At 31.6% G+C, this 57,671-nt stretch carries 52 protein-coding genes (1 of these 52 running past the window's edge); 15 read left to right on the forward strand and 37 right to left on the reverse strand.

Annotation, left to right across the window (positions count from 1 at the left end):
* The 3 genes from LQ598_RS02360 to LQ598_RS02370 form a co-directional block, all read right to left on the reverse strand.
* A partial coding sequence (locus LQ598_RS02360; protein WP_481817111.1) for a hypothetical protein occupies positions 1-239 on the reverse strand: 239 nt, incomplete at its 3' end.
* Positions 240-395: 156 nt separating this feature from the next.
* Positions 396-1,121: a DUF3169 family protein gene (locus LQ598_RS02365; RefSeq protein WP_103323287.1), complete on the reverse strand. Its 726-nt coding sequence runs from the start codon at positions 1,119-1,121 to the stop codon at positions 396-398.
* Positions 1,118-1,321, reverse strand: coding sequence for a helix-turn-helix transcriptional regulator (locus LQ598_RS02370; RefSeq protein ID WP_016913215.1), 204 nt, complete (start codon positions 1,319-1,321; stop codon positions 1,118-1,120). The genes LQ598_RS02365 and LQ598_RS02370 overlap by 4 nt, the downstream gene beginning before the upstream one ends.
* 208 nt (positions 1,322-1,529) lie before the next feature.
* Between LQ598_RS02370 and LQ598_RS02375 the strand changes: the two genes are divergently transcribed.
* Complete coding sequence (locus tag LQ598_RS02375) at positions 1,530-3,044, forward strand: Na+/H+ antiporter NhaC family protein (RefSeq protein WP_107557248.1); 1,515 nt, start codon at positions 1,530-1,532, stop codon at positions 3,042-3,044.
* A 79-nt stretch (positions 3,045-3,123) separates the two neighbouring features.
* On the opposite strand, the gene LQ598_RS02380 is transcribed toward LQ598_RS02375, so the two are convergent.
* From LQ598_RS02380 to mqo, 7 genes are all read right to left on the reverse strand, one after another.
* Positions 3,124-4,266: a glycerate kinase family protein gene (locus LQ598_RS02380; RefSeq protein WP_239745134.1), complete on the reverse strand. Its 1,143-nt coding sequence runs from the start codon at positions 4,264-4,266 to the stop codon at positions 3,124-3,126.
* 113 nt (positions 4,267-4,379) lie between these two features.
* Positions 4,380-4,796, reverse strand: a complete 417-nt coding sequence (locus tag LQ598_RS02385) for a VOC family protein (protein WP_188350450.1) — start codon at positions 4,794-4,796, stop codon at positions 4,380-4,382.
* Between the two features lie 112 nt (positions 4,797-4,908).
* Entirely contained in the window at positions 4,909-6,189 is a 1,281-nt protein-coding gene (locus LQ598_RS02390) for a hypothetical protein (RefSeq protein ID WP_239745135.1), read from the reverse strand.
* A 26-nt stretch (positions 6,190-6,215) separates the two neighbouring features.
* Positions 6,216-7,295: a hypothetical protein gene (locus LQ598_RS02395; RefSeq protein WP_107557247.1), complete on the reverse strand. Its 1,080-nt coding sequence runs from the start codon at positions 7,293-7,295 to the stop codon at positions 6,216-6,218.
* A 168-nt stretch (positions 7,296-7,463) separates the two neighbouring features.
* Complete coding sequence (locus tag LQ598_RS02400) at positions 7,464-8,687, reverse strand: Y-family DNA polymerase (RefSeq protein WP_107559425.1); 1,224 nt, start codon at positions 8,685-8,687, stop codon at positions 7,464-7,466.
* 135 nt (positions 8,688-8,822) lie between these two features.
* Entirely contained in the window at positions 8,823-9,227 is a 405-nt protein-coding gene (locus tag LQ598_RS02405; RefSeq protein WP_016912294.1) for a sporulation protein, read from the reverse strand.
* Positions 9,228-9,453: 226 nt separating this feature from the next.
* Positions 9,454-10,938, reverse strand: a complete 1,485-nt coding sequence (gene mqo / locus LQ598_RS02410) for a malate dehydrogenase (quinone) (protein ID WP_239745136.1) — start codon at positions 10,936-10,938, stop codon at positions 9,454-9,456.
* 399 nt (positions 10,939-11,337) lie between these two features.
* Between mqo and LQ598_RS02415 the strand changes: the two genes are divergently transcribed.
* Both LQ598_RS02415 and LQ598_RS02420 read left to right on the forward strand, forming a co-directional pair.
* Entirely contained in the window at positions 11,338-12,348 is a 1,011-nt protein-coding gene (locus LQ598_RS02415; RefSeq protein ID WP_103323444.1) for a cation diffusion facilitator family transporter, read from the forward strand.
* Between the two features lie 2 nt (positions 12,349-12,350).
* Positions 12,351-12,536 carry a 2-hydroxymuconate tautomerase gene (locus LQ598_RS02420; protein WP_016912291.1) on the forward strand — a complete coding sequence of 62 codons (186 nt, stop codon included), beginning with the start codon at positions 12,351-12,353 and terminating at the stop codon, positions 12,534-12,536.
* Positions 12,537-12,623: 87 nt separating this feature from the next.
* Here the strand turns inward: LQ598_RS02420 and LQ598_RS02425 are convergent, their stop codons facing one another.
* The gene (locus LQ598_RS02425; protein ID WP_016912290.1) at positions 12,624-13,601 is read right to left on the reverse strand and encodes an LCP family protein; all 978 of its coding nucleotides are present in this window, start codon (positions 13,599-13,601) and stop codon (positions 12,624-12,626) included.
* A 154-nt stretch (positions 13,602-13,755) separates the two neighbouring features.
* Between LQ598_RS02425 and msrA the strand changes: the two genes are divergently transcribed.
* Both msrA and LQ598_RS02435 read left to right on the forward strand, forming a co-directional pair.
* Positions 13,756-14,256, forward strand: coding sequence for a peptide-methionine (S)-S-oxide reductase MsrA (gene msrA / locus LQ598_RS02430; RefSeq protein ID WP_103323445.1), 501 nt, complete (start codon positions 13,756-13,758; stop codon positions 14,254-14,256).
* 96 nt (positions 14,257-14,352) lie between these two features.
* The gene (locus LQ598_RS02435; RefSeq protein WP_016912288.1) at positions 14,353-14,970 is read left to right on the forward strand and encodes a DedA family protein; all 618 of its coding nucleotides are present in this window, start codon (positions 14,353-14,355) and stop codon (positions 14,968-14,970) included.
* A gap of 71 nt (positions 14,971-15,041) precedes the next feature.
* On the opposite strand, the gene mprF is transcribed toward LQ598_RS02435, so the two are convergent.
* The 4 genes from mprF to glcT all read right to left on the reverse strand — a co-directional run bounded on the left by mprF (position 15,042) and on the right by glcT (position 22,490).
* On the reverse strand, positions 15,042-17,618 hold the full coding sequence (mprF, locus tag LQ598_RS02440; RefSeq protein WP_345773304.1) for a bifunctional lysylphosphatidylglycerol flippase/synthetase MprF: 2,577 nt from the start codon (positions 17,616-17,618) through the stop codon (positions 15,042-15,044).
* Between the two features lie 471 nt (positions 17,619-18,089).
* On the reverse strand, positions 18,090-19,244 hold the full coding sequence (locus LQ598_RS02445) for an AI-2E family transporter (protein WP_220453606.1): 1,155 nt from the start codon (positions 19,242-19,244) through the stop codon (positions 18,090-18,092).
* Positions 19,245-19,463: 219 nt separating this feature from the next.
* A complete protein-coding gene (gene ptsG / locus LQ598_RS02450) occupies positions 19,464-21,530 on the reverse strand; it encodes a glucose-specific PTS transporter subunit IIBC (protein ID WP_016912983.1) in 2,067 nt (688 codons plus the stop codon).
* A gap of 123 nt (positions 21,531-21,653) precedes the next feature.
* Entirely contained in the window at positions 21,654-22,490 is an 837-nt protein-coding gene (gene glcT / locus LQ598_RS02455; RefSeq protein ID WP_239745137.1) for a glucose PTS transporter transcription antiterminator GlcT, read from the reverse strand.
* A gap of 100 nt (positions 22,491-22,590) precedes the next feature.
* Between glcT and LQ598_RS02460 the strand changes: the two genes are divergently transcribed.
* The gene (locus LQ598_RS02460) at positions 22,591-23,577 is read left to right on the forward strand and encodes a DUF1002 domain-containing protein (RefSeq protein ID WP_107537304.1); all 987 of its coding nucleotides are present in this window, start codon (positions 22,591-22,593) and stop codon (positions 23,575-23,577) included.
* A 205-nt stretch (positions 23,578-23,782) separates the two neighbouring features.
* Here the strand turns inward: LQ598_RS02460 and alsT are convergent, their stop codons facing one another.
* The 3 genes from alsT to parE all read right to left on the reverse strand — a co-directional run bounded on the left by alsT (position 23,783) and on the right by parE (position 29,857).
* On the reverse strand, positions 23,783-25,354 hold the full coding sequence (alsT, locus tag LQ598_RS02465) for a glutamine transporter AlsT (RefSeq protein WP_016912513.1): 1,572 nt from the start codon (positions 25,352-25,354) through the stop codon (positions 23,783-23,785).
* 85 nt (positions 25,355-25,439) lie between these two features.
* Positions 25,440-27,854, reverse strand: a complete 2,415-nt coding sequence (gene parC / locus LQ598_RS02470; RefSeq protein WP_107559212.1) for a DNA topoisomerase IV subunit A — start codon at positions 27,852-27,854, stop codon at positions 25,440-25,442.
* Positions 27,854-29,857 (reverse strand): DNA topoisomerase IV subunit B, encoded by a 2,004-nt coding sequence (parE, locus tag LQ598_RS02475; RefSeq protein ID WP_103322470.1) that lies wholly within the window; start codon positions 29,855-29,857, stop codon positions 27,854-27,856. Before parE ends, parC begins: the two co-directional genes overlap by 1 nt.
* Before the next feature lie 201 nt (positions 29,858-30,058).
* Here parE and plsY point away from each other — a divergent pair, with 201 nt between their 5' ends.
* Both plsY and LQ598_RS02485 read left to right on the forward strand, forming a co-directional pair.
* Positions 30,059-30,640: a glycerol-3-phosphate 1-O-acyltransferase PlsY gene (plsY, locus tag LQ598_RS02480; protein ID WP_232059961.1), complete on the forward strand. Its 582-nt coding sequence runs from the start codon at positions 30,059-30,061 to the stop codon at positions 30,638-30,640.
* A 13-nt stretch (positions 30,641-30,653) separates the two neighbouring features.
* A complete protein-coding gene (locus tag LQ598_RS02485) occupies positions 30,654-30,953 on the forward strand; it encodes a HesB/YadR/YfhF family protein (RefSeq protein WP_103322472.1) in 300 nt (99 codons plus the stop codon).
* A 53-nt stretch (positions 30,954-31,006) separates the two neighbouring features.
* On the opposite strand, the gene menI is transcribed toward LQ598_RS02485, so the two are convergent.
* From menI to LQ598_RS02500, 3 genes are all read right to left on the reverse strand, one after another.
* Positions 31,007-31,453, reverse strand: a complete 447-nt coding sequence (gene menI, locus LQ598_RS02490) for a 1,4-dihydroxy-2-naphthoyl-CoA hydrolase MenI (RefSeq protein WP_103322473.1) — start codon at positions 31,451-31,453, stop codon at positions 31,007-31,009.
* Between the two features lie 89 nt (positions 31,454-31,542).
* Complete coding sequence (acnA, locus tag LQ598_RS02495; RefSeq protein WP_239745138.1) at positions 31,543-34,248, reverse strand: aconitate hydratase AcnA; 2,706 nt, start codon at positions 34,246-34,248, stop codon at positions 31,543-31,545.
* 312 nt (positions 34,249-34,560) lie between these two features.
* Complete coding sequence (locus tag LQ598_RS02500) at positions 34,561-36,186, reverse strand: glycine betaine uptake BCCT transporter (RefSeq protein ID WP_107536999.1); 1,626 nt, start codon at positions 36,184-36,186, stop codon at positions 34,561-34,563.
* Between the two features lie 195 nt (positions 36,187-36,381).
* Between LQ598_RS02500 and mscL the strand changes: the two genes are divergently transcribed.
* Complete coding sequence (mscL, locus tag LQ598_RS02505) at positions 36,382-36,741, forward strand: large conductance mechanosensitive channel protein MscL (RefSeq protein ID WP_016911652.1); 360 nt, start codon at positions 36,382-36,384, stop codon at positions 36,739-36,741.
* An 81-nt stretch (positions 36,742-36,822) separates the two neighbouring features.
* Here mscL and LQ598_RS02510 read toward each other — a convergent pair whose 3' ends face one another.
* The 3 genes from LQ598_RS02510 to sbcD all read right to left on the reverse strand — a co-directional run bounded on the left by LQ598_RS02510 (position 36,823) and on the right by sbcD (position 41,691).
* Positions 36,823-37,443 carry an SCO family protein gene (locus LQ598_RS02510; protein WP_103322475.1) on the reverse strand — a complete coding sequence of 207 codons (621 nt, stop codon included), beginning with the start codon at positions 37,441-37,443 and terminating at the stop codon, positions 36,823-36,825.
* 95 nt (positions 37,444-37,538) lie between these two features.
* A complete protein-coding gene (sbcC, locus tag LQ598_RS02515) occupies positions 37,539-40,562 on the reverse strand; it encodes an exonuclease subunit SbcC (protein WP_239745139.1) in 3,024 nt (1,007 codons plus the stop codon).
* A 1-nt stretch (position 40,563) separates the two neighbouring features.
* Complete coding sequence (gene sbcD / locus LQ598_RS02520; RefSeq protein ID WP_107537250.1) at positions 40,564-41,691, reverse strand: exonuclease subunit SbcD; 1,128 nt, start codon at positions 41,689-41,691, stop codon at positions 40,564-40,566.
* A 69-nt stretch (positions 41,692-41,760) separates the two neighbouring features.
* Here sbcD and LQ598_RS02525 point away from each other — a divergent pair, with 69 nt between their 5' ends.
* A complete protein-coding gene (locus LQ598_RS02525; protein WP_371868267.1) occupies positions 41,761-42,273 on the forward strand; it encodes a DUF2621 family protein in 513 nt (170 codons plus the stop codon).
* 18 nt (positions 42,274-42,291) lie between these two features.
* On the opposite strand, the gene LQ598_RS02530 is transcribed toward LQ598_RS02525, so the two are convergent.
* The 6 genes from LQ598_RS02530 to sosA all read right to left on the reverse strand — a co-directional run bounded on the left by LQ598_RS02530 (position 42,292) and on the right by sosA (position 46,619).
* Positions 42,292-42,762, reverse strand: coding sequence for a CcdC family protein (locus tag LQ598_RS02530; protein WP_016911657.1), 471 nt, complete (start codon positions 42,760-42,762; stop codon positions 42,292-42,294).
* A gap of 38 nt (positions 42,763-42,800) precedes the next feature.
* Positions 42,801-43,487, reverse strand: a complete 687-nt coding sequence (locus LQ598_RS02535) for a cytochrome c biogenesis CcdA family protein (protein WP_016911658.1) — start codon at positions 43,485-43,487, stop codon at positions 42,801-42,803.
* Between the two features lie 176 nt (positions 43,488-43,663).
* Positions 43,664-43,894 (reverse strand): YneF family protein, encoded by a 231-nt coding sequence (locus LQ598_RS02540; protein WP_016911659.1) that lies wholly within the window; start codon positions 43,892-43,894, stop codon positions 43,664-43,666.
* 126 nt (positions 43,895-44,020) lie between these two features.
* On the reverse strand, positions 44,021-46,009 hold the full coding sequence (tkt, locus tag LQ598_RS02545) for a transketolase (protein ID WP_107537248.1): 1,989 nt from the start codon (positions 46,007-46,009) through the stop codon (positions 44,021-44,023).
* Positions 46,010-46,094: 85 nt separating this feature from the next.
* Positions 46,095-46,331, reverse strand: coding sequence for a DUF896 domain-containing protein (locus tag LQ598_RS02550; protein WP_107537251.1), 237 nt, complete (start codon positions 46,329-46,331; stop codon positions 46,095-46,097).
* Between the two features lie 78 nt (positions 46,332-46,409).
* On the reverse strand, positions 46,410-46,619 hold the full coding sequence (gene sosA, locus LQ598_RS02555; protein WP_016911662.1) for a DNA damage-induced cell division inhibitor SosA: 210 nt from the start codon (positions 46,617-46,619) through the stop codon (positions 46,410-46,412).
* 144 nt (positions 46,620-46,763) lie between these two features.
* Here sosA and lexA point away from each other — a divergent pair, with 144 nt between their 5' ends.
* Positions 46,764-47,384 (forward strand): transcriptional repressor LexA, encoded by a 621-nt coding sequence (lexA, locus tag LQ598_RS02560; protein WP_016911663.1) that lies wholly within the window; start codon positions 46,764-46,766, stop codon positions 47,382-47,384.
* Between the two features lie 309 nt (positions 47,385-47,693).
* Here lexA and LQ598_RS02565 read toward each other — a convergent pair whose 3' ends face one another.
* The 3 genes from LQ598_RS02565 to LQ598_RS02575 all read right to left on the reverse strand — a co-directional run bounded on the left by LQ598_RS02565 (position 47,694) and on the right by LQ598_RS02575 (position 50,740).
* Positions 47,694-48,710 carry a CAP domain-containing protein gene (locus LQ598_RS02565; RefSeq protein WP_239745140.1) on the reverse strand — a complete coding sequence of 339 codons (1,017 nt, stop codon included), beginning with the start codon at positions 48,708-48,710 and terminating at the stop codon, positions 47,694-47,696.
* Between the two features lie 19 nt (positions 48,711-48,729).
* Entirely contained in the window at positions 48,730-49,707 is a 978-nt protein-coding gene (gene guaC, locus LQ598_RS02570; RefSeq protein ID WP_016911665.1) for a GMP reductase, read from the reverse strand.
* Positions 49,708-49,795: 88 nt separating this feature from the next.
* Positions 49,796-50,740: a metal ABC transporter solute-binding protein, Zn/Mn family gene (locus tag LQ598_RS02575; RefSeq protein ID WP_107557234.1), complete on the reverse strand. Its 945-nt coding sequence runs from the start codon at positions 50,738-50,740 to the stop codon at positions 49,796-49,798.
* 161 nt (positions 50,741-50,901) lie between these two features.
* Here LQ598_RS02575 and rpmG point away from each other — a divergent pair, with 161 nt between their 5' ends.
* The 4 genes from rpmG to LQ598_RS02595 all read left to right on the forward strand — a co-directional run bounded on the left by rpmG (position 50,902) and on the right by LQ598_RS02595 (position 54,577).
* On the forward strand, positions 50,902-51,051 hold the full coding sequence (gene rpmG, locus LQ598_RS02580) for a 50S ribosomal protein L33 (protein WP_083840518.1): 150 nt from the start codon (positions 50,902-50,904) through the stop codon (positions 51,049-51,051).
* A 205-nt stretch (positions 51,052-51,256) separates the two neighbouring features.
* The gene (locus LQ598_RS02585) at positions 51,257-52,702 is read left to right on the forward strand and encodes an amino acid permease (RefSeq protein WP_016911667.1); all 1,446 of its coding nucleotides are present in this window, start codon (positions 51,257-51,259) and stop codon (positions 52,700-52,702) included.
* Between the two features lie 150 nt (positions 52,703-52,852).
* A complete protein-coding gene (locus tag LQ598_RS02590) occupies positions 52,853-53,167 on the forward strand; it encodes a hypothetical protein (RefSeq protein WP_016911668.1) in 315 nt (104 codons plus the stop codon).
* Positions 53,168-53,179: 12 nt separating this feature from the next.
* A complete protein-coding gene (locus tag LQ598_RS02595; protein ID WP_107557235.1) occupies positions 53,180-54,577 on the forward strand; it encodes a phosphoribosyltransferase domain-containing protein in 1,398 nt (465 codons plus the stop codon).
* A 98-nt stretch (positions 54,578-54,675) separates the two neighbouring features.
* On the opposite strand, the gene LQ598_RS02600 is transcribed toward LQ598_RS02595, so the two are convergent.
* The 4 genes from LQ598_RS02600 to LQ598_RS02615 all read right to left on the reverse strand — a co-directional run.
* Positions 54,676-55,482 carry a Cof-type HAD-IIB family hydrolase gene (locus tag LQ598_RS02600; protein ID WP_239745141.1) on the reverse strand — a complete coding sequence of 269 codons (807 nt, stop codon included), beginning with the start codon at positions 55,480-55,482 and terminating at the stop codon, positions 54,676-54,678.
* Positions 55,483-55,552: 70 nt separating this feature from the next.
* A complete protein-coding gene (gene thrB, locus LQ598_RS02605; RefSeq protein WP_107537083.1) occupies positions 55,553-56,464 on the reverse strand; it encodes a homoserine kinase in 912 nt (303 codons plus the stop codon).
* Positions 56,461-57,525, reverse strand: coding sequence for a threonine synthase (thrC, locus tag LQ598_RS02610; protein ID WP_016911672.1), 1,065 nt, complete (start codon positions 57,523-57,525; stop codon positions 56,461-56,463). Before thrC ends, thrB begins: the two co-directional genes overlap by 4 nt.
* Before the next feature lies 1 nt (position 57,526).
* Positions 57,527-57,671 carry the end of a homoserine dehydrogenase gene (locus LQ598_RS02615; protein WP_016911673.1) on the reverse strand. 1,133 nt of this gene lie beyond the right edge of the window, so only the last 145 of its 1,278 coding nucleotides appear in the window; its start codon lies off the right edge, out of view; it ends in the stop codon at positions 57,527-57,529.

A 57,671-nucleotide genomic window follows, 5' to 3' on the forward strand; every position in this document is an offset into this window, starting at 1 on the left:
TTTTCAAAATACTCATTAATAATTTGTAATTTAAAAGATGACGGATACGAGTTATTTTTTGTTTTAGGTAACAATCCATTAACTCCATATAATTTATACCTCTGGTATTTTTCACTTAATAATCTATGATTTGTATTCAATGACAACATTTTCATAACATTTAAGAAGCTATAGCCTTGTTCATATAAATCAAAAGCTTCTAATAATGTATTTATATCTATTTTAATATTTCTAGTCATAGTAAAACTCCCTGCTAAGTTTTCACTATTTAAGTGTTTCCTTAACAGGGAGCATATCAATAAGGTTTGGGCTTTTTTTGCTAGTATCTAGTCGATAAATTGGTGATGATATTGTATACAACATCAAATAAAAAAACTACCGAAGTAACGGCAGTTTTAAAATGTTTCTGATACTTTTTTAGTGTAGTACATTGTGTTTACTAAATATAAAATAATCAATAACGATACACTGAAAAATTGATTGTTATTTGAAGTGATAGAGAATATAGAAGCTAGTCCTATAATCCAAATGATTAATTGTTGATTTAATGAAAATGTTTTTTGTAGTGCCACTAATGTAATATATTGCTCGCCACTATCCATCATATCTACTAATTTTTCATTTAATTTTTTGTCTCCTGCTTTTGGATAATTTCTTTCAGGATATAATTTTCTCAAATTCGACAAATGCATATATGATAATGGTGCTGTTATAACCAGTGATAAGCAAGTAATGATAAGCCCAATTACACTTGGTTCTTCTGATAAATTAATCACGATATTAAGTATTATTAATGCTAGTGTTGTTATAAGTCCAAGCAAAACTGGTGGATATATTAATGTTTTTTCTAACTGCACTTCTATTTCATCTTCGTCATCAGTATTAGTGTCTAATTTCCTATATTTTTTTGCTTTTTTATAAACATTCATTAATATACAGATTAAAATAACTATAACGATGGCTAATACTATCGTTGTGATATTCGTCTGTAATTTTGTGAGCTGAATTTCTAAAAATTTATGACTAGAGTCAAACAATGTTACTGCTAGCCCTCCAGCTAAACCACCAATAATCATATATAGAATAAAGTTTCCTATAAACATGATTTTATTCTTTTTCATAATTCATCCTCCTCGAATATGAAAACATTTTCTACATTTTCTTTGAGTATTCTTGCTATTCTTACAGCAGTCAATACTGATGGCATAAAGTTATTACGTTCTATTAAGGAAACTGTTTGTCTTGATATGCCTGCTCTTTTTGCCAATTCAGTTTGGTTAAAGCCTTCTCGTGCTCTTAACTCTTTCACCCTATTCTTCATCTGACCACCACCTACTTTTACTAATATATACTATTATCGTCAAAATGACAAGTATAGTTGTCATTTTTATAACTATACTTGTCATTCATAATGTATGAGTATACATTTTTATGTTTATTTATTAAAAATTTATTTACTAATTATAAATTTTATGTAATGATTTAATTTATTACAACATTCAGACTAATTTTCAGGGAGGTTATATATTATGGATAGTTTTGGCTTCTGGTCGATCATACCACCAATCATCGCAATCATTATGGTGTTGTTAACACGTAGTGTAATCGTTTCTCTTTTCTTAGGACTTTTTTCGGGGATATTATTACTAACAAGTTTCAACCCTATTTCTTCATTAAAAAAATTATTAGGCGACTACCTATTCGTTACAGTTGCTGATGAATATAATGCAGGCATTCTTATATTATTAGTATTCATCGGTGGATTTGTAGCGTTACTCGAAAATTCAGGTGGCGCTAAAGCGTTTGCTAATCATTTTATCTCGGGAACTAAGAATAGAATTAAAATCCAATTGGCAGCGTGGTTTAGTGGTATTATCATTTTCTTCTCTGAGATGGGCACACCTCTAATTGTTGGACCAATTTATGAAAGTTTATTTGATAAAGCTAAAATTTCACGAGAAAAGCTAGCGTGGATCATCGATTCTACTGCATCTCCAGTGTCAGTTATGATTCCATTTATTGGTTGGGGTGTTTATATTATGGGACTAATAGACACTGAATTTAAGCGTTTAAGTATTGATATGACTTCATGGGATGCTTTTATCACGTCGTTACCTTATTTTATTTATCCTGTACTTGCTGTTCTGATCGTACCTTTAATTGTTATATTAAAATTAGATTTCGGTCCAATGAAAAAAGCAGAAGAACGTATCATGAATAGTGGCGAAATTTATTGGGAAAATGCTAAACCTTTAAGAGAAAGTATTGATACTGATCAAGATGTAGAAAGTAAAAGTAAACCTATACTTATATGGTTACCTATTCTTATACTTATCATCTCTTTATTCACATTATTAGCACCTAAAGGATTTCCATTCCAAAGTGTAGAAGGAAAAGATTTTAGAATTGCGCTCAGCTTATCTTATTTCTTTTCTGCAATATCAATCATTATTATGATGCTGATTTTTAAAGTGAAGACTATTAGTCAATCATTAAACATTTACACTTCAGGCATGAAAAATATGACGGATATTTTAATTATTTTAGTTTTAGCATGGTCTTTAGGAAGTGTGTTAGATAAATTAGGAACTGCTAACTATATCGTGCAAGTGATAGACGGTACAATTCCACCAGCAATTGTGCCTGCCCTCATCTTCTTAGTCGGTGCGTGTATGTCCTTTGCCAATGGTACTTCATGGGGCACATTTGCAATCATGTTACCATTAGCAATACCACTTGGTTATCATTTAGATTTACCTTTAACAGTATGTATTGGTGCTGTCATTTCAGGCGGTATATTTGGGGATCATAGTTCACCTATATCAGATACAACGATTCTTTCTTCTACTGGTGCAGGTGCTGATCATAAAGATCACAATAAAACACAAGTACCAATTGCAATCTTTAATGGTGTTGTAACAGCTATCGCATTACTGATTACAAGCATGATTGACTTTAAGTTCACACTTGTTATAGCAATTGTGTTTATGGTTATCGGCGTATTCATTATCCATAAAGTTCAAAAATATAAATATAGTACATAATAAATCACCCAATCCGAAAATGATTCCAACGGATTGGGTGATTTATTTTAAGTTAGGATTTATATCGTAAACTCTTTTTTTATTTGATGTTACGTATTAATGTTCTAAACACTTGTTCAGCTTGTCTCTCTATTAAATATGCACTATTTGTCATTGCGTCATTCAAATTCATTGGACCATTCGTAATGCTAAATGCAGCAGTTAGACCTTGTGTATAAAGTTCTGACAATTCTCCTTCAACACTACCTCCTAATGCTATAGTTGGAATGTCGTTTTCTTTTGCTAATTGACATATACCAGATATCACTTTACCACCTGCTGTTTGGCCATCTATTTTGCCTTCACCAGTTATAATCAAATCGATTTGTTCTTGTTTTAATAAATCTCTGAATTTCACAAAATCCACAACAAGTTCAATGCCTCTTTTTAATTCTGCATTTAAAAATGCAAGCATACCACCAGCTGTTCCACCTGCAGCACCTGCACCTTCAATATAATGAATAGACATACTTTTTTGCTTTTCAACGATATTAGCAAAATGTTCTAAACCATTATCAAGACTTTTAATCATCTCTTTTGTAGCACCTTTTTGAGCGCCAAATATATAACTTGCACCATTAGCTCCAATAAATGGATTTGTAACATCACAAGCAATCTCAAAGTTCGCATCTTTAACTTCAGGCATTACTTTACGCTCATCAATAGTTGCTAAGCGATTTATATATTGACCATCTAGTTCTAGCGGCAGTCCATTCTCATCTAAAAATCGGTATCCTAATGCTTGTAACAAACCAATACCAGCATCGTTTGTTGCACTTCCACCTAAACAAATAATAAAATCTTTAATACCTTGCGCTAATGCATCTTTAATCAGCAAACCAGTACCATAAGTTGTTGTTATCATTGGATTAAGCTCATCATCTTTAAGCAAGTCGATGCCCGAACTCGTTGCAAGCTCAATAATTGCAGTCTTACCATCGCCCGTAATACCATATTTTGATTTAATCGCTCTATTTAAAGGATCCACACTTTGAACATCCACAACATGACCCTCAGTAGCCTGAACTAAGTTAATCATCGTGCCTTCACCACCATCAGCCATCGGGAGAATAACAGTATCCGTTTCAGGAGAAACTTTTAGAATGCCTTTCTCAATAGCTTGAGCCACACTTAAAGCATCCATACTCCCTTTAAAGGAATCTGGTGCAATCAAAACTTTCATGTATAACCCCACCTTTATTCTAGGTTATTCAATATATATTTTATCATTTAAATACCCTTAAAATATGTAAAAAAATATTACGCTAACTTTATCGTTAACGTAATAATCATCATCTATTCTTGATGTGTATAACTTAAATCCCAACCTATACCAAATTTATCTATCACTTTAGCATAAGTTTGGCCCCAGAAGGCTTTTTCAAGTTCCATTTGAACTTGTCCTTCTTCTTTAAAGATATTATAAACTTCATTAATTTGTTCTTCGTTTTCAAATTCTAAAACAATGTATATGTTATGGTTCTTGTTTAATGAGTCATCATCATTTGGTATGTCGGAAAACATAAATAAATGACCATTTACTTCTAATTGTGCATGAATAATTCTGTTAGAATCTTGTGCCACATCTACTCCTGCGTCACCATATGTTTGTGATTCTCTTACACTTCCATCTAGCGCTTCACTATAAAATGCTAATGCTTCTTCGCAAGTTCCGTTAAAGTAAAGATAAGGTGTAACTTGTTTAATCACCATGCACCACTCCCCATATTTGATTGTCGGTCAAAATAAGTATATAAATGTGCGTAAAGTTTGTCAAATGTTAATAATATTTACATAATTCATATATTGTCATATATGATTACATTTATGTTGTTTTATATACTTGTTTTTGAACATCCCATGAAATATTTAATGCGTTAAATATTTTACCAATGTTACTTTCTAACTTAGAACTATCTATATTTCTTATGAAATTAATATGAATTTTATCATGATAGCTTATAATACCACAGTTATATGGGCTATCAGATCTTGTATTGAGTATGCAATCGAAGGATTCAATATATTCATCCATTTTTTGGTCTAGTTGTATTAATCCTATATTTGATACTGTTAAGCAAGTTGATTTTTCACTAAACTTAAATGCCATTTTCATGAATAAATTTTTAAGAAACAATGGCATATATTTCACCAGGACATTATTTTGTAAACTTACATTTTTATTCATCGTATCTTGCATACGTTCTTTTGATAAACCTTCTTCAAACTGTTTTTTAACAGAGTCTATTATATCTGTTAAAGTTTCGCTTTGTAGAGTTGGGTGGATTTGAGGTTTAATATATAATACAAAATTCCTTAATGTTTGACTGTTAAACATATTTCTCAAATCAATTGGTAGAAAGATACTAATAGGCCGTTGATGTCTTTTTGATATTTCTTGCTCTTGTAAATCTAGCAGTGCTTTCATAATAATTGAACATATTAATACAGTAAGACTAACTTCCATTTTTTTAGCTAAAGATTTAATGTCTTCAATATCTAGAATAAATTTTTCAATAATTAATTGATCCATTTTCTTACCTTGTAATTGATAAACCTTATTGTATGCTTTATTTATTTTCTTATCCTGTCTCACTTTATCTTTTTGGTAGCTATCTACAACTTCTCCATCCGATATATCATCTTCAGCAAGTAAAATATCTGTTGTGTAACTGATATTAATATGATGTTTTAATTTGAGGTATTCATATGCTAATGATTTAACAAATATCATGCCACCTCTACCATCAGTTAAAGAATGAAATAATTCAACATGTATACTTTTCTCCGAGTATAAAATTCTAAACGAACAATTATATAATGCTTCGTTTGACATAGGTTTAAGTAGTGCTGTATCTTTTTTTATTTTCGGCGCTTTTTTAATGGGCTGTTGATAATACCAAAATAAATCATTTGTTATCCTCGCTGCAATTGTCGGAAACCTTTTATATATATTATTCAATGATTTTTGTAATATTACTGGATTTATTTCTTCTTTAAAATGTACTGAGATTCTAAACATATTGAGCCAATCTTTATTCTTAGATGCCATATGAATGATAGCTGTATTATCTAATTTCATTTTGTATTTATTTATATCACCCATGAACGAGACCTTCTCTCATTTTATAGTTACGCTTTTAATTCATTAAACTGAATTTCATAACAAAATTGCAACTTCCTATAATAGTCATTTTCAATAAAATCGGTTGGCTTTACTTTTGTTTGCTCAACATCGAAATAATGAACGTTGCCAATTTTTAAAATGTTATATACGAACTGCGAACAAAACATGATGTTAGGTCTAATAGATATTTTGGTAACAAGTCCAACTAAATTATATGCACTTCCTGTTTCATTTATTTCTCTTATTTTCTCAATCATGATTTTTTTGTTTTCTTTCGGAACATTTATTTTATATACCATTATACTCGCATCACTTTTTTTATTAAATGACTGCAACTGTTCTTGATTCAAACCTGGTAAAGTCACATTTTCTCCACCATTATAGCTAATAGTTGTTCTTAATTCTTTATCAAAGCTAAGTGATACATGATTATAGATTTTACGTGTAAATAAAGATATTAACTCACTGGCTGAACTTCCAGTACTGGAAATAATGATATAGACATGTTCATCAGTTAAACTATTTTCACAATCTTTAAAGTAGTTATCATTTAATATGTCTTTATTTAAGTATTTAAAATAGCTATGCCTTGGTATATCATTTGCAATTTCGTTAATATTTTCTTTAGATAAAGCAACTTTACCTTTAGTGATATTACTTTTAAAACTATTTTTTCTTTTTACAACATCTCTTATCATATCAAAGCTAACAGACGATAGTTCGTTCATCGCAAATTGATGTTCAATTGTATAAATATAATGTAAATAACGTACAAAATACGGTATAAAAATAATGATGATAGCAATTAATTTTTTAATAAACAAAGTTATCCAAAGTGCTTGCTGATCAAAGACACCAACTGAAATATATACTTCTTGTAGCACTAATATTGCTATATAAGTGATCGTGAAAATACTTTTAACTTTCCAACTATGTTTTGTAAGGTGAATATGTAATATTAAAATTGCTGCAGATATTGCATATATCACTACAAAAGCTACCGGTGTTTGTGAAAAGATTAAAGAGATGATCATAAAAAGTACTAATATTTGAATCAATATCATGTATAACTGTTTTACTTGCATATAAAATATGCCCCCAATAGTGAATTTCATAACTTATGCCGATTCATAAATCATTAACATAAGTTGTTTCTAAATAAGTATATATGAATTATTTAGCTTAAACAAAATATACATCATAAAATCAGCCTATATTTGTATGGCTGATTTTATAAGTTTAATTTGCCCACTTTAGTTTACGTTACTTAGTCTTAACGGACTATTTGATTGTCTATTAACTTTCTGTTTTCTTTTTGTTTCTTTTATGAGTATTTCAAGTGCTTCATTTCTTTCTCTTTCAAATTTATCTATAAATGTATTGAGCTCGCGTGTCCTTTCAGGTACGAAGTTATTAAGAGAAATATTCAATTCATGATATTTTTCTTGCTTATCACATAGCTGTTCGGTAAAGCTCCATATAACTCTAAATATATCTATTGTTATATTTGTACCGTCCTTTAAAGTATATTGCTTAGATATACGATCATTCTTGCGACTTTTCATTGAAAATGAGATAGATTTTACTAATAAATTCCTTGATCTTAATTGCATTGTTAAACTTTCTACTATTTCGAGTATCATACTTTTCATTTCATAATACTGATAATCTCTCGTAAGCTCTATGTCGCATGAAATACTTGGCTTTAGTAAACGATGCGCATCTTGAATATTATTTAAATCAAACCCATTACTGTTGAGATGCAATTCTTTCCCTATTTCTCCATATAATTTCATTAATTTATTTAATGGATAATGTGCTAAATCTCGAACTGTAAATATACCTAAATCATTTAAGTTCTTTTCTACACGATGATTAATACCCCACATTTTATTAAGTGGATGAATTGGCCATAATTTCGTAGGAATATCCTCATATTTCCACTCAGCAATGAGTTGTTTATTAACCTTTGCTTCTGATTTTAATGCCATCTTGCTCATAAACATATTAGGTCCAATGCCTATTGGACACTTTAATTGCGTTTCATGTTCAATTTTTTCCATGAGCATGTTCGCAAATTCCTTTGGAGATGAGCAATAATATTTGTAAATATAAGTGATATCTATAAATATTTCATCGATATTAAACTGTTTTACGTCTTTACAGTCTACATATTGTAATAACACTTTATATATAGCTAATGAATCATTAACATAGTGATTCATATTTGGATTAATAATATATATATCACTTCTATGAGGTATTTCAAACAACCTTGAACCAGTTTCTATTCCTATGCCTTTTAATGGCTCTGTAGCATCTATAACAATAGCTCCTTGCCTTTTCGTATCCGATATAACAGCTAGTTTATGCTCAACAGGATTAATACCTTTACTCACACATGAAACATTTGCAAAAAAACTACTTTGATCTATGCACAAAATATATCTGTTCTCACGTAAACGATATTTATACATAAATTCACCTTCCATCGTCGTATTAATGTATTTTCATTATATACGAACATGTGTTCTATTTCAAGAATTATCCAAACTGTTTTTAATATAATAATGGAGGCTAAGACAATTAATTTGTCCTAGCCTCCATCACAATTATCTAATTATATTTAGTCTTTCTTCATCGTCAGCACCGACTGACTGATCTATATGAACATGTGTCTTAAGAAATATTTCTTCTGGTTCACCTTTAAATTCGATTTGTTCAAGTTTGAATTCAAATTCATACTCTTGGTGATCTTTCTTTTTAATTAAAAAGGATTTATTCACTTTATGCTTATGCAATTCATAATCAAATTCTGAAAAATCGCTATCCTCATTTTGATTATTGACACGTTCAATTAGTGACAACATAATATATTCAACTTTTAAGTCACATGAACCACCTTTAAATATAACTTTTCCTTTAATTGGTTCTTCTTCGTTAAAAGTTGTTTTTTCTAATCGCGTATCGATTGTTAGATTACCGACACCTATAGAGGTAAGTAATTTTTCAAACATAATACATATCCCCCTTAATCTTCATTAAAGATAGTTTAACCCGATTAAACTAAAATTTAAAGAGAATATATAAAGTTTTTAATATTTTCTAGATAACACTTGGTATTTTTAGCGCTGACTCTTGCGGGAAAAGCATGCGCATAAAAAAATGTAGACAAAGTCTAAGACTTTGTCTACATTCTGAAACATAGATATTTTATCTACGTTTTATTACGTATATGATTCATTACTTATATAAACCTAATGCTTTTGAAGTAGATGTATTTATTTCATTAAATAAATCTGGATGTTCTGATAAATTCAATCTAAATGATGGTATCATTTTTTTGATTTTTTCTTCCCATTCAACGAAATCTTCTGGGAAACATTTTTCTAATAATTGCAACATAACATGAACAGCTGTTGAAGCACCAGGTGAAGCACCTAACAAAGCTGAAATCGAGCCATCTTCACTTGTTACAAGCTCTGTACCAAATTGCAATGTGCCCTTTCCGCCTTCTTTCGTGTCTTTAATGACTTGAACACGTTGACCTGCTATGACAACATCCCAATCTTCTAGTTTTGCAGTTGGTACAAATTCTTTAAGTTCTTCTAATCGTTTTTCATCTGATAATAATACTTGTTCTACTAAGTATTTTGTTAGACCCATTTCTTTTAAACCTGCAGATAACATCGTAAATACATTATTAGGCTTAACTGAACCAAGTAAATCCATGTTAGATCCTGTTTTTAAGAATTTTGGTGAAAAACCTGCAAAAGGTCCAAATAGTAACGATCTCTTACCTTCTATATATCTAGTATCTAAATGTGGTACAGACATAGGTGGTGCACCAACTTTAGCTTTCCCGTAAACTTTAGCATCATGTTTAGCAATAACTTCTTCGTTATTACATACCATGAATAATCCACTTACAGGGAATCCACCTATATTTGAAGCTTCTTTAATATGTGTTTTTTGTAACAGTGGTAAACTTCCGCCACCAGCACCGATAAAGACAAATTTAGTATTGTGGTACTCCACTTTTTTAGTTTCTGCATTATATACTTTTAATTGCCATGTATTATCTTCGTTTCTACGTATATGTTGTACAGAATGATTGTAATTAACTTCTACGTCTTGTTCTTTCAAGTTATCTAATAATGAACGCGTTAAATTACCAAAATTGACATCAGTACCTGATTCAATCTTAGTTGCAGCAATTTTTTCGTTTGCAGGACGACCTTCCATCATTAAAGGCATCCAATGTTTCAATGTTTCAAAATCATCCGTAAAAGTCATACCTGGGAATAATGGATTACCTGACAATGCTTCACAACGCTTTTTTAGAAACTGGACGTTCTTTTCGCCATATACAAAACTCATATGAGGTACAGGACGAATAAATGTTTCAGGACTAGGTAAACTTCCTTTATTCACTAAATAAGTCCAAAATTGTTTTGATAGTTGAAACTGTTCGTTTATTTTAATAGCTTTATCTATATTAACCGAACCATCCGCCTCTTCTTTTGTATAGTTCAATTCGCATAATGCTGAATGACCTGTACCCGCATTGTTCCATTCATTAGAACTTTCTTCTGCCGGTTTTGATAATTTTTCAAATAATTTAATTTCTATGTTTGGTGATAATTCTTTAAGCATAATACCTAAAGTTGCACTCATAATGCCTCCACCAATTAATATTACATCTGTTTTCTTATGTATCGAATTCATAATTAACTACAGAGCCCCTTTCAATATTAATCTACTCGACTATATATAAATACCCATAAAAAAATATACAAATTTTCAAATTTGTTTAAAATAATCTATGTATTACTTCTATTATAAACCTTATAGATTCATTTAAAAAGTGACAACAAGTACACATAGTGTAATAAGTATATTTTAATATTAAGTTACATTAAAATAGTCGTATATTAGTATAACCTAATTACTATATCAACATAAATATTATAACACATTCCCCCTATCGAGTGTTTTTCATTTTTCAAACGTCATGTATAGTTTACATAATATAATTATGATTTTTTAAAATAAATGCTTATCATGCGTTGATTCGTGGTATTAAAGTGATATAATCATAACAATCTATTTACAAAGGAGCTCAATATGAAAGGTCTTTTTAATTTACTTAAAAAAGGAAGCATGTCTTCCTTAACAGCTGCCGTCGTTAATTTTATTCTTGGCTGTTTAAAACTACTAGCCTTTATTTTCACTGGAAATATTGCTATGTTCGCTGAAATGATGCATTCATTTGGTGATGCTGCCAATCAATTATTTGTATTTTTAGGTTCTGCTTTCTCTAAGAGAAGCCCAAATGAAAAATTCCCACTTGGCTATGGAAGATTAATTAACCTTGTTTGTTTAATCGCTGTAATTATTGTAGGTATTCTTTCATACGAAACAGTTAAAGAAGGTTTTCACCACATTGTCCACCCTAATGACACAAATGGACCGTTATTATTCTTCTGGATAAACATAGGTGTTTTAGCAATTGGTATTGTACTTGAAGGTATTGTTTTAAGAAAAGCTGGTAAAGAAATATTAGAAGAAGCTGGTGAAAGCAGTAAAGGGTTATTAACACCTTTTACTAAAAGTTATTTACTGATAGGAAAAGCAAAGCCAGCCACTAAATTAGTATTTATGGAAGATACAGTTGCAACTGCTGGTGGGATCATTGCAGTTATTTCAATCATCATTGCAAGATTGACTGGTTTAGGCATGTTAGAAGGTATTGCCTCAGTTATAATCGGTATCATGATGTTTGTAATTGTAGGTATTATCTTTATAGAAAATGCTCAAGGTGTATTAGGTATTGCTGACCATGAATCAGAAATCCATGCTTCTAGAGTTATTTTAGATGATAAATCAATTGCTGACATTAAACGACTTGCAGTAATAAAAGAAGGAGAAGCACTTCATATTGAAAGTTTATTAGAAGTGAATCAAAACTTCACACTGAAAGAGTTGTCAGAAATAAGAAAACGGATTATATTAAAACTGTTAGACTTATCACACGTTGAAGATGTCAATATAGAATTCATTGAAGACGATGGTCAAACAGACTGGAGCGGAGATTCAGGTCCTTCAGCAAATATTCAATATAAAAAGGAGCGCTAAATATGCCAATCGTAAACATTAAGTTAATTGAAGGTAGATCAGACGAACAATTAAAAGGTCTTGTAAAAGATGTCACTGAAGCTGTGCATCAAAATGCTAAAGCACCAAAAGAGAACATCCAAGTGATTATAGAAGAAATGAAACCTGAGCATTATGGCGTTGCAGGCGTACGTAAATCAGATTCATAAAAAATCAAAAAATCTCTTCACTAGTCTAAAACCTAGTGAAGAGATTTTTTATTTTGAGAATGGGTATTTATGTCTCAAATTGTTTTATTAATCGTTAAGAAATTTCTTTATTGCTTCTTTGTTCTTTTCTTTATCGATTTTAAGAACTGCTCCATTTTCAAGATCATTCGCATTCGTATATGAACCTTTAACAGGAACTGTTAATGTTTTTATATCTTTATCGCCTCTAGCTATAAAACTAGCGCCCGTTTTATAGATTGTTTGGTCATCTAAATTAGTATTTACATAACCTCTTGCAATCCCTGCTAATTTGGGTGCTTTCACAACTGAATCGACACTTAATAACTCAGATTTAAGACCTGTCATCACTTGCTGCTGTCTTCTCACTCGTCCAAAGTCACCTTCTTCGTCATGTCTATAACGTGCATAACCTAGCAATTCTTTCCCGTTTAAGTTATGTTGACCTTTTTTCAGTGAAACACCTATTTTTTCAGACATATCTTTTTCGACATTGATTGGAACGCCTTTAGGTGATATTTCATCAACCATTTGCTCAAATCCATCAAAATCAATAATCGCATAATATTCCGGATCAATATCAAGATTTTTCTTCAATGTCTTACGCAGTAACTCAGGACCTCCTAATGAATATGCAGTGTTAATTTTATAATTACGATAACCACCTGGAATTTCTGAATATATATCTCTCATGACTGATACAATTTTAAGATCTTTCTTCAAATAATCGTATTGAACAATCATAATTGAATCTGTTCTAGGTTGTGAATTATCTACTTTGCGGTCTTCCCCTAATACGAGAACATTTACTTTACCATCGTTTCTTGTTGTACTATGGAATTTATGTAATTCCTGCTTTTTACCATGGTCTGAAGAAACTTTTAAACCTGATTTATAAGAAGCATTAATATAAAATCCTAAACAAACTAATAATAAGATGATACCTAAGATAATAAAAGGTCTTTTTTTTATTCTACGCTTTTTATTTCTTTTCGGTACATTCGTTTGACGAGTGCCTTCAGTTTCTGATTGATTTTGCGAAGTCATTGTAACCAGCCTTTTATCTTCAAAATTGAGTCTAAATATATTATAATGAGACTCATACATTAAGTTAACCAATTTCTCTATTAAAAATCAAGAAAAATTGCAAACCTAATTAAAAAATAAGACTTGAGACTGAATAAAGGATGGTAAAAATATAATGAATATGAATAAAGCGTATTTTGCAGGTGGATGCTTTTGGTGTATGGTTAAACCATTCGATGAATATGAAGGCATTGATAAAGTAACTTCTGGCTATATGGGAGGTACAACAGAAAATCCAACTTACGAAGAAGTGAAAAAAGGCGATACTGGTCATCTAGAAGTAGTCGAAATCCAATATGATGTTGCTTTATTCTCATATAACAGATTATTAGAAATTTATTTTGCAATAATCGACCCTACTGATGCACACGGACAATATCAAGACCGTGGAACACAATATCAAACAGCAATTTTCTATACGAATGACGATCAAAAAAAATTAGCTGAAGAATATATAGAACAATTAAATAAAAAGCTGCCAGAAGGTAAATCCGTTGTAACGAAACTATTACCATATCAACCTTTTTACGAAGCTGAAGATTATCATCAAGATTTTTACAAAAAAAATCCAACTCGCTATCAAGAAGAACAAGAAATTAGAAAAAGCTTAAAATAATGATGTGATAAAATAACAGTAAAGTATACAATAGCGTTATACAATACTGTTATTTTTATGTACACACATTATGAATTTTTTATTAAGGAGTATGTTATGGAACAATGGATTACTGAATTTATGACACAATATGGATATATTGGTGTCTTTATACTCGTATTTTTAGAGTATGTTATACATCCCTTCCCATCAGAAATTATATTAACATTCGCAGGATTTATGACATCTCAATCAGACCTAAATATTATCATTGTATGTATTATCACAGTTATAGGTGCTGTGCTTGGTGCGCTTGTTTTATACAGCATCGGTGCATATATAGGTGAAGATCGATTATATAAATTTATACATAAACGTGGTAAATATATAGGTATCAAAACTCAAGATTTAGATAAAACAATTAAATGGTTAGATCAATACGGTCATTGGGCTATCTTTATTGGACGTTTTATACCGATTGTCAGAACGCTCATTTCATTGCCAGCAGGTATTACGAAAATGAACATACCTCTATTTATATTATTAACAGCAATAGGAACGGGCATGTGGAATATATTTCTTATTATGCTCGGTAAGACATTAGGTAAACATTGGCATGAAATTATAGTTTATGTAAGTATGTACTCTAAAATATTCATGATAGTTATAGCCGTAATTGTACTTTACGTCATTTATTTATGGTATAAGAGAATTAAAGAAACACGTGTTCAATAAATAGCACAAAAAAGAAGACCTTTAGCGGTCTTCTTTTTTTGTGCTGTTGAGCATATATAATCAACGCTTATTTACTTATGATTAATGGTTAAAGAAACTCTAATTAAGTTCCAAAATAATGAACTGTATTTTCTATACACTAAATATCTTGGTTCCCAATCTGGCGCGTATTTTTGTTTATAATTTCGTAATCCTTGAAAACTATATAAACTATTCATATTCTCAAATACTTTTGCTGCAAATTTCTCTCTAAGATAGGCATGCTTATTAAGTCCTACATTCGATAAAGTTGCCATACCCATATTAAACTGTTTATATCCTTCTTCTTTTGCCCATAACAACATATGAATGTACAATGCATCCATCAATGGAAGATCTATATTTTTATTCCATCTTATTAAATCTATAGAAATAGATTGATTATAATTCGTAAACATCAATGAACAAAATCCAACTATTTCATTATTTTTATTTCTTATGACTGCAACTGGCGCTCTATTTAAATAATCTAACTGAAATGAACCAACTGAAAAACTCATTTCTTGCTTACTTTCTAACCAACTATCGCTAATATCTTTCATCATTTTCAAGTCTTCTTGTGAATATGGTGCATGCATGATATCGAATTGATACCCTTCTGTTTCCAATTTATTATATGTTGCACGCATACCACGTTTTTTCTTACCAGATAAACTGAACGTGTTTAAATCTATAAGTGCTTCTTCCCCTAATTTGAAAAAGATATTTCCATAGTCATGATATAAAGATAGTAATTTACTTTGTACTTGATAAAAAATAATATCATGTCCTAAAAATTGCATTTGATCATAAAAATCGCTCAAAATTTGATTGAATTGATTGCGATTGCCAACTGGATCCCCTAGCACAATAACAGCATTCATCGTATGTCTATACATAATAAAAACATCTTCATCTTCATTTACATAAAACGATTTATCTCCTGTAAAAGCTAAATGGCTTACGTAAGATCCTCCGTACTGATCTATGATATTCTGAATCGTTTCATAAGATGCATTTGTATTTAAACTTTTATGAAATCTTTTTGAAAGTATAAAGGTAATACACATACCTAATAGGCATAAAATTGCCAAGACAATCCAAAACATTGAGAATACCGCATATTTATCGAATTTAGTGACTTCATGTGGATAGAGATCCAAATAATTTTTTGAAATAATTCTATTAACAATAAACATCGTAAATATTAACAATCCACTTAATAAAATTTTGATTGACGTTACTATTTTCTTAACGACTATTGCTTTCTTATAACCGATAAACAATAATATTAATAAAATGACTAACCATAAAAACGCAATGATTGTACTCGTCGTTAAGATACATACGATTAACATGACGATAACTGATATGATACTCATAAGAATAGATCTCATAGTGCCTGACATGACACCTTTAGCACATATTAACAACATCAATGTCGAAGCAGTATGTAACGCTAACAAAACGGAATAAAACGTATAATGATGAGAATATATTGCATCATACAATATTAATATATGATTGAAATATAATACAAAGCCTGTAATACCTGAAAGTAAACCTAATGCTAATGATGGTATTTTCGTCATAAAGTCACTTTGAACAGACTTAATAAATGACGTTGTATCTACAGCAGGTGTATAAAACTTACTTTCTTCTATATATTTTTTAGCTATGCTACCAAATTCAAATGTCGATAAGCCAAGTGCGATAATAAATGGGAAGAAATAATAAGCTACTCTGTACAATAATAATGCGATGACGACTTGTTCTTCAGGCACACCTAGTGATTTAATCCCCAGTAAAACGACTAAGTCAAATGCGCCAAAGCCACCAGGTATCATGCTAATTAAACCTGATAATGCTGCTATTACAAATATCCCAACCAAGTAAAAATACTCTATATTTATATTTAACGATTTTAAAATAACAAATAATAGCGTGCTTGCAGCTAACCATTCTAAAGCAGAAACAATCGTAAATTTAAGGCCTAAAAATCTATCATTTTGTGTAGAGGGTTTCAAATATGAAAATATCATAAATAATGGTAAAAACAAACTACCTATATATATGACAATTTTTGACCAAGCTATATCATCTAATAACGGATCAGCATTAAAAACACGGAAAACGATTAATACACACAATAAACTTAATCCACTGAGCATGGATACTAATAATAATGAAGTACTTTTTATTAATTCCTTTTTATTTAGGACATCATTACGATAAGAATATATTCTTAAACCCGCACCGATTAAACCACCAAATCCTAATATACTATTAAAAGTATTAATAATATAACTAATAGATAACACTTTATGTATTGGTAAACTGATCTTTAATGACTGTTTTAACATGATGTCATAAAGAGATAAAACTGAGACTGAAAGTATTCCAAGTAATATTATACCGACAAAATATACAGTATTCATTTCTCTAAACAGCACAATTGCCTTTTTAAAATCTATTTTTACTAATTCATGATGCAATACATATAAAACGACACATAATATAGTGCAAATAAATAAAAACTTTAACACAGAAAAAATTCTTTTTCGATTTATGATATTCATTTTTCTACCTTCTCTTATTTTATTCTCCCAAATAATACCATAAAAATACATTAATTAGAATTTATTCTTATAATTCATGTTTCAATTGCCCATTCATCATATGGTCATCTTACAAACGTTCTATGTTGCTTGTTTGATCAGTCTTGCAACATTCAGACCCCCTATGTTGCTTGTTTGATCAGTCTTGCAACATACAGACCTCCTATGTTGCTTGTTTGTTCAGTCTTGCAACATATGGTGTGTATTATTTAATCTATGTATCAAAATTATTTATCAATTTACAAACAAAAAAAGAAGTTGGGACATAAATCCCAACTTAAAATAAATCACCCAATCCGTTGGAATTATTTTCGGATTGGGTGATTTACATTTCTGATTTTGTAAAGTGCTGACGCCCGGGGGAATAGTATGTGAGAGAGACTACAGGCTCGAGCCATACCCCCAGGCAAGCATGCACTTTACAAAATCATTATAGTTTAGGACATTTATGTCCCAGACAGTTCAATCAAAATCATATTGAGTTTAATCATTCTCCGGTATAATTTCATCATCTTTAAATTCATATGGTCCTGAATCATCTTGATAATATTTGTTATATCGGCGTTTAAATAAAGTAAAGATGTGTGTTACACCAACTTTAATAATAGCGTAAGCTGGAATACCAAGTATCACACCTAATACACCTGCTAAATTTCCTGCACATAATAATACGAAAATAATTGTTAAAGGATGTATTTGCATTGTTTTCCCCATAATATTAGGTGAAATAAAATGTCCTTCTAAAAATTGAACGGCTGCCCATACAATAGCAAGCTTTAACAGCATAAATGGTGAATCAATTGCTGCTAGTACGATTGCAGGCGATATCGCTATAATAGGACCTAAATAAGGTACAACGCTTGTGACTGCAGCAATACTTGCTAATGTTAATCCATATTCTAATCCTATAATGGAATAACCAATGAATAATAATACCCCAATACAGAAAGCAACAATCATTTGACCTTGAATATATGAACCTACTTGAACATTCATTTTATCAATTAAATCATGTGTATCTTTTCTAAATTTTGGTGGCATTAAACTTATAAAATAGTTTCTAAACTTTTCACCGTCTTTAAGCAAGAAGAATAATACAAACGGGAAAGTAATAATGATCACAACTACATGTGTAATTGTAGAAATAAATGTTTGAAACTTATTACTGAAGTCTCCTACTGAATTAGATATCTTTTTAGGTATATCACTAAAGTTTTGTTGTACCCAGTTTTGAGCTTGCGTATAATAATCAGCTACAAAAGAATTTTTAGAAAGCATTTTAATTTTGTCACTAAACTCATTAACGTATGTTGGTAAATTTTTTGAAAGACTGGTTACTTGGTGTTGTACGACAGGTATCAATAAAGTCACAACAAGTGTAAATGCTGCGATAATGGCAAGTAGTAATATGATGATACCCCATAATCTTGAAATATTAAATCTTTCCATAAAATTAATAATTGGATTAAATAGATAAAACGCGACGAATGCAACAATAATTGGGCCAATTAAAGTTGTAATAATCGTTACTACGGGTTGAAAAATGAACGATACATTTTGGAATATAAAGATCATTAAGCCTATCAAGATCAATAATCCTAAAATAAAGTATATATCTCGTCCACCAAAAAAGTTCATAAATCTACTCTTATTATTGATAGATTTATTGGATTTTGGTTCTCTTTCCAAAAAAAGCCCTCCTCTAAAATATTTATAGTCTATTATACCCTAAACATATCAATTTAAAAACAAAAATTTACACCTTTAGTTTACATAATAAAATTATACTAATTAAAAAAATAAAATAGGAGATAAACATCTTATAGATGTATCTCCTATTTTAAAATGACTTTTATATTATTTAACAACTAATATTTTATCGCCTTGTTCAACTTTACCAGTAATTAAAGTTTCTAAAGTTGAATCATTTAAGTTTGTAACAACAATCGGTGTTACAGTATTATCAGCATGTTCTTTAATGAAGTCTAAATCAACTTTCATTAATGGTTGGCCTTTAACGATGTCTGTATCAGCTTCTGCTAAAATTTCAAAGCCTTTTCCTTCAAGTTTAACTGTTTCTAATCCGAAGTGAATTAATAATTCAACACCCTCATTAGACTCTAAGCCAATTGCATGTTTTGTAGGGAATGTCATTTTTAATTTACCATCAAACGGTGCAACGACTTCACCAGTTTCAGGAATAATTGCAATTCCATCACCCATCATTTTCTCAGAGAATACTTTATCAGGTACTTCAGAAATATTAATCACTTCACCTTTAATTGGTGAATAGATTGTAGCGCCACCTTCAGCTAGAATTGCAGCACTTTCCTCATCACCTTCTTCAGTAACAGTTGTTTCATTTGGTTTAGAAATTTCACCAGATATAATGCGTGCCATATCATGTTTGATTTGATCTGACTTAGGACCAAAAATAGCTTGAATATTATTACCGACTTCTAGCACACCTGAAGCACCTAAACTTTTCAGTTCATCTTTATTAACTTCAGATTTGTTTAACACTTCCACACGAAGTCTTGTAATACATGCATCTAAATGTTTAATGTTTTCTTTTCCACCCATAGCATCTAAAACATCAAAAGGTAATTCTGCTACTGAGCTATTGCGCGTTTTTGTTTCTTTATCTTCTCTACCCGGTGTTTTTAAATTGAATTTCTTAATAGCGAATGTAAATAAGAAGTAATAAACTAACGCATATACAATACCTACTGGAATTACTAATAATGCATTCGTACGATCCCAGTTTAATAATCCGTATAATATATAGTCAATAAATCCACCTGAGAACGTCATACCTATTTGAATGTGCAATAAGTGCATCACTAAGAATGATGTACCTGCTAAAACAACATGAATACCATAAAGTACTGGTGCTACGAATAAGAATGAGAATTCTAATGGTTCAGTTATACCAGTTAAGAATGATGTTAAACCTGCAGATAGCATTAAACCACCTACAATTTTTTTACGCTCTGGACGCGCTTGACGGTAAATCGCATATGCTGCTGCTGGTAAACCGAACATCATAAATGGATATTTACCTGTTGTAAATGCACCAGCTGTAAATGGCACGCCATCTTTAACTTGTGCCATAAAGATTCTTTGGTCACCACGAACTAATTCTCCAGCAGAGTTTACATAGTTACCAAACTCGAACCAGAATGGTGAATAGAATATATGATGTAATCCGAATGGGATTAAAGCACGTTCTATAATACCAAATATAAATGTCGTCAATGCTAAGTTTTTATCTAATAAGAATGTAGATAAATTATTTAAACCATCTTGTATTGGTGGCCAAGCAAATGAAAGTGCAATACCTGCCACAATCGCAATAACTGATGTAATAATTGGAACAAATCGTTTACCTGCAAAGAATCCTAAGAATGGTGGTAAACTGATATTATAATATCTGTTGTAGCACCATGCGGCAAGTGCCCCCATTATAATACCACCGAACACCCCTGTTTGAAGTGTTGGTATCCCTAACACTAATGCATTTGCAGGATCTTTAGCTGTTTGGCCTAATGTTTTAGCGCCTTCAGCATAACTATAAATATCATCAATCGAAATACCTTTAACAACACCCATAGTTGTATTCATAATTAAATAACCAACTAATGCTGCTAAAGCTGCAACGCCATCTCCTCCTGCTAAACCTAAAGCGGTACCGAGTGCGAATAGTAATGGTAAATTATCAAAAATAATTTGACCCGATGATTCCATAACTGATGCAACCATAACAATAACATCAGATTTTAACCAAGGTGCAATTTCAACGAACTGAGCATTCTGCATTGCATTCCCGAATGCAAGTAAAATACCGGCTGCTGGTAATATTGCAACTGGTAACATTAAAGCTTTACCAATACGTTGCAATTGACCAAAGAATTTCTTAAACATATTAAAACCCCTCCTATTTGTTTAACTTTATAAATTACGCCATGAAAAAAGGCATGAGCAAAGAAACTTACCTAAGTGGTAAAGTTTATTTGCTCATGCCTGATCGTATCAGTAACACGCAACTTATAAGTTATTATTGAAGTGTTGGATGTGCATTGTTAAATATGCCAATTCTGATTGATAAACTGGTTTCTTCAACTGTGTTTGCATCATCTTCACTATCTTTACGGATATATTATAACACACTGGATATTGCGCTTTCAATAGCATTTCAATATTAGTTGCGTCTGGAATTCGTTCATCAGCTAAAACTCTTTGAATTGCAAAGTGAAGGTGCCTAACAAAACGACTATAATTAATACTATCTTTATTTATATTAACTTCAAGGCCCTCTTCTATTATTATAATTGCTTTTTGTATAATTTCTTTTATGTTGTGAATATCGTGAAGTGAATGTTTTACTTCAGCTGAATGTATATGTAAAGCAATGAAACCAGCTTCCGATTCAATGAATTGTAAGTTTAGCTTTTCGTTTAATGCTTTAACAGCTTTTTCAGAAATTTGATATTCTCTTGGATATAGCAGCTCTGTTTCTTTTAAAAATGGATTATGAACATGAATGCCTTCTTTAACACGTTTGATTGCAAATAAAATATGATCAGTTAATGAAATTAACGTTTTTTCACTTACACTTCCACCTAACTGTTTATCAATACCATTTACAACTTCTAAAACGATCGTGAACACTTGTTCATTTGTACCATCTAATAATTGCTTATATTTGTTTTTATCATTTTCAGATTCAAGCAAATATACTTTTTCTATTAAATCCGTATTAATTTCTTCACCCTGTTTTTTACCAAAACTAATCCCCTTACCAACTAATATAACTTCTTTTTCATAATAGTTAGCAACTAACACATTATTGTTTAATGTTTTTTCTATAATGTATTTTCCCATATATTAAACCTCATTCTGAAGACCTATTACATATTATACAATTGATGATAATATAATGATAGATATATTTATATCAATAAAGTTAAGGACGTGCAAGCATATGAAGAACATAAATCCATATATATTTAGTATATTATCTGTCTTATTACTATCAATCATTTTTTATCCGAAACACCAAGCCCAAGCAGTAACTGAGGAAGCGTGGGATAATGCAGTCACTGTTTATGGTGCAGCTTTAGAAAACAATCCAACTGCTAAAGATACTACAGCAAATTTATTAGGCACTAAGAATAGTGACAAAACAACATACGTTAATGCTGATGACTTAAATAAATATTTAAACATGCAATCGTCAAATGATGTTTTGAAATCGAGTATCCGAATTACTAAAACATCAAAGGGAAGTGGACTCAATTTAAACATCAATCAAGATGCAGGTAAAATAACTAAAGTTACCGAAGATACTTACAAGAATGCGTTAATGACTGCTGGTATTAAAGATGCAGACGTTACAATAGCTTCTAGTGAAGATGTAACTGGAGAAAGTGCTTTAGCTGGGGTTTATAAAGCATTTGAAGCTCAAGGTGAATCCGTCGACTCAAATAGAACACAAGTTGCACAAGAAGAATTATCTACTATTAACCAAATATCAGATGAAAATAGTGGCCAAGAAGGTTTCTCACAATCACAGCTAAATAAAACAATAGCAGAATCTAAACAAGCAGTAGCAGAAAAAACGGGAAATGTTAATGTTAACGAAATCACTAATATTGTAAATCAAAAAATTGAAGACAACGGCTTAACGCAAGTTATTAGTCAAAATCAAATCAACATGATTGTAAATGTCATTGATAAAGCTCAGAAAGATGGCGTTTTTAGTGGTGAAAATGCAAAAGACTTTATTAATAACTCTAAAGATTATGTTAATGATATTGTTAAATCCGATGACTTTAAAGACGCTAAGAAAAAAGCAGAAGAACTAGGTCATAATATTAAAGATAAATTACAAGATGAAGGTTTCTGGGATAAAATTGTAAATGCGATTAAAGAAATATTCAATTCTATAGCAAATCTATTTAAATCATAAATAAAAGATCTCTTCATTAGTTTAGTCTAGTGAAGAGATCTTTTTATATTTTAAAATCTTACGATTTTGAAAGTGCATGCTAAATGTTGCAAGACTATCCAAACAAGTAACATTCAGATTTTGACCCAACTCAAAATAAATAGCAACTCATTTCACTGATTTATTCAGCTAGAAATGAGTTGCTATTTTTTATAATATATACGCTTTATTGATCTTTATGATCGGATTCGTCATTATTATTTTCAAAAGTATCTTTTTCAGGTTCTTCATACTTTGTATCATTTTCTGACGATTGATATTGTTTAGTTTTTTCAACTTCTTTAGTCTCTTTTTTATAAGGATTATCTCCCCATGCTTCTATGTTACTAAAGTTTGCGCTTAAATTCTCAATTTTAAATACAGGATTTAATTTACGTTTTCTTTGTGCTCTATAATCTTTTGTAACTTCAAACACAACAGTTGCTAGACCAAACAATGCAACAATATTAATAATTGCCATTAGCCCCATAAATAAATCTGCTGTATCCCATACTGTTTGAACTTGAACGACAGATCCAACAAATACCATACCTATAACTAAGATTCTAAAAATAAACATCACAATTTTATTCTTAGTTAAATATTCAATATTGGATTGTCCATAGTAATAGTTCCCAATAATTGAAGAAAATGCAAACATAAATACTGCGACTGTAAGGAATATACCGCCAAACTCACCTACATGTGTTGTAAGCGCCTGTTGCGTAACAGCAACACCTTGTTCTGCATCAGCACCAAATTGTAGATCAGTATAAAGTAATAACATGATAGCAGTTGCTGAACAAATAATCATTGTATCGAAAAATACACCTAACGATTGGATTAATCCTTGTTTAACAGGGTGACTGACTGCTGCAGTTGCTGCTGCGTTAGCTGCAGAACCCATACCTGCTTCATTTGAGAATAAACCACGCTTAATACCTTGCATGATCGCAAAGCCCATAGCGCCACCAAATGCTGGATGAAGACCGAAAGCACTTTTTACGATATTTTGTATCATTGGCCAAATTTGGTCTACATTCATTAACAAAATATAACCAACTAATATAATATATCCGATAGCCATAATTGGCACAATAAACGAAGATACTGTTGCAATACTTCTAACGCCACCAAATATAACCAATGCTGTAATAATGGCTAAAATAATACCAGTAATAACGTTTGAAAACTCATATTGTTCATTTAAAGAAGCTGCAATCGTATTAGATTGAACTGTATTAAATACAAAAGCAAATGTGACTGTAATCAGTATTGCGAATACAACCCCTAGCCATTTTTGCCCCAATCCACGTTCTATGTAATAAGCTGGTCCGCCTCTAAAACCGCCTTCTTTATCTTTAACTTTATATACTTGTGCTAAAGTTGCTTCAAAGAATGCACTTGCAGCACCAATAAATGCTATTACCCACATCCAAAATACTGCACCTGGACCACCTAAAACAATTGCTGTAGCTACACCAGCAATATTACCAGTACCTACACGTGAAGCAGCACTAATTGCAAATGCTTGGAATGAAGAAATACCTTTCCTACCATCTTCAAGTGTTTCAGCTTTTTCAAATATCACTCTAAACATCTCTGGCAACCATCTTAACTGTACAACTTTAGAACTAATTGTAAAGAATACACCAGCTAGTAATAGTAAGAAAATTAAGTTTTGAGTCCAAATTAAATCATTACCCCATTGCACAAAGTCATGAAACCAACTTGGGATATAACTATCAAAATTCTTCAAAGAAATCCCTCAATTCTAATTAATATAGTCATAAAAAAACGCTATCATGATTTTACCATGTGCAATTAATTATGACTATATATTTTTATTCTATTGCTTTTTCTTCAAAATAAGCATTTATAATTTGTCCGAAATCATTTTCATCAATAATAAACCTACCGTTAGTATATCGTTCACTATAATTAAAGTCTTTCGTGTTAACTTTTATACGATCTTTTTCTGATAAAATGACACACGTTTCTTGCTCTGAACTTGTTAGTGCTGTAATAATTGTATGTGACTTAGATTTTAATTCTTTTAATATCATTAAACCACGCTGAGCTCTTTTGGCAGGTACAAATTGATTAGCCTTCATTCTTTTCACAGAGCCACGATCTGTAATGATGAATACAAATTTATCATCTGGTAATGTTTCCGTCATAACGACACTGTCATTCTCTTTTAAGTTTATAGATTTAACGCCTGCTGCTTTTAAGCCAATATCAGACAATTCATCAGTATCATAAGTTAAACTCATACCATTTTTTGTAATAACTGTAATAAGTTCGTTTTCTGTAATTTTCAGAACAGATACAACCTCATCGTCGCCCTTAAGTTTAATTGCAACTAAAGGTTTTGTAATTCTAGAAGCTTTAAATTTATCATTTGTAGACTTTTTAATCATGCCATCTTTCGTAGCAATAATATAACTAGATGTTTGCTTGAAATCAGTTTCTTTATATACAGAAACAATTCTCTCATCATCACCTATCGGAATCATTTGAGAAATATGCTTCCCTAAATCTTTCCATTTTAAGTCAACAATCTCATGGACTGGGATAAATAAATAATTACCTTGTGAAGTGAATACGATTAATGTATCTTGTGTATTCATCTTTTCATGCATTAATAAGTAATCGCCATCTTTAAGCCCAACGTCTTCAACACCACTTGCGATATAACTTCTATTAGATGTGCGTTTAATATATCCGTCGTGTGTAACAGAAACAATCGTTTCTTCACTAGGTACAAGTATTTCTTTTTCTATTTTAATTTCAGTTATTTTTTCTTCTATTTCAGTTAATCGATCATCTGCAAATTCTTTACGAATCGCTCTTAATTCACTTTTAATAACTTTTAATAAAGAATTTTCATTTTGTAGAATATCTTTAAGTCTATCTATCGTTTTTTGTAATTCATCAAATTCTTTTTCAAGTGAAACAATATCTGTATTTGTTAATCTATATAATTGTAACATTACAATAGCTTCAGCTTGTTCTTCTGTAAATTCATATTTAGCGATTAAGTTCTCTTTAGCATCTCGTTTATTTTTCGATGCTCTTATCGTTTCTATTACTTTATCAAGAATAGATAAAGCTTTAATTAAACCTTCTACAATATGCATTCTCTTTTCAGCTTGTGACAATTCATATAGAGAACGTTTCGTCACAACTTCTTTTTGATGTGCAATATAACTTTCAAGAATTTGTTTTAACCCAAGTAATTCTGGGCGTCTATTATTTATCGCTACCATATTGAAATGATATAGAACTTGTAAGTCAGTATTTTTATATAAATAATTTAGTACACCTTCACTATTTATATCTTTCTTAAGTTCAATTGCTATTCTTAAACCGTTTCTATCTGTTTCATCTCGAACTTCAACGATACCTTCAATTTTTTTATCCGCTCTCAGTTCATCTATTTTTTTAACGAGCGAACCTTTGTTTACTTCAAAAGGCACTTCAGTGACAATAATCTGTTCGCGGCCACCTCTAATGGTTTCAATTTCAACTTTACTACGAACGACTATTTTACCTTTACCAGTTTGATATGCTTTTTTAATACCGTCTAAGCCTTGTATAATACCACCTGTAGGAAAGTCAGGACCTTTAATATGCCCGATCAATTCATCTATAGAAGTGGTAGGTTTATCGATTAATTTCAGTGTCGCATCAATCACTTCACCTAAATTATGTGGTGGAATATCTGTCGCATAACCTGCCGAAATCCCTGTCGAACCGTTGACTAATAAATTAGGATACCTAGCTGGTAATACCATTGGTTCCATTGCAGTGTCATCAAAGTTTTGTATATGTTCTACTGTCTCTTTATCTATATCTTGCAGAAGAACTTCAGCTAATTTACTTAATTTCGCTTCTGTATAACGCATAGCTGCTGGTGGATCATTATCGATACTCCCATTGTTACCATGCATTTCTATTAGTACATGTCTTAACTTCCAATCTTGACTCATACGAACCATCGCTTCATAAACTGATGAGTCACCGTGAGGATGGTAGTTACCAATTACATTACCGACAGTTTTAGCACTCTTTCTAAAATTTCTTTCAAATGTATTACCATCTTTATACATGGCAAATAAAATTCTACGTTGTACAGGCTTTAAACCGTCACGTACATCAGGAAGTGCGCGGTCTTGAATAATATATTTACTATATCTACCAAATCTATCACCTATAACATCTTCTAAAGGAAGGTTTTGAATTTGTTCAACCATTATTTAACTTCCCCCTCTAACGATTCTATTTCATCATCAAGTACTTGAATGTCTTCACTTTCAAGTATACTTTGATCTTCTTGCATACCGAATTGCACGTGTCTTTCAATCCATTCTCTACGAGGCTCAACTTTATCGCCCATTAACGTCGTGACTCTACGTTGTGAACGCACTTCATCATCAATACTCACTCTAATTAATGTTCTCGTTTCTGGATCCATCGTTGTTTCCCATAATTGGTCAGCATTCATTTCACCTAAACCTTTATAACGTTGTAGGGAGAATCCTTTTCCAATTTTTTTCATCAATTCATCTAAATCTTCATCCGTCCAAGCATACTCAACTTGTTTGCTTTTACCTTTACCTTTTTCTAATTTATATAAAGGTGGTAATGCAATATATACTTTTCCAGCTGCTAATAGCGGCCTCATATATTTAAAGAAGAAAGTTAGCAATAAGACTTGAATATGAGCACCATCTGTATCAGCATCAGTCATAATAATGACTTTATTGTAATTACTATCTTCAACATTAAAGTCAGCTCCAACGCCTGCTCCAATCGTATGAATGATCGTGTTAATCTCTTCATTTTTAAAGATATCATCTAGTTTAGCTTTTTCAGTGTTGATGACTTTACCTCTTAACGGTAAAATCGCTTGAAATTTACGGTCTCTACCTAATTTAGCTGAACCCCCTGCGGAATCACCCTCAACTAAATAAAGTTCGTTTTTTTCAGTGTTTTTACTTTGTGCTGGCGTTAATTTACCAGACAATAACGTTTCTTTACGTTTGTTTTTCTTACCATTTCTCGCCTCTTCACGCGCTTTTCTTGCAGCTTCACGAGCTTGAGAAGCTTTAACAGCTTTTTTAAGTAAAGATTTAGATAGCTGTCCCTTCTCTTCTAAATAGAAAGGTAGCTGGTCAGACATAACAGAATCTACTGCTGCACGAGCCTCATTTGTCCCGAGTTTAGATTTAGTTTGCCCTTCAAATTGTAATAAATCTTCAGGTATTCTCACAGAAATAATAGCTGTTAACCCTTCACGAATATCACTACCGTCTAAGTTTTTATCCTTTTGTTTAATCTCACCGATTTTACGAGCATACTCATTAAACACTCTTGTAAAGGCAGCTTTTAATGCTGTTTCATGTGTACCACCATCTTTAGTACGAACATTGTTAACAAAGCTTAAGATTGTTTCAGAATATTGATCATTAAATTGAAAACTGATATCAACTTCTATTTGATTTGACTCGCCAGTGAATAGCGCGACATCATGAAGTACATCTTTACCTTCATTTAAATATTTAACGAATTCTTTAATACCATCTTCATAATGATAAAAGACTTCTCTAGGCTCATCACTTCTTAAATCAGTTATTTTAATTTTCAAAGCTTTTAATAAGAAAGCAGATTCTTGTAATCTCTCACATAACGTCTCAAAATTATAATGAGTAGAAGTTTTAAAGATTTTAGAATCCGGTTTAAAATGAACAGTTGTACCCGTTTTACGTGTTTTCCCCTTTTTTTCTAATGTTGTAACTGGTGTACCGCCGTCTTTAAATTTTTGTTTGTAAATATAACCATCTCTATATATTGTTACTTCCAACCATTCACTTAAGGCGTTGACAACTGATGCACCTACACCATGCAATCCTCCAGCTGTTTTATAGCCACCTTGGCCAAATTTCCCGCCTGCATGAAGTACTGTGAAAATAACTTCAGGTGTTGGTTTTCCAGTTTTATGTAATCCTGTTGGCATCCCTCTCCCATTATCAGAAACAGAAATACTATCATCTTTATGAATTGTCACTTCGATTTCAGTTCCAAATCCATTTAAAATTTCATCAACAGAATTATCTACTATTTCATATACTAAATGGTGAAGTCCGCGAACATCTGTTGAACCAATATACATTCCGGGTCTTTTTCTTACTGCTTCTAACCCTTCCAGTACTTGTATTGAATCTTCACCATATTGAACTTTTGCTTCTTTATTCAATATTTCTCCTCCTACAAACGTACGTTCGTTTTTTTAACTATACATTAGTTATTTTGTTATAAATCCCTAGAAAATGCAAGCCCTATCCATAATAGTAGTACAATTTCACTTTACATTGTGACCACTTTAGCATATTTTTAAATAGTAACCGATATTGAGTTATGGTAAACTATTAGTACCTGCTATCAAAGGAGTGTTTCAATAATGACATTTGTTGTTATTATACTTAGCTACTTATTTGGATGTTTCCCAAGTGGCCTTGTGTTAGGTAAATTATTTTATAAAAAAGATATTCGACAATTTGGAAGTGGCAATTTAGGTGCCACAAATACATTTAGAGTACTAGGTAAAAAAGCTGGGTTTATTGTGATGTTCCTAGATATATTCAAGGGTTTCATTGTAGTTTTCTTCCCATTATGGTTTAATGTAGATATTCCTAGTATATTCGTAGGTATTTGTGCAGTTATCGGACATGTATTTCCAATCTTCTTGAAATTTAAAGGCGGCAAAGCAGTTGCTACTAGCGCTGGCGCCGTTCTCGGTGTACATCCGGTATTGCTTATCGTACTAGCTATTGTATTCATTATTATTTTGTATTCAACAAAATATGTATCATTATCTAGTATGATTGCGGGTATAGGTTGTGTAATCGGTGCTATTATCATTGGCGATTTACCATTTTTAATCGTATCCATCGCCATAATGTTAATTCTACTCGTTAGACATCAATCAAATATCGTAAGGATATTTAAAGGAAATGAACCCAAAATTAAATGGATGTAAAGGAGAATGCACTATGAATTTAGAAATTACTGAAAAAGCTATTGAATGGTTTAAAAATGAATTAGAATTCCATGACGATCAAGCATTACGAATTTTCGTTCGCTATGGTGGTGAATTTCAATTAAAACAAGGCTTTTCGCCAGCTTTCACTGTGGATCCTTTAAGTGCTTCCGAAATAGGTTTTAAAGATGTTAAAAATGACATTCCGTTCTTTATTGATGAAAAAGATTTATGGTATTTTGAAGGTAATGATTTAGTAATTGATTTAAACGATAATGGAGAAATTAAATATGAAGTTAAAACTTCAAAATAAACTATAAAAAGCAGATGTATTTCGTTTATCAAGCGAAATACATCTGCTTATTTTTATAGTTTACGATCAATACCTTGTTCAGTTTCTTCATGAATTTTTAAATATGCTTCATGCCATTCAGGAAAACTTTTATCTAATCTAATTGGTCTGTTTGATCCTTTTTTCAAGCAAACATGTGTCGTAGTGCCTGTAGAAACTATTTCTCTATTTTCATTCAATATTTCATATGAATATATCGACCTAATTGGTGAGTAATGAGAAATCCACGTTTTGATGATCACTTTTTCAGGATACGTAATAGATTGTTTATATTTAATATTCAAATCCACTACAGGAGAAATAATGCCTGCCTTCTCCATATCTGCATAACTAAATCCAGCTTTATAAATGTAGTCTGTTCGTGCAACTTCTAGCCAAATTGCATAATTGGCATGATAAACAACACCCATTTTATCTGTTTCTGCGTACCTTACATCTATTGGTGTTTCACTATATATCATTCTTCAATCCCTCTTTCTAAATTCCTTATCTTAATCATACCACAAATAGAAAAGAGTCTGGAACATTAATGTCCCAGACTCTTAATATATTAAGCTAATTTATTTCTTAAAACCATTTGTAGAATACCACCGTGTCTGTAGTAATCAATTTCAACTTCAGAATCGAATCGAGCTAATGCTTCGAATTCAGTTACTTTACCATCTTCACTAGTTGCAGTAACTTTTAGAATGTCACGAGGTTTAACACCTTCATGAATGTCTACTGAAATTGCTTCTCTACCAGTCAATCCTAAGCTATCAGCTGAATCACCTTTTTTAAATTGTAAAGGTAATACACCCATCATAACAAGGTTTGAACGGTGAATACGTTCATAACTTTGAGCTATAACTGTTTTAACACCTAAAAGGTTAGTACCTTTAGCAGCCCAGTCACGAGATGATCCCATACCATAGTCATTACCAGCTAATACACATAAGCCGATGCCATTTTCTTGATATTTCATTGAAGCATCAAATATAGGCATTACTTCTTCAGTTGGCCAATATGTTGTATATCCACCTTCAGTACCTGGCGCTAATTGGTTCTTAATACGAATGTTAGCAAATGTACCTCTCATCATTACTTCGTGGTTACCACGACGAGAACCGTATGAGTTAAAGTCTCTAATCGCAACACCATTTTCTTGTAAGTACTTACCAGCTGGTGTATCTTTACCAATTGCACCGGCAGGAGAAATATGGTCAGTTGTAACTGAGTCTCCAAATTTACCCATTACACGTAAGTTATTTAAAGGTTGGATATCTGCTGGTACTGTAGATAAGCCTTCAAAGAAAGTAGGATTTTGGATATAAGTTGAAGTTGGATCAAAGTCATATAACGGTTGATCTGTTGTTTCAATTGAGTTCCAAACTTCGTTAGATTCAAATACTGAATCGTATTCTGTTTTAAATAATTCAGGTGTTACGACAGAAAGAACTGTATCTTTAACTTCTTGAATTGATGGCCAGATGTCTTTTAAGTACACATCTTCACCATTTGCATCTTTACCTAACGGATCCTTTTGTAAATCAACATTCATTGTTCCAGCTAACGCGTATGCTACTACTAATTGTGGTGAAGCTAAGTAGTTTGCTTTAACTAGTGGGTGAATACGACCTTCAAAGTTACGGTTACCTGATAATACAGAAGTAACAAGTAAATCTTCGTCTGCTATAGCTTTTTCAATTTCTGGTAATAAAGGACCAGAGTTACCGATACAAGTTGTACAACCATAACCAACTAAGTTAAATCCAAGTTCGTCTAGATATTCTTGTAATCCAGCATCTCTTAAATAACCTGTAACAACTTTAGAACCAGGCGCTAATGATGTTTTAACGTAATCAGGTACTTTTAATCCTTTTTCAATAGCTTTTTTCGCTACTAATCCAGCACCTAACATAACATATGGATTTGAAGTATTCGTACAAGACGTGATAGCTGCAATTGCAATATCACCTGTAGTCATTGATGTCTTCCTACCATCTGCTAATTCAATATCAACTGTTTTGTCAAATTCTGATTTATCAAATCCATGACCTTGGTTACCAGCAGGAGCCGTAACTGAGTCAACAAATGATTCTTTCATATTGCTTAATTTAATTAAGTCTTGTGGACGTTTAGGTCCTGATAATGAAGCTTCTACAGTAGATAAATCTAAATCTACAACATCAGTATATGTTGGTTCTACTTTTTCAGCTTTGAAGAACATGTTGTTTTCTTTTAAATATTTTTCTACAACTTGTACTTGTTCTTCACTACGACCTGTTAAGCGTAAATAACTTAATGATTCTTCGTCTACTGGGAAGAATCCACAAGTTGCACCATATTCAGGTGCCATGTTAGCAATTGTAGCTCTATCAGCTAATGGTAACTTTTCAACGCCAGGGCCAAAGAATTCTACAAATTTACCAACAACGCCTTTTTTACGTAACTCTTCAGTCACACGTAAAGCTAAGTCAGTAGCTGTTGTACCTTGAGGTAATTCGTTCGTTAATTTAACACCGATTACTTCAGGAACTGGGAAGTATGAAGGTTGACCTAACATACCAGCTTCGGCTTCAATACCACCGACACCCCAACCAAGTACGCCAATACCATTAATCATAGTAGTATGAGAGTCAGTACCTACTAGCGTATCTGGGTATGTTACAAGTTCGTTTTCTTCTTCTCTAATGTGAACAACGCTTGCTAAGTATTCCAAGTTAACTTGGTGAACAATACCAGTAGCTGGTGGTACAGCACGGTAGTTGTCGAACGATTTAGTTGCCCAGTTTAAAAACTGATAACGTTCAATATTACGTTCAAATTCTAGCTTCATGTTCATTTCTAATGAATTCGGTAATGCATAGCTATCTACTTGTACAGAGTGGTCAATAACTAAATCAACAGGCACTTCTGGGTTGATTTTAGAAACATCTCCGCCTACATCATCCATTGCTTTACGTAATGAAGCTAAGTCAACTACTGCAGGTACACCCGTGAAATCTTGTAGGATAACACGTGATGGTTTAAATGGTACTTCTGCATTTTCACCGTTAGATTTACCCCATTTTGCTAAATTCATGATGTGTTCTTCTTTAATCACACGACCGTCAAATTGTCTTAATACCGATTCTAATAATACACGTATAGAATATGGTAGTTTGTCCACATTAGATAAACCTAATTCATCTAACGTATTCAAGCTATAAAACGTGTAAGTTTTGCCATTCAATTCAAAAGACTTTTTAGATTGTTCTTTTAAACTTGAGCTCATTTTTGTTCCCCCTTTAAAATTGTGCAAGTTAATGCTTCATATATAATTGTATAATCAATACTTTAGTAAAACAATACATTACTCTTAAAAATAAGTATATTTATCATTCAAGTTTATGATACGGAACCATAAGTTTTACTTATGTATATTCAGTTATTCATAATAATTAGTTATTAATTGATAACTATTATCAACTAAAGGACTAAAATCTTTCGGGAAAAGTGAAACCATATACAAAAAAATTGAGGTTGAGACAATTATTTTGTCTCAACCTCAATATATCATGCTTTAATTTAAAAGATGCTTATTAATTTAATCTTCCATTTCTCTCTCTAAACGTCTTTGTTCTTTGAGTTCTTGTTCATAATCACGTTTAGATTTTTCTACGTATTCTTTCATACGATGTTTATTTGGTGTAATGGATAAACCAAGATATTTTCTTTCTTGGTTAGCATCTTTATAAAACGCAATTATCATTAATATGATAATAAAACTAAATGGGAATGCCGATATGATCGCTGCAGATTGTAAAGCACCTAGTCCGGCATTACCGCCTGATAGTAACAATACAAATGCAATCAATGACTGAGCTATACCCCATATGACTTTTACCATAACTGATGGATTTAATGAACCGTGAGTCGTTTGCATTCCAAGTACAAATGTAGCTGAATCAGCAGATGTAACAAAGAATATACAAACTAACGCTAATGCTAATATAGATAAAGCTGTACCCATTGGCATTTCATTAAATACACCAAACAACTGAGTTTCTGTTGACATTTTAAATACTTCTGGTACTTTTTTACCGACTTCGATACCTGTAACGCCAAATACACTAAACCAAATAAAACTAATGATTGTAGGTACAAGCATAACGCCTAAAATAAATTCACGAATAGAACGTCCTCTAGATACTCGTGCGATAAATATACCTACGAATGGACTCCAACTCATCCACCAACCCCAATAGTAAAGGGTCCAAGTATTTAGCCATTTATTTTTTTGCTCATTTAATGGTGCAACATCAAAACTATTAAATAAGAAACCGTCAAACAGTGCACCTGTTGATGATGTAAACATATTTAAGATTAAAATTGTTGGACCTAAAATTAAAGTAACAACTAATAATATTGAAGCTAAAACTAGATTTGTATTACTTAAATATTGAATACCTTTACTCAAACCACTCCAAGCACTAGCTAGGAATAGTATAGTAACAATAATAATAATAATCCCTTGTACAACAATGTTATTTGGAACACCAAATAAGTATTCTAAACCACCATTGATTTGTAAAGCACCCATACCTAATGAAACTGCAACCCCTACTACTGTTGCAAATACAGATAATACATCAATGATCGTACCTATCGGGCCATCAACTTTATTTCCTAATAATGGTCTTAAAGTTTTAGATAATAAGCCTGGTTCACCTTTTCTAAATTGTGCATAAGCAAGTGCTAATGCTACAACTCCATAAATGCCCCAAGCATGGAAGCCCCAATGTAAGAAAGTAGAACGCATTGATTCAGTCATTGCTTCTCTTGTTTCTGGATCAGCAGTTGGAGGTGATAGATAATGAGACATCGGTTCAGCTGCTCCATAAAAGACCAAACCTATACCCATTCCAGCACTAAATAACATCGCAAACCATGAAACTGTATTGAATTCTGGTTTATCCTGTGGTCTACCAAGTTTCAACTTACCAATTGGGCTGAATATGATAAATATACAGAAAAATACCATACCAATAGTAATAATCATGTAGTACCAACCAAAATATGTAGAAATCCAACTACTAATGTCGCTTGTTACATCGCCAAACTGTGTTGGAAAAATAGCTCCAATTGCCACAATAATACCTATAACAATTGCAGATGCCGTAAAAACATTCGATAGTTTCCTACCATTTGGTTGCATTGGCATATTAGACATTTTCATTCTCCTCTCAAATTTATAAACTTGTATTTATGTATTCCCGTTTTGACTGTTCATAATCCTATTAATTTTAAAAGTCAATATAAAACAGCAACATGCAATACTTTAACAAATAATAGGAATAAAATCAAATTGACTATTTCAATTTTTAGTAGTTTAATGTATGATAATGTCGACAAGGAGGTGTTTAATATGTCATTATTAAAAGAATTTAAAGACTTTGCGTTGCAAGGTAACGTTTTAGATTTAGCAATCGCCGTTGTTATTGGTGCTGCCTTTAACAAAATTGTTACATCATTAGTTGAAAACGTCATTATGCCACTTATTGGTTTAATATTCGGAGAAGTTGACTTTGCTGAAAAATGGTCACTTATGGGTATTAAGTATGGTTTATTCATACAATCTATTATCGACTTCATAATAGTTGCCTTCGCTTTATTCATCTTTATCAAAATTGCAAATACTGTAATGAAAAAAGGTGAAGTTGAAGAAGAAGTTGACGAGCAAACTGTATTACTTACAGAAATCCGCGATACTTTACGTGAAAAGTAAGTTTTACATATTAGTAAATAAAAAGCACCCATTAATCGCCTTAAGACGGTTAATGGGTGCTTTTTATTGTGGATGTTTATACTAATCTTCAATTGGTCCTTCTTCTACTAACGTTTTCACATCTGCCACAATTTCTGATTTTGGAAACTTTTTATCTCCCGCGTCTTGACCGCTATACGACTTAACAATCTTACCGTTTTGATCAATTAAATAGAAGCTTGTACCATGCGTAACTTGTGTGCTACCTTTTGGCGGCGGTGCTACTATTGACTTAAAGTTATCTTCTGCATATTGCTTAATAAACTTGAAATCGTAATTTGTAAGCAATGTCCATTTATTTGGAGGCACATTGTATTGCTTAACATAGTCTTTCAATTTCTTAGGTGTATCATTTTTAGGATCAACGCTAAAACTTATAACGCTATAATCCTTCACACCATCTTTTTCTAACTCGTCTATTACCGTGCTCATGTTATAAGTCATGGGTGGACAAACTGTCTCACAGTTTGTAAAGATAAAATCAGCTATATAAACTTTACCTTTCATGTCTTTCTGTGAAAACTTATCCCCATTTTGATCAGTAACATTAAAAGACTGCATTTTATTACCGAATTGACTATCTGGTTCAATCGCGTTATTGCTACACGCGCTTACGATTAACATAATGCCCGCAATTAAACTCAATAATATTCCCTTTTTCATCTCAACACTCCCATAACTCTGTTACTTAAAATATATCAAATAAAATTCTCTACTTAAATACGTATTTTAAGCTATTTATGTCTTTGATGTGTCAATCAGTTATAACTAAAAGATGTTGTGCTTAAAAATCCATTTTTATTAACATTTAAAATAGTCGGTATTCTCGTCTTCAATTCCGATACGTGTGAAATAATGCCAACTAAACGACCTGATATTTGTATGTTAACTAAAGTATCTAATGCTGTTTCTAAAGTTTCAGAGTCTAATGTACCAAATCCTTCATCAATAAACATCGATTCTAAATGTATCGCACCCGCTTCTTGCTGCACAACATCCGATAAGCCTATCGCTAAAGATAAAGAAGCTTGGAACGTTTCTCCACCTGACAACGAAGTAATATGCCTTGTTCTATTAGAAAAACGATCAAATACTTCTATCTCTAACCCACTCAGTCCTTGAGACTTTTCTTTTTTGCGCACAAGCTGATATCTATTATTCGTCATTCTAAGGAAATGTCTATTAGCATTATCTAAAATATGATTTAAATAATAAATAAGCACATAATTCTCTAAAGATAATTTCTGACTGTTTTTACCATTCATAATTCTTGATAGCTCAATCATTTCTGCTTGCTCTTGTAAATCATGCTCAATCTTATCTACTACACCTTTTATAGCAGTTGATTTTTGCTTGTTTTGATCTATTTTCAATTGAAGCTGATTCAACTGCTTAACAATGACCGATAACGTTTCTTTTGCATCATTCAATAAATGCTCAGTTTTCAAAGTATCTGGTCTTTCTTTATCCTTCACTTTTTTACCTAATTCTTTAACAACCGCTTCTACTTCTATATATTTTTTATCAAATTGGTTAATTTTTTCTTCATGTTCATCAATGTCATTAATTTGTTGTAACAACTCATCTAATTGTTCATAAGATGTAATTTGATGTTGTTCCATCTCTCTGCTTAAATAATCACGTGTTAATTTGATTTGTTCCTCTATCATCGATTTACGCTCTTTAACAGCAGCTGCTTTCATTTGAAGGCCTTGCTTATCTTCTTTGCACTTGTCCACTTGAACATTTAATTGATTTAACTCGTCATCATATACTGTTAATGCTTTTTCATATTGCTGTACTTGCTTCTCAAATTGTACGACCTCATCAAATTTTGTTTCTTGCTTAAAATAGATGACATCATTCTCATATATCGTTATTTGGTTTTTCAAATCATTCAGTTGCAATTCATTTTGCGTTAAACCTTTTTCAATGTCGTGAATTTGGTTTTGCAAAATTTGCTTATATTGTCTACGCTCTCTATATAGCTGAATCTCATTTACGAGTTGATTAATTTGTTCCGTCGTATTGTCTATTTCTGTTTGTACGTCTGAAATATCCATTAATTTGTCTAACTGTTCTTTCGTTAATTTCAATCTTTCGTTATAAGTTGTCATCTTATAAATAACACCTTGTAGGCTTTGCTCCACTTCTAATTGTTGAGCTTTCTCTTTTCTTAAACTTTCAAAATCATAATCTCCATTAATCGTTTCAATCATTGATCCACATATAGGACAATCATCACCTTGATGTACATGCTGTTGAATTTTTAAAATTTCATCTTCTACACTTAATATGTCAAACTGTCGCTTAACTTTTAGCTTTTCTTCAAAATGAGCTTTCTCTTTTTCCAGTTTAACGAGTTCACTTGTATATGCTTGCTGTTTTTCTAATAATTCAAGCTTTTCATGATACTGCTTTTGTTTAGTTTGAAGATCTTGCAAGTTGAGCTTTAACGTTTCTTGGTGTTTTGTCTTATTTTGTTCTTCAGACTCATCGTAACTGATAGCATTAAGTTTGTTTTTAAAAGTTTGTAATTCTTGTTTATCTTTATCTGTCTCTTTATTCAATGCTTGTTGTTCTTCTATAACTTTTGGAAGTTTAGTTTCCGCTTCTAGATACTTATTTAAAATCATTTTGATATGTTTAGTATTTTGCACAAATTGTCTATACTGTTCTATCTTCACACTATCCTCATTTAATTTTGAAAGACGCTCTGTTAATTCATTTAATTTCAACTTATTACGTTCTATACTTTGTTGTAGTTCCTCTTCATTCTTTATTTCGAGATTTAACGCCTGTTCTTTATCTGTTAATTGATTATATTGATATGTCATGCTTTGAACTGTTTTTAAATACTTTAAATGTTTTCTTAAATCATTGATTTCTGCTTCATCTTTTCTTAATGCTTTTAGTAACGCTTCTTTTTCATATAAAGTGTTAAAGTTTTCGTTTAATGTTTTTTCGTTTTCAAAAGCTTTCTCTATTTCACTAACTTGTTTTTCTTGTTTCTCTTTCTCTGCTAACGACACTTTTAACTTTTCATTACCCACTTTATCGTATAAATCTATTGAAAGCATGATTGTTTGATATCGATATCCTTCAATAGCCTTTATATCTTTGAGCTGTTCATCTTCAAAGTCGTGCATATCACTCATATATTGAGATATTTTTTGATAATGACTTTCTATTAGCGCTAATTCCTTCTTCATCTCTGATTCTAACTGCTCTTGTAATTCTTCAAACCTATCACTATCAAATAGCGTTCTAAGTATACTGCGCTTATCCGTGCTATTTGATACTAAAAATTGTTTGAACTCACCTTGTGGAAGAATAAGTATTTGTCTAAACTGCTTCACATTCATATGTAATAACTGCTTTAAGTAATCATTACTAGTATTAATAGACTTTGTCTCGAGTTCCCATTTGTCATTTACTTTCTTATATACTTCAACAGTAGCATTCGTAGGATTCTTATTGCCTTCTTTTATGTATTTTACCGTTCTCGTAACTAGATACGATTCGCCTTTAATCTCAAATTCAAACTGAACTTCTGTAGGTAACTTTGGATCTGCAAAGTGACTTCTCAAATCTACTTCTTCTCTGGACTCTGTAGATGTCTTACCGAACAATGCATATACCATCGCATCAAAAATCATCGTTTTACCTGATCCTGTCTTACCACATATTAAGAAAAGCTGGGATTTAGATAAATGTCTAAAATCAACTTTCTCATCAATAAACGGGCCAAAGTATTGCATATTTAATGATAAAGGTCTCATATTATTCAGTCGCTCCTTTATTCAGATGTTTTTCTAGCAGTTGAATGACTTTATCTTTCTTAATACCTTCTAATGTTTCTTCAGTCACATGATTATAGAAAGATTCAATAATTTCAAGATCACTTAATGTATGCACATCTACATCTATCTCATCATATGCTACTTCATAATCTTGTCTTGATATTTGTAGCGTATTAGGATAAATGTTTCTAATCTTCATTAGTGGATCCGTCACATGATCCATATCTGTTAACTTAAAATGAAAGTAGTCATCTTTATTTTTAATTTTAACTTCCTCATGTATAACATCCTCATAGCGCGCATTCACAACATTAAATGAACGTCTTGGTTCAAGAGGGATAAATGTTTGCTTAAATCCTTTTTTCTCGATATCAAATAATCGATAACCTTTTGCCTGATTTGCCTCAGAGAACGAATATTGCATTGGCGTTCCCGCGTAAAATATATAATCTGATTGAATTGCAAACGGGTGATGTAAATGCCCTAATAAGACCGCATCAAAAGCATTAAATGTATTTGCAGTAACTGTTTCAATTGTACCGATTGAAAGTGGTCTTTCAGAGTCTGATGATGCTCCACCTGCTACAAACAAATGTCCAATTAATATATTTGTTTCGTCTTTACTCATAACCTTCTCTATTTCACCAACAATATGTTCTGTCGCTTCTTGATGTGTATGGATGTCCTTAACCTCGAACACTTGTCTTACGTCAGCTGGTGTAAAATAAGGCATAACATATATATTGACGTCATTCATTTTAATAGGTTCCAATAATTGATCATAACTCGTCATGATTTTTAAACCTGTTTTTTCAAACCATTTTTCACCGTAATTAAGACGCTCTTTTCCGTCATGATTACCACTTATTGCGATGATTGGTGTATCAAGTTCTAAATTAATCATTGATAATGCATCTTCCAAAACAACCATCGCTTCTTTATTAGGATAGTGTAAGTCATATAAATCACCGCTAATTACAACAACATCTGGATTATGTTCTTTAATTGCATCAAATAATTGATTGAGTATAAATTTTTGGTCTTCTATTAATGATTGGCCATTAATCGTCTTACCGATGTGCCAATCAGCAGTATGTAATATTTTCATTATAATGCTCCTTTACAAATATTTGTTAGACAGGTTGAAATGCTTCATTTATACTTAATTTAAGGAGTGATTTCATTGAGTAACGCATTTATATTTTTTATAGTTTTATGGTGCATAGTATTTATTTCGTTACTTGCAATTGGTGGATTCTTTATGTTTCGTAAATTTTTAAAGCGCATGCCTAAAGATAACGGTATGAGTGAACTAGATTGGCAAGAATATTACATTCATAAGGCATTACCTTTATGGAATGACGAGGCGCGTAGTTTATTAAACGAATTAGTTTCACCGGTTCCTGATTTATTTAGAGATGTCGCTAAAGAAAAAATAGGTGGTCGAATATCTAAAATAGCTTTAGAAGAACATGCCACAACAATTGAACTCGATCATATTATGCGAGGTTATATAATAGCGACACCAAAAAGGGATCACAAATTTATGAAGAAAAAGCTAACAGAACTTAATATTGATTATACACCATATTTAAATTTGTTCGAATTAGCAGACGACGAAAAAAATAAATTTTCTATCTTTGATCATAGAGAAGAAATTTCCGAAGCAAAAACAACGCACACTCAATAGATGAGTTGTGCGTTGTTTTTAATTTACGATAGACATTTGGTCTTTTAACTTTTTATATTTTAAATACATAGCAATTCTCCACGGTACAATCATGCTAAATGCTAGCAAGAAAAACATACCTGCTAATTGACCTGGATCAATTGAATCACTTAAGAAGAATTTACCTACACTTCTGATGATTAATAAAGTAATCAAAATGACTGGAAACAGTTTAGATCGTTTCATGTATATTTTTGAATCTTTAATTTCAAAGTTCGAAGTAAAAATCAGAAACAATGAAAAGAATAACCCAACTAAAACGGCTTCTATAATTTCTCCACCATTTAATCTGAAATATGGCACCACATACATTAATGCACCTGTTGCCATAAAAAACGGCGGCAATACAATTTTTTTAGTATTAGTTGGATAATTTTGAGCTTTCATTCTAACAACAATAACTGCTAAACCCATTAAAGCAGCTATTACAAATGAAAAAAGCAAATACATATCTAAAACCCCTTATAAGTACGAAATTTCATTTATGGTTATTCCAAACCTATAGATTGGAAAAATATCGTTATCTCTGTTAACAAATCAAAGAACAATAATATCCCCATAATTATCATAATTATACCACCAAACTTCATGATAGCAACATTGTACTTTTTAATAATTTGTAATTTTGTTATAAAGAACGTCAATACAAAGAATGGAATACTAAATCCTAGCACATATAACAACATATACAATAATGCTTGTGAAGAGTTAGTAGCTGCTAATGTGCCAATTGCTGCGATAATTGGTCCGTTACAAGGTGTCCAACCTGCTGCAAATGCCATACCAATTAAAAATGTACCGACATAACCTGATGGCTTAGTTTTAAAATTAATTTTACGGTCTTTCATTAAAAATTGAGGTTGAAATACACCTAATATAATGAGACCAAATACGATGATAATAATTGCACCTATTTGTCTTATTAAAGTTTGGTAGTTAATGAGCATACCCGAAATATATCCTATACCCATACCTAATATCATATAAATGAAACTAAATCCTATTAAAAAGGTAATTGTATGTAATATCGCATTACGACTAAGTCCTTTACTTTTCAAATCATCATAACTCATTCCAGTTATATATGAAACAAATGCAGGATAAATTGGTAATACGCAAGGAGATACAAAACTTAATATGCCTGCACCAAACGCTACAAAAACTGTTAATTCCACAATCGTCCCCCCTCACTCTTAATTCTATTCTATCAAATTACAAATAAGTTAAAACACTTTTATTTGAACAATAAGTGAAACCTCAAGATAAAAAGCCAATTACACGATAATAGTGTAACTGGCTTTTAAAAATATCACGATTATACGTTTTATTTTTACTTATGATTAATATAAGACTATTTAGTTTTTTGATCCATATTCTTATTCATCATTGTCATCATTTGGTTAATTTTCTTTTGAGATGGTTTTTGACCCATTTGCATCATCATCATACGTAACATTTCTTCATTAATTGGTGGATTCTTTTTCAAGTAATCCATCATATATTTACGTGCAAGGAAAAATCCAATTGCAAGCCCACCGATTAATGCCACGATGATTAATAATATAGCTAACCATGTTGCCATTATTTCACCCACTTTCTGTATCCTTTAAAAGTTTACTAAATTCATTACATTTTATCAAGACGAAACTTGATGTTTAAAATAAAAAAGCCTCAGCCAAATTTCTTGGATGAGGCTTTTGTTAAATAATTAGAAGCTTAATACTTGATTTAATACGTTTTCTTTAGTGAATCCGTATTTTTCTACGACTAGGTCACCAGGAGCACTTGCACCGAATGTATCAATGCCAATAACTTTACCTTCAAGACCTACATATTTATGCCAACCTAGAGATGAAGCCATTTCTATAGCGACACGTTTCGTAATTGAAGATGGTAGTACTGATTCTTTATACGCTGAATCTTGTTGATCGAAAGCATTCCAGTTAGGTAATGATACAACTTGTACACCTTTACCTTGTGCTTCGATATCTCTTGCTGCATCTACAGCTAAAGATACTTCTGAACCAGAAGCTAGCAATAAGTATTCAGGTTCGATTTCTGAACGATATACAACATATCCGCCTTTACGAACGCCTTCTTCTAATACTGATTCTTCAACATCTAAAGCAGTTAAGTTTTGTCTTGTTAAAACTAATGCTGTTGGTGTTGATTTAGATTCTAACGCAACTTTCCATGCAACTCTTGTTTCGTTACCATCAGCTGGACGAATAACATTTAAGTTTGGAATTGCTCTTAAACCAGCTAATTGTTCTACTGGTTCATGAGTTGGACCATCTTCACCTACAGCGATTGAATCATGAGTAAATACGAATGTTGATGGTACGCCCATGATTGCTGAAAGACGAACTGCTGGTTTCAAGTAGTCACTGAATACGAAGAATGTTGCACCATAAGGTTTAACACCACCATGTACAGTCATACCATTAACTGCTGCTGCCATTCCAAATTCACGAACACCGAACCAAATGTTGCGTCCTTCTGGTGTTTCGCTGTCAAAGTCTGCTTCGTCTTTAACATTTGATTTGTTTGATGAAGCTAAGTCTGCTGAACCACCAAAGAATGCAGGAACTGATTTACTTAATGCTTGAATCACTTCTCCTGAGTCTGCACGTGTAGCACTACTATTGCCAGCTTCATAAACTGGTAATTCTTTAGCATAATCAGCTGGTAATTCATTAGAGATAGCTTGTTTAAATGCTTCACCTAATTCAGGATATGCTTTTGTATATTCTTCAACTAATTTATCCCAAGCTGATTCATCTTCGTTAGCACGTGTTAACATTGTTTCGCTAAATACATCATAGACTTCTTGTGGTACATTAAAGCGTTTAGAAGGATCTAAGCCGTATGCTTTCAATGCTAATTCACGTTCTTCTTCTCCAAGTGGATTACCGTGAACACCATTTGTACCAGCTTTATTAGGAGAACCGTAACCTATAACTGTTTTGATTTCGATCATCGTTGGACCTTCTAAAGTTTTTGCTTCAGTAATGGCTTTATCAATAGCTTCAAGGTCATTGCCATCTTCTACTAAGATATAACTCCAACCATATGAAGTGAATCTTTCTTTAACATTTTCAGAGAATGCTTTATTTAAATCACCATCTAATGAAATATCATTAGAATCATATAGCGTGATTAATTTATCAAGTTTCAAATGACCAGCTAATGAAGCGGCTTCGTGAGAAACACCTTCCATTAAATCGCCATCACTTGCTAATACATAAGTGTAATGGTCTACTACATCATAATTTTCTTTATTAAATTTACCTGCTAAATGTTTTTCAGCCATTGCCATACCAACACTCATAGCAAAACCTTGTCCTAATGGTCCAGTTGTAACTTCAACGCCATCAGTATGATTAAACTCTGGATGTCCAGGTGTTTTTGAATCCCATTGTCTAAAGTTTTTCACTTCTTCAAGTTCTAAACTACCTGAAACATGTAATAAACTATATAATAACGCTGAACCATGTCCTGCAGATAGAACAAAACGGTCTCTATTAAAATAGTTTTTAGACTGAGGATTAAAATTTAAATGCTTAGTCCATAAAGTATATGCCATAGGTGCTGCACCCATTGGTAAACCTGGATGCCCTGAATTTGCTGCTTCAATAGCGTCTATACTTAAAGCACGAATTGAATCTACTGCAAGTTGATCTTTTTCATTAAACATAAATGTAGTCTCCTTTATTCTTGTAATCCCTTTTCATTATACATGAAAAAATTTAGAAAATTAATTATTATCTCTTAATTTATATTTATTTCCTAATATTATTATTTTTTTGAATTTCTTTTACTTTGTCCGGTGTTACGTCATTTCCTTCTGGATCTATTACTTTAGTATTTTCTATAGTGCTTTTGAAGTTTCCTCTAAAAGCTTGTAAATACTCTGCTCGCAATTTAGTTTGTTCTTTAGCTTCAGCCTCTGACAAACCTTCTGTCTTTTTTTTATTAGCGAGTTCATTAATTCTATCTATTTTAGTTTTTTCTAACATTTTATCCCCACTTTCTACATACATAAAAGATACCAAAAAACACGAGTAAATCCAAATGGATTTACTCGTGTTTTATAATTAATCTATAGACCCTACTATTGTATTTGAATCAGATAAATGATTAGGTTGTTTATGTTCGTGTTGTTTAATTTGATGATCTGTCATCTCGTACGTCTGTTCTGTTGTATAGATATCATTTGACTGAGCTAAATATAAATATCCTATTAATAGAGTCATTAAGAATACTGCCACATATACTAATATTGTCTTCTTAACTGTAATTGTCATACTCAATTCCCCCTAGAACGTTTGTTTGTATTTTTATGATAACAGAACAACTGTTCGTAGTCAATAAAAATACGAACAAATGTTTGTTCGAAGGAAACGTATGTGCTATAATATGGTTAAATAATTTATTGGGAGCGTGCGACTATGAAAGAATTAACTAAACGTCAATCTGAAATATATCAATTCATCAAACATATAGTACATACGAAAGGTTATCCACCTAGTGTACGTGAAATTGGTTTAGCAGTTGGCTTAGCATCAAGTTCTACAGTACATGGTCATCTATCTAGATTAGAGGAAAAGGGATATATCAAACGTGACCCAACTAAACCTCGTGCAATCGAAATAATCGAAACAACTGGTGAAAACATTAACCAAGAGAATACTATCCATGTTCCGGTTATAGGTAAAGTTACAGCAGGTATTCCAATTACAGCTGTTGAGAACGTTGAAGAGTACTTTCCATTACCTGCTCATTTCACTTCTACTCATAATAGCAATATCTTTATTTTAGATGTTATTGGAGATAGTATGATTGAAGCTGGCATACTTGATGGTGATAAAGTAATTGTTCGCAGTCAATCCATTGCAGAGAATGGAGATATTATAGTTGCCATGACTGACGATGATGAAGCAACCGTTAAACGCTTCTATAAAGAAGAAACAAGATATAGACTACAACCTGAAAATAATACAATGGAACCTATTTATTTAGATAACGTAACAGTATTAGGTAAAGTCGTAGGATTATTTAGAGAAATGTAACCATATAAAAAAGGAGATGCAATCGCATCTCCTTTTTTTCATATTCCCTTTATCGAGTTCTTATTACTAATGTCATATATTTATGAAACATCTTTTTTATTTAATAATTCTTTAATACGTTCTAATACATCTAAATCTTTATGCTTTATTTCTTTACTTTCCATGTAAAACTTCCCCTTTATATGTTATTCCACCAATCAAATTATTAGAAACAACATGTGTTAAACATTTAAGGAAATATGAAATATGACTTATCTCGATACAATTATATCAAAGTTGCTCAGATAGAATATTTATCTATCTCTCTTCTTATTGTTGTGTGATGTAGTTTTCCGTCCAATAAGGCTGTAAATCTTCGCCTATATCAACACCTACACCTAACTCTTTATAATCTTTATTTAAAATGTTCTTTCTGTGTCCCAGTGAATTCATAAGACCATGATGTGCATAAATACTACTTATTTGACCATATGCTAAGTTTTCACCAGCAGTAATATAGTCAAAGCCATCATTATCTAATCTATCAAATGGAGATAAACCTTGTTTATTAGTATGATCAAAATAATCGTTATCAACCATATCTTGACTATGCCTTCTTGCAGTTTGACTTACATTTTCATTATAAGATAATGTCGGTAAGCCAAATTGAACACGCTCAGCATTTACAAGATCAAAGTTTTGTAATTCTAATGCATTTTTATAATCATCAGATCCTGCATGATATTGGTTCGTTCGTTTATCTTCAGTGGATGATGCTATTTGCATTATACCTTTAATTTGATTATTCTCATGTTTATCATAAAAAACGGTTGTATAGATGTTATCAAATTTGAAAACATCGTAATCTTCATCATTTTGAATGAGCTTCACTTTTTCTTTTTGAATTTCTTTTTCTGGTTCACCAAGTATAGAACGAACTTTTTCCTTGTTCATTTTACTTGTGATCCCTTTTTGGGATGTTATTAAGTCTTGGTTCGTATATAAACCTGTTACTTTGTCATTATCATAACTTACCATTACAAATTCATGGTAATCATTATGATATACATGCCATTTCTCGTTATACTCATTAGCGGTTATACGCTTTGGTTTGCCAAGTTTCTTTTCAACTTCACTTTTTGTTTGATTGATTTGAATATTATTAATCGCAAACTCTTGGTCATTTGGTGTTTTAAGTTCAACTTTTTCAGCTGTTTGTTCGTGTAGTAATCCCTGTTGAACGGTTAATACTCTTTGTTGAATTTGTCTAGACAAATCTGAATCAGGGACAGGCTTGATCAATGTTACAAACAATAACAATAAAAATAAGTAAAATACTTTTTTCAAGTCGTCACCTCACCTATATTTAGTCACGGTCACCATTAAAGATTGAATTTCGTACAATTACGTAGTCAACTTTTGTAATAGAATGTAAGTCTTTTCCACCTGCATATGAAATCGAACTTTGTAAATCCTGTTCTATTTCAACTAAAGTATCTTTTAATGAGCCTTTATGTTCTACAAACATTTTTTTACCTTCTACGTTTTTACGTTCACCTTTTTGGAACTCAGACGCACTACCAAAATACTCTTTATATAATTTACCTTCTAATTCAACTGTTTCACCTGGTGATTCCTCGTGCGCAGCAAATAATGAACCAACCATTACCATGCTTGCACCAAATCTGATTGATTTAGCGATGTCACCATTCGTTCTAATACCACCATCAGCAATCATAGGTTTTCTAGCAGCTTTACTACATGAATTAATAGCAGCTAATTGCCAACCACCCGTTCCAAATCCAGTTTTAATTTTAGTGATACACACTCTTCCTGGTCCAATACCTACTTTAGTAGCGTCTGCACCAGCATTTTCTAGCTCACGAACACCTTCAGGCGTACCAACATTACCAGCAATTACAAATGTTTCTGGAATGTGTTGCTTAATGTGTTTAATCATTCTAATAACTTGCTCAGAATGACCATGTGCTATATCTATCGTTATATATTCAGGAACTAGTCCCTCATTAGAAAGTTGTTCAACAAAAGTATATTCATTGTCTTTTACACCTACAGATATAGATGCAAATAAGTTTTGACTTTGCATTTTCTTGATAAATGGGATACGTCCCGCTTCATCAAAACGATGCATGATATAAAAATAATCGTTACTAGCAAACCACTCAGCGAGTTCTTCATTCATAACTGTTTGCATGTTAGCTGGTACTACTGGTAATTTAAATGTTTTTGGTCCGAATTTAACAGAAGTATCGCATTCTGAGCGACTTTCTACTATACATTTGTTTGGAATTAATTGTACATCTTCATAATCAAAAATTTTCATATCAATGACCTCTTTCAAAACTATTAATAATAATCCATTAGTTACTATACATGGTTAACTGCTAAAAGTAAACGAAATAAGTCTATTATTATTTATTTAATGCTTTATCGAGTGTTTTTATATTTTCTTCCATTAAAGATTGATACGAGATATTGTTCTCTTTTTCTTCGTCTTTAGTTAGTACCTCTAAGTTATGGAACTTGAGTGGTTTGCTATCTGTATCTTTTTTAATGATATCTGTAATTTTTGAACTTACATTTTGTTCATATAATATATATGGTGTTTTAGCTTGATTAATATTTTTTATAATTTCTAGTATTTCTTTTTGACTAGGTTCTTCATTATTCATTCCGGTAACACCAGTTTGTTTAAAATGATATCGATTAGCTAAATAACCTAAAGAGTCATGAGATATAAACACTGTATCTCTTTTTGGATGATCTGTAATATTTTTTAATTTTTGATCAATGCCATCAATCTCTTTAATTAATGTTTTGTAATTTTCCTCATAGTCTTTTTTATGTTCAGGATCCTTTTTAACAAGTTTATTCTTTATCGATTTAGCCGCTTCTTTATTAGCGATAGGATCTAACCAAATGTGAGGGTCTTGTGCGTTTACTTCTTCTTCACCATGATTATGTTCATGTTCCTCCCCATGCTCGTGATGATGTTCTAATAGGTCACTTTCATTTAATTTCGAAATGGCTTCTAATTTATGATCATCATTTTTAATAGTAGAACTTATCTTTTTAGAGACTGGATCAAGTTCATTAGATGAATATATAAAAAGATCACTTTTAGCAACATTAAGCATTTCTTTTTGAGTTGGTTCATAATTGTGTAAATCTGTTCCGCTTGGGTAAATCGAATCTACTTCGACATGTTCTCCCCCAATTTGTTCAGCAAAGCTTTCATAAGGATAATTTGTAGCATAAATTTTTAATTTGTCATTTTTGGAAGATTGATTTCCACAGCCCGATATAAATACAAGAATTACAATCATTAAACTTAAACTTTTGTAGATACTTTTCATCTGATAACTCCTAATTTAGTATTTTCTTTAATTATAACAATATACGCTTTTACACTTCATATCGCAATCATATAAAATCAAAATAATTTCGTGTTGATAACCATTTTGAAATGTGATAAAATTTAAAACGTAATGATTACTGAATAGAAAGGCTGATGAACATGCGTGTCAATATCACGTTAGCATGTACGGAAACTGGCGACAGAACCTATATTACAACTAAAAATAAACGTACTAATCCAGAGCGTATTGAAATGAAAAAATATTCTCCAAGATTAGGTCGTCATACGTTACATCGCGAAACTAAATAAGTTCTTATTTTTAAGCAATATACGACATAAAAAGTCATTTCAACTATATGAAATGACTTTTTATTTTTTATCTTTCTCTTTTTTTATCGCTTTAAAGCATTTATGCGTTAAAATTTTTGTTGCTTATTTTATGATTACCTAATAAAATATAATGTATATTTTCATTTCAGAAGAGTTTTCAAATATAGAAAGTATGGTGATTTATATGGAAGAAATGAAACGAGGATTAAAGACAAGACATATATCTATGATTGCAATCGGTGGATCAATTGGTACTGGCTTGTTTATGGCTAGTGGTGCAGTAATTACACAGGCTGGACCTGCTGGTGCACTTGTAGCATATTCTATTATCGGTGTTATGCTTTACTTTTTAATGACCGCTATTGGTGAATTGGCAACATTCTATCCTGTTTCAGGATCATTTAGTGCTTATTCAAGTAGATTTATAGACCCATCTGCTGGCTTTACAGTTGGCTGGTTATACTGGATTATATGGGCACTCGTAACAAGTGTAGATATTTTAACAGCTGCAAAAATCATAACATACTGGGATGTTTTCCAAAATATCAATCCATTTGTGTGGAGCATCATTTTTCTAGTTATTTTATTTTTACTTAATGCTTTTACAGTAAAAGCATTTGGAGAAGCTGAGTATTGGTTAAGCTTTATTAAAGTAGCAACTATTATTATCTTTTTAATAGTAGGTGTACTTATTATATTTGGTATTTTAGGTGGTAACGAGCCACTAGGGTTAACAAACTTCACATATAAAGACGCACCTTTTGTGAATGGCATGTCAGGATTCCTAGGTGTACTTCTTGTAGCAGGATTTAGTTTTGGTGGTACAGAAGTTGTTGCTGTAACTGCTGGAGAATCAGAAAATCCTAAAGAATCTATGCCTAAAGCAATCAGACAAGTATTTTGGAGAATTTTATTATTTTACATTTTAGCAATTGCAGTTATTGCAGCTATCATTCCATATACAGACCCATTATTATTAAACAAATCAAATACAGTTACACAAAGTCCGTTTACGATTGTATTTGATAGAGTTGGCATTGCTTTTGCCGCTTCAATTATCAATGCAGTCATATTAACCGCGCTTATTTCAGCAGGTAATTCTGGATTATATGCAACAAGTAGATTACTTTACTCATTGGCACAACATAAGCAAGCACCAAAATTTATTAACAAATTAAACAAAAATAACATGCCATTTATTTCGTTATGTGTGACAATCGTGTTAATCTTCTTATCCATTATATACGCAACTATCAATACAGATGGATACTACAGATTGTTAAACATGCTTGGCGCACTCGTAACACTCGTATGGTTGATGAGCATCATCAGTCATATTCGTTTAAGAATGGCAATTAAAAAGCAAGGACAATCAACAACCGATACATTAGAGTATAAAGCACCATTGTATCCATTGGGACCTATAATTGTTATTGCTGTCATTGCCTTTTTACTAATTGGTCAATCATTTGATAGTATTATGACGTTAAACTACCCAGTATTAATTGAATCATTCTTACCAATCATTTTAGGAATTGTTGTTTATTTCGTTCATAAAATCACGACAAAATCTAAAATTATCAAACTTAAAGATATCGATTTATCTAAACATCAATATAATAATAAATAATGAAAAGCATTCACTCAGTTATATTTTGAGTGGATGCTTTTCTTATTTTTTTATTTATGCACTTATAATTTAGTGATGAACTTTTTCATATGGCATCATATATAGTATAATAAACATTAATAATGAATATTTAACAAAGAAGGTGTAATAATGGCTGGTCAAACTAATTTATTTGATGACGTTATGGAACAAGATGAGCGCTTTGTGATTGTTGTACAAAGTATTTATGATACAAATGCTCAACTCGTCAAAAAAACATTAAGAGAATATACAAGTTTAACAAGAGAACAGATGCAATCCTTATTTGATCATCTTAAAGATTTATATTTAACTGAACCTTTTGAGGAGAACCAAGCATTCTTCGATATTACTGTTTATACAAATCAAGACTATGCAGCTGACCAAATTTATGCGCATATTAAAAGAAAAAAACATAGTCACGAATGGACGCATACAAGTAAATAAAGGAGTAATGATATGTCCCACGTAAGCAAAGTTTTTCCTTTAGATAACGAAAAGCAAGTTGAAGTAAAAGTCGTTAAAAATAGATTTGATTTTGAAATTGATGAAATGTTGGCAATTACACAAGAAGAAAATTCTGAATTTCCTTTTATTCCTGTTTCACCTTGTTTAGGTTATTCTAGAGGACTTTACCCGGAACATCCTTTACTTATTGGTTTATTATTAGGTTTTTTATACCATGAATCTTTAACTGGTGAAACAGATGAACGCATTCATAGTATTGCGAAAGCAATCAATAGTAAAAATCGCGGTAAAATGATTCAAGCATTAAATATAATAGAGGCAAATAAACTCGGTCACTATCCACCCACTCGTTTCATTGGATTAAGCGAACGTGCTGTTAATTTAGGCCAATCAATATTTAGTTTATTTGAAGATGAAGTTATGTTTTTAGCTTCTACAAGAGATAAAATCATATCACATCCACCTTTGTTAGATCATAAAGATATCGTTGATCCACTAGAACGTTTATTCTTCTATACAAAAGATAAAGATTTCTTTGATAACGACGAACGTATTGCTATTATTGACAACCATTTATTAAATGGTAATTCTGTCTTAAACCTTATTAAAAAGATTTATGATAAATACCCTGAAAGAGAAACGTTTACTGTATTAACACCGATAGATTTAAGATCATCAAGTGTTAAAGAATCTTTTTCTAGCTTAGAAAAATCTTTGAATATTAAAATTAATATTATATCGCTCATGACTTTTGATGTTGAAGTTCAAGAAATAGAGCATGCAACCGAAGATTTAATACAAAATGAATTTTTAGAAAATCAACATCAAGAAACTAAAGTACAATATCATTCTTTTAGAAATGTTATTAATGATCATTTCATCGTAAAAGCACAAAATATGTTACGAGACGGAACGATTCACGATAATCCGTATTTCATTTCAACAGGCAGATTTACATTGAATGGTAAAGAACAGCAAACCTCTGAAGCGTTGTTTCAACGTATGGGAGAGTTGTTAAATGATTTACTAGATGATTCACCGAAGCTCGTTATTGGCGTTGGTGAGTTCTTGTATGCACCTCTCCAGATCGCTCGTTTTTTACCTGGCAAAGATGTATATGTGCAAGGAACAACAAGATTTAATTTTGATTCAAGTACTTTAAAACACTCTAATAAAAAAATAAGCTTCATGTCTCCACTCGAAAGAACGATCACACATTATTTATATAATTTAGATATAGATCAATATGATGAAATCATTGTTTTTGTAGAAAGATTACGACATAAAACTGAAATTGATGATTTAGTACAACAGTTAAAAATACTCGGTGCTAAGTCTATACTCGTTATTGAAATGACTTCAATTTCATTTAATGAAGACCGATATTGACAACCAAACATTAAAAAAGCAGCAGAAATTCAAATTTGAATTTCTGCTGCTTTTTACATTTTTAAGATATTAGTATCTCAAGAAAGTGTTATACCTTATTATTGAGCCAGTATTTTTTCTAATGCTGTTACAATACCGTCGTTATCATGATCATCTGTAACTAAATCTGCAATACCTTTTATTGTATCGTTAGCATTTCCCATCGCTACGCCAACAGCAGATTTTTCTAGCATGTCTGAATCATTTAAACTATCACCAAATGCAATCACTTCAGAAAAATCAGCGTTAATTTGATCAAATAATTTTTGTAATGATTTCCCTTTCGAAACTTGTCCATCCATAAATTCTAAAAAGTATGGCTTACTTATCGTTGAAGATACTTCATGACTAAATTCACCATTAAGTTCGCTATTTGCTTTTGCAATATTCTCTTCGTAATCAACGCCCATCACTTTAGGTACATCTTCGTTAATAACATCTTTAATATCATCAACTTTTTTCATAGGAAGGCCCGTTAAATCACTTTCGATATTCATATATTCGTGCGTTCTATCATGTATAATTTGATCGTCTATATATGTTAAATAGAAGAAGTTTTGTGTTCTACAATAATCGATAATTTTATTTGCATCATCTTTATTGATCGTTTGTTTAAACACAACATTATTATCATTCGCATCTATAACAAATGCGCCATTATAGCTGACAATGTATCCACCATTATTTTTTAAATCTAGTGCATCAGCGTGTTTCATCATACCAGCTGTCGGTCTTCCAGATGCAAGTATTAATTTCATACCTTCTTTTTGTTTTTCTTTTAAATATGTATATGTTTTTTCACTTATCTCATTTTTTGAAGTTAAAAGTGTATCATCCATATCCATTACTATGTATTTATATGCCATGTTTATCTCCTTAAAATATAATGATGCTTATATTCTATCATATACAGAATATAAGCATCTCATCATTCGTTTATAAATTAATAATTTTTTGGCTAACACCATATCGATTGATTGTGACTAATTCAGATTCACAATCTTGGAATCTATTTTGTAATTCCCTAACGAGTTTACCACTCAACTCTTTTTTAATTAAAGTTAAAACAGTAGGACCAGCACCACTAATTACTGTAGCGTATGCGCCATACTCAAGCGCTAATGTCTTAATGTTTTCAAAGTTAGGGATTAAATGTTGTCTATATGGTTCATGAAAACCATCTTTCATCATCATTTTACCTGCCAATTCATAATTATGTTGAATTAAAGCACTAATCATTGTATTACTTATCGCGCTAAATTTGACAGAGTCTTTCAAAGATAATGTTTCAGGTAATACTTTACGTGCCTTTTCCGTCGATAATTCATATTCAGGAATTGTAGCAATAACATCAACTTTTGGAATATCTATATATGAAACATCCGTTTGTTTCACTTCAGGATCATAAACACCGAGCACTAAACCACCATAAATTGTAGGCGCTACGTTATCTGGATGACCTTCAATTTCAGTTGCAAGCTGCAATAATTCGTATTTAGATAACTTTAAGTTTGCAAAATAGTTTGCGAGAAATAATCCAGTCACTAGAGCTGAAGCTGAACTACCTAAACCCCTTGCTAAAGGGATATCGCTATACATTTTCAAATTTAATGCTGGCATACTTTTAGAGAATTTTGCTGTAGCTGTTTGAGCAATTTTTGTAATATAGTGTTGTTCATCATTTGGTAATCCTTTCAAATGTGGACCTATATGTTCAAAATGCCATTTTTTATCTTCTGAAAGATGCGCCTCAACCTCTAAATATTTATCAAGAGCCATTCCGATAGAATCAAAACCTACTCCTAGGTTAGCTGTTGACGCTGGTACTTTAAGCTTTAACTTTTTCATTTTAATGCACGCTCAATATAATCAATAATAGCTTGTTCATCATTCTCTAATGGTGTAATTGGCGAATCTAACAAGTCGATAGCTGTATCTGGATCTTTCAATCCATTACCCGTTAAGATAGCAACAACAGTTTGATTAGGCTCTAATTTACCTTGTTCATGTAACTTTAACAATCCAGCAATAGAAGCGTTACTTGCAGGCTCACTGAAGACACCTTCTTTACTCGTCATCAGTTTATATGCTTTTAAGATTTCTTCGTCAGTCACGCTATCTATTAAGCCTTTAGATTCATCTCGTGCAGCTTCTGCTAACTTCCAGCTTGCTGGATTACCAATTCTAATTGCAGTAGCTACAGTTTCAGGGTTTTTAACAACTTTACCTTGAACGATTGGTGAAGCACCTTCTGCTTGAAAACCGCACATTACTGGTAAACCTGATTGGTTTAAGTTATCGAATTCTTTGAAACCTTTCCAATATGCTGTAATATTCCCAGCATTCCCTACTGGTATCGCAAATAAATCTGGTGCTTTGCCATCAAGTTGTTCAACAATTTCAAATGCACCTGTTTTTTGACCTTCGATTCTATAAGGGTTAACAGAGTTAACTAATGCAATTTCGCCGTTTTCTGCTACTTTTTTAACGATGTTCAATGCTTCATCAAAATTACCTTTAATTGATACAATTTCAGCACCATACATCACAGCTTGAGCTAATTTTCCAAGTGCAATTTTACCTTCTGGAATTACAACAATCGCTTTTAATCCAGCTCTAGCTGCATATGCCGCAGCAGATGCTGAAGTATTACCAGTCGAAGCACAAATAACAATTTTCTTTCCTTCTTCTTTAGCTTTTGCAACGGCCATAACCATTCCTCTATCTTTAAATGATCCAGTTGGGTTAAGTCCTTCAAATTTAGCAAATAAATTGATATTTAATTTATCTGATAAATATGGTAAATGTATTAAAGGTGTATTTCCTTCATTTAAAGTTAATTTAGGTGTACTTTCATTTACCGGTAAATATTCTTTATAATTATGAATTAATCCTTGCCATCTTCCCATACTATTTGTCTCCTTCAATTGGATAATATTTAACAATGTTTAAGCCGTTTTCTTTTAATGATTTAATTGGCAACTCGTCAATACCTCTAATAACAATACCGTAAGTATTTTCTGTGCGTTGCTCTACTTTCACGCTTCTATGAAAC

It is taken from the genome of Mammaliicoccus sp. F-M27, assembly GCF_022387115.1.
Lineage (GTDB): Bacteria > Bacillota > Bacilli > Staphylococcales > Staphylococcaceae > Mammaliicoccus > Mammaliicoccus vitulinus.

What these genes read in the sequence shown, in the direction of transcription:
- LQ598_RS02365 (WP_103323287.1), bottom strand. Translation starts at nt 1,121, where the DNA reads ATGAAAAAGAATAAAATCATGTTTATAGGAAACTTTATTCTATATATG.
- LQ598_RS02370 (WP_016913215.1), bottom strand. Translation starts at nt 1,321, where the DNA reads ATGAAGAATAGGGTGAAAGAGTTAAGAGCACGAGAAGGCTTTAACCAA.
- LQ598_RS02375 (WP_107557248.1), top strand. Translation starts at nt 1,530, where the DNA reads ATGGATAGTTTTGGCTTCTGGTCGATCATACCACCAATCATCGCAATC.
- LQ598_RS02380 (WP_239745134.1), bottom strand. Translation starts at nt 4,266, where the DNA reads ATGAAAGTTTTGATTGCACCAGATTCCTTTAAAGGGAGTATGGATGCT.
- LQ598_RS02385 (WP_188350450.1), bottom strand. Translation starts at nt 4,796, where the DNA reads ATGGTGATTAAACAAGTTACACCTTATCTTTACTTTAACGGAACTTGC.
- LQ598_RS02390 (WP_239745135.1), bottom strand. Translation starts at nt 6,189, where the DNA reads ATGGGTGATATAAATAAATACAAAATGAAATTAGATAATACAGCTATC.
- LQ598_RS02395 (WP_107557247.1), bottom strand. Translation starts at nt 7,295, where the DNA reads ATGCAAGTAAAACAGTTATACATGATATTGATTCAAATATTAGTACTT.
- LQ598_RS02400 (WP_107559425.1), bottom strand. Translation starts at nt 8,687, where the DNA reads ATGTATAAATATCGTTTACGTGAGAACAGATATATTTTGTGCATAGAT.
- LQ598_RS02405 (WP_016912294.1), bottom strand. Translation starts at nt 9,227, where the DNA reads ATGTTTGAAAAATTACTTACCTCTATAGGTGTCGGTAATCTAACAATC.
- mqo (WP_239745136.1), bottom strand. Translation starts at nt 10,938, where the DNA reads ATGAATTCGATACATAAGAAAACAGATGTAATATTAATTGGTGGAGGC.
- LQ598_RS02415 (WP_103323444.1), top strand. Translation starts at nt 11,338, where the DNA reads ATGAAAGGTCTTTTTAATTTACTTAAAAAAGGAAGCATGTCTTCCTTA.
- LQ598_RS02420 (WP_016912291.1), top strand. Translation starts at nt 12,351, where the DNA reads ATGCCAATCGTAAACATTAAGTTAATTGAAGGTAGATCAGACGAACAA.
- LQ598_RS02425 (WP_016912290.1), bottom strand. Translation starts at nt 13,601, where the DNA reads ATGACTTCGCAAAATCAATCAGAAACTGAAGGCACTCGTCAAACGAAT.
- msrA (WP_103323445.1), top strand. Translation starts at nt 13,756, where the DNA reads ATGAATATGAATAAAGCGTATTTTGCAGGTGGATGCTTTTGGTGTATG.
- LQ598_RS02435 (WP_016912288.1), top strand. Translation starts at nt 14,353, where the DNA reads ATGGAACAATGGATTACTGAATTTATGACACAATATGGATATATTGGT.
- mprF (WP_345773304.1), bottom strand. Translation starts at nt 17,618, where the DNA reads ATGTATTTTTATGGTATTATTTGGGAGAATAAAATAAGAGAAGGTAGA.
- LQ598_RS02445 (WP_220453606.1), bottom strand. Translation starts at nt 19,244, where the DNA reads ATGAACTTTTTTGGTGGACGAGATATATACTTTATTTTAGGATTATTG.
- ptsG (WP_016912983.1), bottom strand. Translation starts at nt 21,530, where the DNA reads ATGTTTAAGAAATTCTTTGGTCAATTGCAACGTATTGGTAAAGCTTTA.
- glcT (WP_239745137.1), bottom strand. Translation starts at nt 22,490, where the DNA reads ATGGGAAAATACATTATAGAAAAAACATTAAACAATAATGTGTTAGTT.
- LQ598_RS02460 (WP_107537304.1), top strand. Translation starts at nt 22,591, where the DNA reads ATGAAGAACATAAATCCATATATATTTAGTATATTATCTGTCTTATTA.
- parC (WP_107559212.1), bottom strand. Translation starts at nt 27,854, where the DNA reads ATGGTTGAACAAATTCAAAACCTTCCTTTAGAAGATGTTATAGGTGAT.
- LQ598_RS02485 (WP_103322472.1), top strand. Translation starts at nt 30,654, where the DNA reads ATGAATTTAGAAATTACTGAAAAAGCTATTGAATGGTTTAAAAATGAA.
- menI (WP_103322473.1), bottom strand. Translation starts at nt 31,453, where the DNA reads ATGATATATAGTGAAACACCAATAGATGTAAGGTACGCAGAAACAGAT.
- acnA (WP_239745138.1), bottom strand. Translation starts at nt 34,248, where the DNA reads ATGAGCTCAAGTTTAAAAGAACAATCTAAAAAGTCTTTTGAATTGAAT.
- LQ598_RS02500 (WP_107536999.1), bottom strand. Translation starts at nt 36,186, where the DNA reads ATGTCTAATATGCCAATGCAACCAAATGGTAGGAAACTATCGAATGTT.
- mscL (WP_016911652.1), top strand. Translation starts at nt 36,382, where the DNA reads ATGTCATTATTAAAAGAATTTAAAGACTTTGCGTTGCAAGGTAACGTT.
- LQ598_RS02510 (WP_103322475.1), bottom strand. Translation starts at nt 37,443, where the DNA reads ATGAAAAAGGGAATATTATTGAGTTTAATTGCGGGCATTATGTTAATC.
- sbcC (WP_239745139.1), bottom strand. Translation starts at nt 40,562, where the DNA reads ATGAGACCTTTATCATTAAATATGCAATACTTTGGCCCGTTTATTGAT.
- sbcD (WP_107537250.1), bottom strand. Translation starts at nt 41,691, where the DNA reads ATGAAAATATTACATACTGCTGATTGGCACATCGGTAAGACGATTAAT.
- LQ598_RS02530 (WP_016911657.1), bottom strand. Translation starts at nt 42,762, where the DNA reads ATGTATTTGCTTTTTTCATTTGTAATAGCTGCTTTAATGGGTTTAGCA.
- LQ598_RS02540 (WP_016911659.1), bottom strand. Translation starts at nt 43,894, where the DNA reads ATGGCAACATGGTTAGCTATATTATTAATCATCGTGGCATTAATCGGT.
- tkt (WP_107537248.1), bottom strand. Translation starts at nt 46,009, where the DNA reads ATGTTTAATGAAAAAGATCAACTTGCAGTAGATTCAATTCGTGCTTTA.
- LQ598_RS02550 (WP_107537251.1), bottom strand. Translation starts at nt 46,331, where the DNA reads ATGTTAGAAAAAACTAAAATAGATAGAATTAATGAACTCGCTAATAAA.
- sosA (WP_016911662.1), bottom strand. Translation starts at nt 46,619, where the DNA reads ATGACAATTACAGTTAAGAAGACAATATTAGTATATGTGGCAGTATTC.
- lexA (WP_016911663.1), top strand. Translation starts at nt 46,764, where the DNA reads ATGAAAGAATTAACTAAACGTCAATCTGAAATATATCAATTCATCAAA.
- guaC (WP_016911665.1), bottom strand. Translation starts at nt 49,707, where the DNA reads ATGAAAATTTTTGATTATGAAGATGTACAATTAATTCCAAACAAATGT.
- LQ598_RS02575 (WP_107557234.1), bottom strand. Translation starts at nt 50,740, where the DNA reads ATGAAAAGTATCTACAAAAGTTTAAGTTTAATGATTGTAATTCTTGTA.
- rpmG (WP_083840518.1), top strand. Translation starts at nt 50,902, where the DNA reads ATGCGTGTCAATATCACGTTAGCATGTACGGAAACTGGCGACAGAACC.
- LQ598_RS02585 (WP_016911667.1), top strand. Translation starts at nt 51,257, where the DNA reads ATGGAAGAAATGAAACGAGGATTAAAGACAAGACATATATCTATGATT.
- LQ598_RS02590 (WP_016911668.1), top strand. Translation starts at nt 52,853, where the DNA reads ATGGCTGGTCAAACTAATTTATTTGATGACGTTATGGAACAAGATGAG.
- LQ598_RS02595 (WP_107557235.1), top strand. Translation starts at nt 53,180, where the DNA reads ATGTCCCACGTAAGCAAAGTTTTTCCTTTAGATAACGAAAAGCAAGTT.
- LQ598_RS02600 (WP_239745141.1), bottom strand. Translation starts at nt 55,482, where the DNA reads ATGGCATATAAATACATAGTAATGGATATGGATGATACACTTTTAACT.
- thrB (WP_107537083.1), bottom strand. Translation starts at nt 56,464, where the DNA reads ATGAAAAAGTTAAAGCTTAAAGTACCAGCGTCAACAGCTAACCTAGGA.
- thrC (WP_016911672.1), bottom strand. Translation starts at nt 57,525, where the DNA reads ATGGGAAGATGGCAAGGATTAATTCATAATTATAAAGAATATTTACCG.